General features: G+C 58.9%; 54 protein-coding genes (1 of these 54 running past the window's edge). 32 read left to right on the top strand and 22 right to left on the bottom strand.

The genetic code is table 11. From position 1 onward, the window contains the following. Positions 1 to 940, top strand: partial view of a chromate efflux transporter gene (chrA, locus tag RBB47_RS25505; RefSeq protein WP_305988727.1) — the 3' portion only. It extends 398 nt beyond the left edge of the window; only the last 940 of its 1,338 coding nucleotides appear in the window; the start codon falls outside the window, past its left edge; the stop codon is at positions 938 to 940. 68 nt (positions 941 to 1,008) lie between these two features. On the opposite strand, the gene RBB47_RS25500 is transcribed toward chrA, so the two are convergent. From RBB47_RS25500 to RBB47_RS25485, 4 genes are all read right to left on the bottom strand, one after another. Continuing rightward, on the bottom strand, positions 1,009 to 1,542 hold the full coding sequence (locus tag RBB47_RS25500; RefSeq protein WP_305988726.1) for a MarR family winged helix-turn-helix transcriptional regulator: 534 nt from the start codon (positions 1,540 to 1,542) through the stop codon (positions 1,009 to 1,011). Between the two features lie 335 nt (positions 1,543 to 1,877). Next, complete coding sequence (locus tag RBB47_RS25495; protein WP_305988725.1) at positions 1,878 to 3,020, bottom strand: MFS transporter; 1,143 nt, start codon at positions 3,018 to 3,020, stop codon at positions 1,878 to 1,880. 142 nt (positions 3,021 to 3,162) lie between these two features. Further along, positions 3,163 to 4,023 carry an alpha/beta fold hydrolase gene (locus tag RBB47_RS25490; protein ID WP_305988724.1) on the bottom strand — a complete coding sequence of 287 codons (861 nt, stop codon included), beginning with the start codon at positions 4,021 to 4,023 and terminating at the stop codon, positions 3,163 to 3,165. Between the two features lie 51 nt (positions 4,024 to 4,074). Then, positions 4,075 to 5,040, bottom strand: coding sequence for a putative metalloprotease CJM1_0395 family protein (locus tag RBB47_RS25485; protein WP_305988723.1), 966 nt, complete (start codon positions 5,038 to 5,040; stop codon positions 4,075 to 4,077). A gap of 135 nt (positions 5,041 to 5,175) precedes the next feature. Between RBB47_RS25485 and RBB47_RS25480 the strand changes: the two genes are divergently transcribed. The 4 genes from RBB47_RS25480 (at position 5,176) to RBB47_RS25465 (ending at position 9,239) form a co-directional block, all read left to right on the top strand. Next, positions 5,176 to 5,979: a creatininase family protein gene (locus RBB47_RS25480; RefSeq protein ID WP_305988754.1), complete on the top strand. Its 804-nt coding sequence runs from the start codon at positions 5,176 to 5,178 to the stop codon at positions 5,977 to 5,979. Positions 5,980 to 6,210: 231 nt separating this feature from the next. Next, positions 6,211 to 7,149, top strand: coding sequence for a LysR substrate-binding domain-containing protein (locus RBB47_RS25475; protein WP_305988722.1), 939 nt, complete (start codon positions 6,211 to 6,213; stop codon positions 7,147 to 7,149). A gap of 145 nt (positions 7,150 to 7,294) precedes the next feature. Continuing rightward, entirely contained in the window at positions 7,295 to 8,125 is an 831-nt protein-coding gene (locus RBB47_RS25470) for a bifunctional allantoicase/(S)-ureidoglycine aminohydrolase (protein WP_305988721.1), read from the top strand. A 130-nt stretch (positions 8,126 to 8,255) separates the two neighbouring features. Continuing rightward, positions 8,256 to 9,239: a type I glyceraldehyde-3-phosphate dehydrogenase gene (locus tag RBB47_RS25465; RefSeq protein WP_305988720.1), complete on the top strand. Its 984-nt coding sequence runs from the start codon at positions 8,256 to 8,258 to the stop codon at positions 9,237 to 9,239. Positions 9,240 to 9,656: 417 nt separating this feature from the next. Here RBB47_RS25465 and RBB47_RS25460 read toward each other — a convergent pair whose 3' ends face one another. From RBB47_RS25460 to RBB47_RS25450, 3 genes are all read right to left on the bottom strand, one after another. Continuing rightward, on the bottom strand, positions 9,657 to 10,169 hold the full coding sequence (locus RBB47_RS25460; RefSeq protein WP_305988719.1) for an ureidoglycolate lyase: 513 nt from the start codon (positions 10,167 to 10,169) through the stop codon (positions 9,657 to 9,659). After that, complete coding sequence (gene puuE, locus RBB47_RS25455; protein ID WP_305988718.1) at positions 10,166 to 11,581, bottom strand: allantoinase PuuE; 1,416 nt, start codon at positions 11,579 to 11,581, stop codon at positions 10,166 to 10,168. Before puuE ends, RBB47_RS25460 begins: the two co-directional genes overlap by 4 nt. A 108-nt stretch (positions 11,582 to 11,689) precedes the next feature. Further along, positions 11,690 to 12,607, bottom strand: coding sequence for a LysR family transcriptional regulator (locus tag RBB47_RS25450; RefSeq protein ID WP_305988717.1), 918 nt, complete (start codon positions 12,605 to 12,607; stop codon positions 11,690 to 11,692). A 106-nt stretch (positions 12,608 to 12,713) separates the two neighbouring features. Here RBB47_RS25450 and RBB47_RS25445 point away from each other — a divergent pair, with 106 nt between their 5' ends. Beyond that, positions 12,714 to 13,976 carry a urate hydroxylase PuuD gene (locus RBB47_RS25445; protein ID WP_305988716.1) on the top strand — a complete coding sequence of 421 codons (1,263 nt, stop codon included), beginning with the start codon at positions 12,714 to 12,716 and terminating at the stop codon, positions 13,974 to 13,976. 4 nt (positions 13,977 to 13,980) lie between these two features. Here the strand turns inward: RBB47_RS25445 and RBB47_RS25440 are convergent, their stop codons facing one another. After that, on the bottom strand, positions 13,981 to 14,499 hold the full coding sequence (locus RBB47_RS25440) for a YdeI family protein (RefSeq protein WP_305988715.1): 519 nt from the start codon (positions 14,497 to 14,499) through the stop codon (positions 13,981 to 13,983). 227 nt (positions 14,500 to 14,726) lie between these two features. Here RBB47_RS25440 and RBB47_RS25435 point away from each other — a divergent pair, with 227 nt between their 5' ends. Further along, on the top strand, positions 14,727 to 16,061 hold the full coding sequence (locus RBB47_RS25435) for an MFS transporter (RefSeq protein WP_305988714.1): 1,335 nt from the start codon (positions 14,727 to 14,729) through the stop codon (positions 16,059 to 16,061). Between the two features lie 52 nt (positions 16,062 to 16,113). Here the strand turns inward: RBB47_RS25435 and RBB47_RS25430 are convergent, their stop codons facing one another. Next, the gene (locus RBB47_RS25430; protein ID WP_305988713.1) at positions 16,114 to 17,067 is read right to left on the bottom strand and encodes a LysR family transcriptional regulator; all 954 of its coding nucleotides are present in this window, start codon (positions 17,065 to 17,067) and stop codon (positions 16,114 to 16,116) included. Positions 17,068 to 17,241: 174 nt separating this feature from the next. On the opposite strand from RBB47_RS25430, the gene RBB47_RS25425 reads away from it, so the two are divergent. From RBB47_RS25425 to RBB47_RS25395, 7 genes are all read left to right on the top strand, one after another. After that, positions 17,242 to 18,225 carry a tripartite tricarboxylate transporter substrate binding protein gene (locus RBB47_RS25425; protein ID WP_305988712.1) on the top strand — a complete coding sequence of 328 codons (984 nt, stop codon included), beginning with the start codon at positions 17,242 to 17,244 and terminating at the stop codon, positions 18,223 to 18,225. A 99-nt stretch (positions 18,226 to 18,324) separates the two neighbouring features. After that, positions 18,325 to 18,801: a tripartite tricarboxylate transporter TctB family protein gene (locus RBB47_RS25420; protein WP_305988711.1), complete on the top strand. Its 477-nt coding sequence runs from the start codon at positions 18,325 to 18,327 to the stop codon at positions 18,799 to 18,801. 4 nt (positions 18,802 to 18,805) lie between these two features. Further along, complete coding sequence (locus RBB47_RS25415) at positions 18,806 to 20,485, top strand: tripartite tricarboxylate transporter permease (protein ID WP_305988710.1); 1,680 nt, start codon at positions 18,806 to 18,808, stop codon at positions 20,483 to 20,485. Between the two features lie 20 nt (positions 20,486 to 20,505). Further along, a complete protein-coding gene (locus tag RBB47_RS25410; RefSeq protein WP_305988709.1) occupies positions 20,506 to 21,291 on the top strand; it encodes an SDR family oxidoreductase in 786 nt (261 codons plus the stop codon). A 17-nt stretch (positions 21,292 to 21,308) separates the two neighbouring features. Beyond that, on the top strand, positions 21,309 to 23,051 hold the full coding sequence (locus tag RBB47_RS25405) for a thiamine pyrophosphate-binding protein (RefSeq protein WP_305988708.1): 1,743 nt from the start codon (positions 21,309 to 21,311) through the stop codon (positions 23,049 to 23,051). Positions 23,052 to 23,076: 25 nt separating this feature from the next. Beyond that, positions 23,077 to 23,424 carry an NIPSNAP family protein gene (locus RBB47_RS25400; RefSeq protein WP_305988707.1) on the top strand — a complete coding sequence of 116 codons (348 nt, stop codon included), beginning with the start codon at positions 23,077 to 23,079 and terminating at the stop codon, positions 23,422 to 23,424. Positions 23,425 to 23,474: 50 nt separating this feature from the next. Continuing rightward, complete coding sequence (locus RBB47_RS25395) at positions 23,475 to 24,104, top strand: glutathione S-transferase family protein (protein ID WP_305988706.1); 630 nt, start codon at positions 23,475 to 23,477, stop codon at positions 24,102 to 24,104. 23 nt (positions 24,105 to 24,127) lie between these two features. Here RBB47_RS25395 and RBB47_RS25390 read toward each other — a convergent pair whose 3' ends face one another. Then, complete coding sequence (locus tag RBB47_RS25390; protein ID WP_305988705.1) at positions 24,128 to 25,549, bottom strand: hypothetical protein; 1,422 nt, start codon at positions 25,547 to 25,549, stop codon at positions 24,128 to 24,130. Positions 25,550 to 25,616: 67 nt separating this feature from the next. Here RBB47_RS25390 and RBB47_RS25385 point away from each other — a divergent pair, with 67 nt between their 5' ends. Beyond that, a complete protein-coding gene (locus RBB47_RS25385) occupies positions 25,617 to 26,243 on the top strand; it encodes a cupin domain-containing protein (RefSeq protein ID WP_305988704.1) in 627 nt (208 codons plus the stop codon). A 56-nt stretch (positions 26,244 to 26,299) separates the two neighbouring features. Here RBB47_RS25385 and RBB47_RS25380 read toward each other — a convergent pair whose 3' ends face one another. The 11 genes from RBB47_RS25380 to RBB47_RS25330 all read right to left on the bottom strand — a co-directional run bounded on the left by RBB47_RS25380 (position 26,300) and on the right by RBB47_RS25330 (position 37,701). Beyond that, the gene (locus RBB47_RS25380) at positions 26,300 to 26,794 is read right to left on the bottom strand and encodes a heme-binding protein (protein ID WP_305988703.1); all 495 of its coding nucleotides are present in this window, start codon (positions 26,792 to 26,794) and stop codon (positions 26,300 to 26,302) included. A gap of 18 nt (positions 26,795 to 26,812) precedes the next feature. Then, the gene (locus RBB47_RS25375) at positions 26,813 to 28,135 is read right to left on the bottom strand and encodes a TRAP transporter large permease (protein WP_305988702.1); all 1,323 of its coding nucleotides are present in this window, start codon (positions 28,133 to 28,135) and stop codon (positions 26,813 to 26,815) included. Then, positions 28,132 to 28,788 carry a TRAP transporter small permease gene (locus RBB47_RS25370; protein ID WP_305988701.1) on the bottom strand — a complete coding sequence of 219 codons (657 nt, stop codon included), beginning with the start codon at positions 28,786 to 28,788 and terminating at the stop codon, positions 28,132 to 28,134. The genes RBB47_RS25375 and RBB47_RS25370 overlap by 4 nt, the downstream gene beginning before the upstream one ends. Before the next feature lie 71 nt (positions 28,789 to 28,859). Then, the gene (locus tag RBB47_RS25365; RefSeq protein ID WP_305988700.1) at positions 28,860 to 29,900 is read right to left on the bottom strand and encodes a C4-dicarboxylate ABC transporter substrate-binding protein; all 1,041 of its coding nucleotides are present in this window, start codon (positions 29,898 to 29,900) and stop codon (positions 28,860 to 28,862) included. 270 nt (positions 29,901 to 30,170) lie between these two features. Continuing rightward, a complete protein-coding gene (locus RBB47_RS25360) occupies positions 30,171 to 30,740 on the bottom strand; it encodes a hypothetical protein (protein WP_305988699.1) in 570 nt (189 codons plus the stop codon). A 102-nt stretch (positions 30,741 to 30,842) separates the two neighbouring features. Further along, positions 30,843 to 31,250 carry a hypothetical protein gene (locus RBB47_RS25355; RefSeq protein WP_305988698.1) on the bottom strand — a complete coding sequence of 136 codons (408 nt, stop codon included), beginning with the start codon at positions 31,248 to 31,250 and terminating at the stop codon, positions 30,843 to 30,845. A gap of 23 nt (positions 31,251 to 31,273) precedes the next feature. After that, a complete protein-coding gene (locus RBB47_RS25350; protein ID WP_305988697.1) occupies positions 31,274 to 32,935 on the bottom strand; it encodes a hypothetical protein in 1,662 nt (553 codons plus the stop codon). A 4-nt stretch (positions 32,936 to 32,939) separates the two neighbouring features. After that, a complete protein-coding gene (locus RBB47_RS25345) occupies positions 32,940 to 33,548 on the bottom strand; it encodes a LemA family protein (RefSeq protein WP_305988696.1) in 609 nt (202 codons plus the stop codon). Between the two features lie 7 nt (positions 33,549 to 33,555). Beyond that, positions 33,556 to 34,494 carry a hypothetical protein gene (locus RBB47_RS25340; RefSeq protein WP_305988695.1) on the bottom strand — a complete coding sequence of 313 codons (939 nt, stop codon included), beginning with the start codon at positions 34,492 to 34,494 and terminating at the stop codon, positions 33,556 to 33,558. Next, entirely contained in the window at positions 34,491 to 35,867 is a 1,377-nt protein-coding gene (locus tag RBB47_RS25335) for a VWA domain-containing protein (RefSeq protein WP_305988694.1), read from the bottom strand. Before RBB47_RS25335 ends, RBB47_RS25340 begins: the two co-directional genes overlap by 4 nt. A 175-nt stretch (positions 35,868 to 36,042) precedes the next feature. After that, a complete protein-coding gene (locus RBB47_RS25330) occupies positions 36,043 to 37,701 on the bottom strand; it encodes an alpha/beta hydrolase (protein ID WP_305988693.1) in 1,659 nt (552 codons plus the stop codon). A gap of 171 nt (positions 37,702 to 37,872) precedes the next feature. On the opposite strand from RBB47_RS25330, the gene RBB47_RS25325 reads away from it, so the two are divergent. From RBB47_RS25325 to RBB47_RS25305, 5 genes are all read left to right on the top strand, one after another. Beyond that, positions 37,873 to 38,145, top strand: coding sequence for a response regulator transcription factor (locus RBB47_RS25325; protein ID WP_305988692.1), 273 nt, complete (start codon positions 37,873 to 37,875; stop codon positions 38,143 to 38,145). A gap of 199 nt (positions 38,146 to 38,344) precedes the next feature. Next, positions 38,345 to 39,346, top strand: coding sequence for a Gfo/Idh/MocA family protein (locus RBB47_RS25320; RefSeq protein WP_305988691.1), 1,002 nt, complete (start codon positions 38,345 to 38,347; stop codon positions 39,344 to 39,346). 3 nt (positions 39,347 to 39,349) lie between these two features. Then, complete coding sequence (locus RBB47_RS25315) at positions 39,350 to 40,924, top strand: acyl CoA:acetate/3-ketoacid CoA transferase (RefSeq protein WP_305988690.1); 1,575 nt, start codon at positions 39,350 to 39,352, stop codon at positions 40,922 to 40,924. Beyond that, positions 40,921 to 41,688 (top strand): enoyl-CoA hydratase/isomerase family protein, encoded by a 768-nt coding sequence (locus RBB47_RS25310; protein ID WP_305988689.1) that lies wholly within the window; start codon positions 40,921 to 40,923, stop codon positions 41,686 to 41,688. The genes RBB47_RS25315 and RBB47_RS25310 overlap by 4 nt, the downstream gene beginning before the upstream one ends. 2 nt (positions 41,689 to 41,690) lie before the next feature. Next, a complete protein-coding gene (locus tag RBB47_RS25305; protein ID WP_305988688.1) occupies positions 41,691 to 43,214 on the top strand; it encodes an aldehyde dehydrogenase family protein in 1,524 nt (507 codons plus the stop codon). 5 nt (positions 43,215 to 43,219) lie between these two features. Here RBB47_RS25305 and RBB47_RS25300 read toward each other — a convergent pair whose 3' ends face one another. Next, positions 43,220 to 44,269, bottom strand: a complete 1,050-nt coding sequence (locus RBB47_RS25300) for a LacI family DNA-binding transcriptional regulator (protein ID WP_305988687.1) — start codon at positions 44,267 to 44,269, stop codon at positions 43,220 to 43,222. Between the two features lie 274 nt (positions 44,270 to 44,543). Between RBB47_RS25300 and RBB47_RS25295 the strand changes: the two genes are divergently transcribed. From RBB47_RS25295 to RBB47_RS25240, 12 genes are all read left to right on the top strand, one after another. Next, positions 44,544 to 45,788, top strand: coding sequence for an ABC transporter substrate-binding protein (locus tag RBB47_RS25295; RefSeq protein ID WP_371932855.1), 1,245 nt, complete (start codon positions 44,544 to 44,546; stop codon positions 45,786 to 45,788). A 55-nt stretch (positions 45,789 to 45,843) separates the two neighbouring features. Continuing rightward, positions 45,844 to 46,749, top strand: a complete 906-nt coding sequence (locus RBB47_RS25290; protein WP_305988686.1) for a carbohydrate ABC transporter permease — start codon at positions 45,844 to 45,846, stop codon at positions 46,747 to 46,749. Continuing rightward, positions 46,749 to 47,621 (top strand): carbohydrate ABC transporter permease, encoded by an 873-nt coding sequence (locus tag RBB47_RS25285; protein WP_305988685.1) that lies wholly within the window; start codon positions 46,749 to 46,751, stop codon positions 47,619 to 47,621. The genes RBB47_RS25290 and RBB47_RS25285 overlap by 1 nt, the downstream gene beginning before the upstream one ends. 4 nt (positions 47,622 to 47,625) lie before the next feature. Further along, positions 47,626 to 48,735 carry an ABC transporter ATP-binding protein gene (locus tag RBB47_RS25280; RefSeq protein ID WP_305988684.1) on the top strand — a complete coding sequence of 370 codons (1,110 nt, stop codon included), beginning with the start codon at positions 47,626 to 47,628 and terminating at the stop codon, positions 48,733 to 48,735. 3 nt (positions 48,736 to 48,738) lie between these two features. Further along, the gene (locus RBB47_RS25275; protein WP_305988683.1) at positions 48,739 to 50,223 is read left to right on the top strand and encodes a GMC oxidoreductase; all 1,485 of its coding nucleotides are present in this window, start codon (positions 48,739 to 48,741) and stop codon (positions 50,221 to 50,223) included. Next, positions 50,220 to 50,978 carry a 3-ketoacyl-ACP reductase gene (locus RBB47_RS25270; RefSeq protein WP_305988682.1) on the top strand — a complete coding sequence of 253 codons (759 nt, stop codon included), beginning with the start codon at positions 50,220 to 50,222 and terminating at the stop codon, positions 50,976 to 50,978. Before RBB47_RS25275 ends, RBB47_RS25270 begins: the two co-directional genes overlap by 4 nt. A 9-nt stretch (positions 50,979 to 50,987) precedes the next feature. Then, entirely contained in the window at positions 50,988 to 52,580 is a 1,593-nt protein-coding gene (locus tag RBB47_RS25265) for a GMC family oxidoreductase (protein WP_305988681.1), read from the top strand. Beyond that, a complete protein-coding gene (locus RBB47_RS25260; RefSeq protein ID WP_305988680.1) occupies positions 52,577 to 52,891 on the top strand; it encodes a Dabb family protein in 315 nt (104 codons plus the stop codon). Before RBB47_RS25265 ends, RBB47_RS25260 begins: the two co-directional genes overlap by 4 nt. A gap of 21 nt (positions 52,892 to 52,912) precedes the next feature. Then, positions 52,913 to 54,082 carry a dihydrodipicolinate synthase family protein gene (locus RBB47_RS25255; protein WP_305988752.1) on the top strand — a complete coding sequence of 390 codons (1,170 nt, stop codon included), beginning with the start codon at positions 52,913 to 52,915 and terminating at the stop codon, positions 54,080 to 54,082. 19 nt (positions 54,083 to 54,101) lie between these two features. Further along, the gene (locus RBB47_RS25250; protein WP_305988679.1) at positions 54,102 to 55,109 is read left to right on the top strand and encodes a LacI family DNA-binding transcriptional regulator; all 1,008 of its coding nucleotides are present in this window, start codon (positions 54,102 to 54,104) and stop codon (positions 55,107 to 55,109) included. Beyond that, positions 55,106 to 55,720, top strand: a complete 615-nt coding sequence (locus tag RBB47_RS25245) for an HAD family phosphatase (RefSeq protein ID WP_305988678.1) — start codon at positions 55,106 to 55,108, stop codon at positions 55,718 to 55,720. Before RBB47_RS25250 ends, RBB47_RS25245 begins: the two co-directional genes overlap by 4 nt. Positions 55,721 to 55,994: 274 nt before the next feature. Next, positions 55,995 to 57,473 (top strand): peroxidase family protein, encoded by a 1,479-nt coding sequence (locus tag RBB47_RS25240; RefSeq protein ID WP_305988677.1) that lies wholly within the window; start codon positions 55,995 to 55,997, stop codon positions 57,471 to 57,473. Positions 57,474 to 57,671: the final 198 nt, after the last annotated feature.

Genomic DNA, 57,671 nt, shown 5'->3' with positions numbered 1-57,671 from the left:
GGCCGGTGTTCTCGCAATTGTGCTGCAGGCCCTCATGAAGATCGGCCAGAAGGCACTAAAGACCCGCCTCGCCTGGGCGATCTGCGCCCTCTCCTTCTGCGCCCTGTTTTTCCTGTCGATTCCGTTTCCCTTCGTGATCCTGGGAGCCGCCGCCGTTGGCCTGTTTTTCGGTCATGCACCCGGCGCATCTCATCAGGATCAGGATGCCGAAACATCTCAAACGACGGTCGCCAAAACAATTCGGACGGTCCTGATCGGGATTGCCATTTGGATCGCGCCGCCGTTGGCAGCAGCCCTCCTGCTGGCACCGGGGAACGTCTATGTCGAGATCGCTGAGTTCTTTTCACTGCTGGCGGTCGTCAGCTTTGGCGGCGCTTATGCGCTTTTGAGCTACATGGCTCAGGTTGCGGTTGAAACCAAGTCCTGGCTCACAGCTGGTGAAATGCTCGACGGTCTCGGACTTGCGGAAACAACACCCGGTCCGCTCATTCTGGTTACACAGTTTGTTGGCTTCCTGGGCGGCTGGAGTGACCCGGGTCCGTTTTCACCTGTCTCAGGCGCGCTCCTTGCCGCCGCTCTGACGACCTGGGTCACGTTTGCGCCGAGTTTTCTGTTCGTCCTCGCAGGTGCGCCTTGGATGGAAAAGCTCAGGGGAAATCGAATACTCGCCCGGGCACTTTCCGCAATCACCGCTGCAGTAGCAGGAACGATCCTGAACCTTGCAGTCTGGTTTTCCCTGAATGTGCTCTTTTCCGAAACCCGGACCGTGGAGTTCGGCCCGCTCGAGGTTCTTTGGCCCCGCCCGCTCAGCCTGGACCCGGTCCTTGCTGCAATAGCCCTCTTGGCGGCATTTTTGGTCTTCGGTGCAAAACGCGGGATCATCACCGTACTTGCAACGACGGCGATACTTGGCTTCCTGGCGAAATCGTTCCTGCTTTGAAACGCTAGGGCGCGTTTTCACAAACAGCCGAACGGAGGCTGGCGCATTACTGCCTCGCGTCCCGGCTGTCAGGCAACAGACAATTCCTTGCCCTTGGAACCCTTCTTTTCGGTTTCGGAAGTCTCTTCGTTATCCGGTTCAAAATCGTTCTCATGTTCCGGATCGTCATCAACAGCGACAGACAGGTTCTTTTCCACCTGACGCAGCAGCTTGCGCAGTTTCTTGCGGTCCTTGTCATCAAGACCCGACATGGCTTCCCGCTCCAACCGTTTCCAGGCCTTGTCGACTGAAAAGACAAGTTCCCGGCCCTCCTCGGTCAGGTAAACACGGGCCAGCCGACCGTCCGTGTCGGAGACTTGCCGGCGCACATATCCCTGGCTGGATAGACGGGTAACCATCTTGGTGACGGTCGGCGGTTGAACGCCGAGCGCTAGCGCCAGCTGGCTCATGGTTCGACCGTCCGTGTCCGCCAGAACCTTCAACACAAGCTCCTGTCCGGGGTGCAATCCGATACGCATCAAATGCGCACCCGACCGGGCGCGCTGCGCTTTAGCCGCCTGAACAAGCCGAAAAGTAATGCTCTTTTTGTAGTTAAACGCCATCGCTCGCTACCTGTCCCGACATCAGCCCGAATCATCAAGTCGTTTGCCACGGCCGAAACCTAGCGGGAGTATTTAACCGTCAAATGACACATTCAAGACTGCTTTTGGTTTTTTTGAAACTGCGACGACTTGCCCGTCTTTCGCCGGCAAAATAGCTTAAGAGGCCGTTGTTTTCTGAACGCTTCATGACGTGACTTCGAAGCACCTCTGCGAGCCCGTCGAACCGGCGGACGATCAGCCCGGTTCCGGGAAGGCAGCACCAACCGCATTTGGACCTTTGTAATGGGCTGATTGCCAGTGCCTGCGCTGTGCCAAATACCTGTGGGTTCTGCGGCTCAGGAGCGCACTTTGAGAGCACCTGCCATGAATGGGATCACGAGTGTCAAAACTGCGACTGTTCCGAATGACGCCCTGAGGGAAAAGAAGTCGCCGATGAATCCGAGCAACGGCGGTCCAAACAAAAACGCACCATAGCCAAGCGTTGCAACGGACGCGAGCGCAAGGCCCTTCGACATGTGCGGGTCTGCCGCGGCCCGTGACATGGCAAGCGGGAAAAGGACGGCGTATCCCAGTCCCATGATGAAGCTTCCTGACCAGACGACCCAGATGTTCACACCCGAGACAAGCAACACACCGCCAAGCGCGGCAACAACACCGCTTGCACGAGCGACCGGGACGGGCCCATAGCGCGCAATGATGCGATCTCCTGCAAGCCGCATGATCACCATGGCGACGGAAAAGACCGTGAATGCCGTCGGAGCAATCGACTCCGAATATCCAAGATCGGTGATCTGGTAGAGCGCGGCCCAGTCCGTCATCGCGCCCTCTCCGAGCGCGGCGACAAGCGCGATCAGCCCTGCCAGCAAGAGCGCACCTTTTGGAATGGCGAACAACGGCGGCTTGTTGGCCGCCGGATCACCGGCAGGCGTATGCGGCCAGGCCTGGCGAAGCGACCAGACGAGGATCGGAAGCGAAAGAACACTCCACAGACAAAAGTGCTGCGGCACGCTCAAGCCCAGCTCGATCGCGAGCCCGCCGACAGCCGCCGCCCCTCCGGCACCCAGGCTGAACAGACCATGAAACGAGGACATGACCGGACGCTTCAGTGCCGTTTCAACCTCCGCCCCCCACCCATTCATGGATACGTCCAGAGCGCCGAAGGCAAATCCGCCGAGAAAGAGCGCTATCGTCAACAGCAGCGTTGAAGGCGCCAGTCCGATAAGCGTGAAGGCAACGACCGTACAGACCGCCGTAAGTTTCGTGACCGCAGCAGACCCACGCCGGTCCATGAGCGCACCGGCAAGCGGAAAAGCGGTAAAGGCCCCAAGCGCCATGACCAGTAATAGAAGACCGAACCCGCCTTCGCTCAGACCAGTGGCCGCCTTGAAGTCCGGAATGCGCGACGCCCAGAGACCGATGAACGTTCCGCACATGAAAAAGACCGCCGAAACTACTCGGCGCGCGGCGATGGCTGGCATGGTGTGACCTGAATTTGGAGAAACGTGTCTCCGCAAAAAACTGTGACGACGGCTGTATCGTGTTCTCAGCCCCGGTTCAACAAGCGATGCATTTGTCCGGGGGTAAAACAACTGTTGAACCGGTGCGATGTCACTCGAACGGTCAGCCTTTTTCTGTTCCGTTCAAAAACCCGGCGACCGCAACATTGAACCAATCCGGGTTTTCCATGAACATGAAGTGGCTGCCACCTTCGCGTTCGGAGATGACCTCCAGCTTTGCGCCGTCTATTTGCTCGGCTATCCACTTCTGCGAGTCCAAAGGGTGCGGACTCGCTTCCGCTGCAACGACGAGAACCTCATTTCGCAAGTCGCTGACAACGCTTCGCCAATCCTGAAGACAATTGTCCTCAAGAAGACTGGCCGCGTACCGTCGTGGCAGTTTCAGGTTTTCCTTTGCAGTGCCCAAAAGTGCTTCCTGCGGATAGGACGCGGTGAACATCGGACGCATGATTTCCGCGTGCGCGGCAACCGTTTCGGCGTTGCGGATGGCCGTGGTGAAGTCCGTTAGCATCTTTAGAGAGCCGATGATCGCACCGGCGTTGCGCCTCGTCTCCTCAGTCCAGTCAGGCCGGGCAAGAAGAGCTGCCGGCTCATCGACGAACACTGGTTTCCTGGGAGGCTTTTCGTTTCCGAACATGGACATGTAGGCCCAGAACACAGACACGCCGAGAGAATGACAAAGAATGTCGAAATCCCGAAGCGCCAAAGCGTCTGTAAATTCCAGCAGGTCTTTGGCAAACCGGCAAATCCGGTAACCTGTCTCGGGCTTTCCGGACTCCCCGTGCCCGCGCCAGTCGAGAGCGATCACGCGGCGGATTTTACAAAGAGCGTCAAACTGACCGGAATATCCAATGGCCGATTGAGACCAGCCGTGCACCATGAGAAGCGGCCTGCCAGCCCCGCCCTCCAGATAACTCAAGACAGTGCCATCCTGTATTCGGACGGATTTTCGTTGTATGTTCATTTAGTGCCTGCCCGGGAAGGAAATCATGGAAAGACAAACCGAGCGTAGGCGCTAGGCCACAATCGAAGCAACCAAAGCCTCGGCTTCATTCACCCGTTGAAGTGCTGATTGATAGGCCGTGGATGCCTCCGAATTGCGCGCCCCCAAGCCAGACCCGTTTTCGCCGTCCTGCGAAGCGGACCGCCGGGCATCGCTCGCGCCGCCAATATTTCCAACATCAGAAACTTTCGCAGCATCTTCATCGCCGCCCTTCAGTTCGTCTGCTCTTTCCTGGCGCGCTTCGGCCTGAGCCTCAGAAAGCTGCGAGCGGGCCAGCTGTGCGACTTTCAGATCCTGCGACGACGGTTCTGCCGGTGCCAACGCGGCGCGAATGACGACTTGCATCTTCCGGATGGTTTCCTGAGGTGTCTTTTCCTTGCCGGTGTCGATCTGAACTTCGCCGCCAATGGCATAGCGCTTGCCGTCCGGCCCCTGCTGGAACGTGTAGCTCGGTGCGCCTGCGTAAGGACCGCCGACACGCGCATGAGCCTGTTCGTGCGCACGCACCTCGCGGTCGCGCTTGGCCAGTTCCTGAACCTGTTTTTCCTCTGCCTCGTTCAGGCCGTCACCGTCAGGATCTTCTTTGTCGTCAGCGCCTGATTGGGCCTGCGCAGGGCCCTGCCCGGGTTGGCCGGATGCGGCGCCTGTTCCGGCAGCGGAGGTTTGTCCTTCGGTAGAACCGTCGGTTTCTTCGTCAGCACCCTGGGACTGGGAGTTCGTGGCACCGCGTTTTGCTGTCTCCGCGCTCTCGGCATCCTGGAGCGCGAGAACAGCTTCTGCAGTCAGCACCGGGCTGTTGTTCTTTCGGACGGACTGGACGGACGCGCTGGCCAGGCTGTTGCGCGCACTCTCCCTGTCCCGGCCGAAAGCATCCGCTCCCGTCCCGGGGTCCCGTTCGCCCGCGACACCACTGCTTCTCAAAAGGTTCGCCGGCGTATTGGACAGCAAGGCGCCGATCATGGCACCGATTGTCGCCAAGAGACGTCAGCAAATTCTAAACAGAGGTTAAGTTGTTTCGATCATATGTTCGTGAGGTGTAGGCAGCGTGCCACTTGCCTGTCAGTCCCTGCTATGCAAAGCAGGGTGGGAATATCGATCGAACGGAATATGACCATGCTGCCAAAGCGCTATTGGCATAATATGACAACTGAGGACTTCCGGGACCCGTCGCGGGAGAACTGGATTGCGGTCTTGCCTGTCGCCGCCATTGAACAGCATGGTCCCCATCTTCCGCTCTTTACAGACACAGCCATCGCGGAAGGACAGATTGCGCGTGTCCTGGAGCTCCTGCCCGACGGCATTCCGGCTACCTTCCTGCCGACGCAACAGGTGGGAAAATCCGACGAACACATTTCCTCTCCGGGAACGCTGACACTTGGTTGGGAAACGGTGACACGCTGCTGGATCGAAATAGGGGAAAGCGTCGCCAGGTCCGGCATACGCAAGCTGGTGCTGATCAACTCGCACGGCGGCAACGTCCCCATCCTGGATATCGTGGCGCGCGAACTCAGGGTGAAGCACCATATGTTTGCGGTCGCGACGAACTGGCTTCGTTTTGGACAGCCGGAGGGGCTGTTTCCCGAGGATGAGTTCACCTATGGAATACATGGCGGCGACATTGAAACGTCGCTGATGTTGCACCTCCACCCGGACCTTGTCCGCATGGAGCTGGCCCAGGACTTTGCGTCAGAACAACAAAGCTATCTGTCGGAATTCAATCACCTGCGCGGACACGGCAAGGCGCAATATGGCTGGAAAGCGCAAGACCTCAATCCACATGGTGCGGTCGGCAACGCGGCTCTTGCGACAGCCGAAAAAGGCCGTCAGTCGCTTGACCACGCCGCCAGGGGCTTTATCGAGCTGTTGCAGGACGTCGCCGCGTTCGATCTCGACCGGCTTTGGTCGCCGGATGAATGACCGGACAATGTTATTTTGAAAAACGTCGACTCCTTCAGTTTTTCACTTAAACCGCGCAAGCAATTACAAGTTGTGCCTGAGTTTAATGTTGATTTTTTCTTCAAAGTTGAAAAATTAATCCCCGGCTAAATCTGTGAAATTGAACGGGTTTTGCTTGCAGCAGTTGACCTTGCCCCCCTTACGCGACACATTATTTCATAATATGATCTAGGGGGCGGTTCTCGCGTATCCATGAACCTGTCGATTCGGCAATTGGCGACCTTTCGTGAGGTCATGCGTAGTGGTTCCATTTCAGAGGCAGCCCGTACGCTAGGCCGGACACAACCCGCCGTCAGCTCAACCATTGCGGGCCTTGAAACGGAACTGGAACTGAAACTGTTCGTGCGCGAACAGGGCCGTCTCGTGCCGACGCCGGAAGCGGAATTCTTTCTCGAGGAAGCAGAAGCCATCCTGAAGCGGCTCGAGATTTCCAAACGCACACTGCGCGGCCTCGCCAACCGGGAACACGGCCAGCTTCGCATCGCCGGTGTACCGGAAGCGGTCGCCGACTTCCTGCCCAACAGTCTCTCAAAGTTTGTGGCGGACAAACCGAGCGTCAAAGTGGCGCTGGCCAGCCGCACATCATCGGAGATCGAGGAGCTGATCGCAGCCCAGCAATTCGATATCGGGTTCACTGAGACCCCGCGCGCGCGCAATTCTTTCGATCAGATCGACTTTGACCTTGAATGCCTTTGCGCCGTTCCGGCGACCGACCCGCTTGCCGCGAAAGAAGTCATCACGCCCGAGGAGCTCGACGGATATCCCTTGGCGCTGCTCCATTCCGAGCATCGCAGCCACAAACAGACACTGGCCCGTTTTCGCGACGCCGGCGTGCGCTTCAATCAACGCTTTGAGCTGCAGACTGCGCTGGCGGGATTGCGCTTTGTCGAAGCCGGGTTGTGTGCCCTTATCTGCGACATGCTGACGGCATACAAGGCCCAGGAGGACGGGCGTCTTGGTATGGGTCCCCCGATGATCGTCTTTCGCCCGTTCCGGCCGCGCATTCAGAACGGCCTTTCCATTCTGACGCCAACTCACCGGCCAATTTCAATCGTCGCCAAGGACTTTTGCGACTTTCTGAGCGATGAAATGACAACCATGCGCTCCGCTATGATCAAGAAAAGTGCCTGATCGCCGTATTTTCCAAAAAAACAAAAATGCGGATCTCACTTTCTTGGTTTTCAGGAAAGATTTCATCCCTCAAACCGGCTGGTCCAAGTGAGGCCTCGTCGGCATAGTCTGTGCTGTATCCGATTGAACCCGAGAAAGCCGAACCGTGTCTGATAGCTATTTCGCGCCGAAAGGCGGACACCCTGGGCAGGAAACACTTCTGACCGACCGCGCCGTGTTTACCGACGCCTACGCGGTCATACCACGCGGCACAATGCGTGACATCGTGACCAGTTACCTGCCCTTCTGGTCCGGTACCAGGCTTTGGGTTCTGTCGCGCCCGCTTTCCGGTTTTGCCGAAACTTTTTCGCAATACATCATGGAAGTCGCACCAGACGGCGGGTCCGAGCGGCCTGACACCGACCCGGTTGCCGAAAGCGTGCTGTTCATTGTCGAGGGCACAGCGACGCTCTCAAGGGATGGCCAGACCCATGAACTGCGCGCTGGCAGCTACGTCTACCTGCCTCCCAAAACCGATTGGACCTTCAGGAACTCCGGCACTGAACATGTGCGTTTCCATTGGATCCGCAAAGCCTACGAACCAGTCGAAGGTCTCGACCAACCGGATTTTTTCGTGACCCACGAAAGCGAGAACGAGCCCATTGCCATGCCCGACACCGACGGTAAATGGGCCACCACCCGGTTCGTTGAACCAACGGACCTACGCCACGACATGCATGTCAACATCGTCACCTTTCAGCCCGGTGCCGTCATTCCCTTTGCGGAAACCCACGTCATGGAGCACGGCCTTTATGTTCTTCAGGGCAAGGCGGTCTACCGGTTGAACCAGGACTGGGTCGAGGTTGAGGCCGGCGATTACATGTGGCTGCGCGCATTCTGTCCGCAGGCCTGTTATGCGGGCGGACCTGGTCCGTTCCGGTACCTGCTCTACAAGGACGTCAACCGGCACATGCCGCTGAGACCAGCCGCGCGCTAGCGCAAAGATCATATTGTCCTTAAGGACAATATAAATGAGATCAATAGCTTAAAGCATGATACGCCTTCCGGAACGGCACCTGAATAGGGCGGTGCCACGATCGACGAAACTCAACTAGCAGGTCGTTGGAATGCGGATTGTCATCAACGGGTTCGGCCGGATTGGCCGAACTGTCTTGCGCCAGATTTTGCAGCTGCCAGAAGCTGAGAAGGTGGACGTTGTGCGGATCAACGACATCGCACCGCTCGACACCTGCGCGTACCTTTTCAAGTATGACAGCGTCTTCGGCCCTTATCCGGGTGACGTCTCAGAAAGCAATCAGAGCCTTGCAGTCAACGGTCATGTGATCCCGTTTTCCGCAGAAGCGGATCTCTCGCAGCTGGACCTTCGTGGTGTGGATGTCGTGATGGAATGCACAGGCAGGGCCAACACACCCGAGATAGCGCAGCGCGGACTAAAGGCAGGCGCGCAGAACGTGCTAATTTCAGGTCCGTCCCCTGCCGCCGAAATCACGCTTGTGCGGGGCGCGAATGAAGAAAAGCTCAACGGACATCGCATCGTTTCAAACGGATCCTGCACGACCAATGCGCTTGCCCCGCTGTTGCGCGGCCTCGACGATGCCATCGGCATCGAAGCCGGTCACATGACAACGATCCATTGTTACACCGGCAGCCAGCCAATGGTGGATGCACCGCGCGGACCGCTTGAGCGCAGCCGGGCGGGTGGCGTTTCGATGGTTCCAACCACCACCAGCGCGACGAAACTGGTTGGCAAGGTGTTGCCGCAAATCGACGGCGTGATTACGGGCGCTGCTGTTCGCGTTCCGACCATCAGTGTGTCGGCGGTCGATCTGACGGTGACCTGGAAGCAACCCGTCGGCCAGCCCGTCAATCAAATCCTTCGGCAGATCTTCGCAGACAACCCGGTCGTTGGTTTCACTGACGACCATGTCGTTTCCACCGACATGCGCGCGCGGCCCGAGTCCCTCGTCATCGCTCTGCCCGAGACCCTGTCCGTCGGCGAACGCCAAGCCCGCATTTTCGGCTGGTATGACAACGAATGGGGGTTTTCCCGGCGCATGATCGATATGGCCCGGCTGATGACCGCGCGCTGAAGACTGCGCAGAGCAGAAAGCGGTCAGGATGCGGTCCTGGTTTGTGGTGTGGCCCGCAGAAAGAGCTGCAAAAGATCATCGCTGTTTGCTCTGTCCGAACCAGGAGCGAGGACGCCGCAGACCTTCGATCAAATCTCAAGAGCGGGTGTCTACTGGATCCCTGCCTTCGCAGGGATGACAAGACGAGAACATCAAGCGCTGCTTAGCCGTAAGCCAACAGGTTCTGCCATTTCGTCACGCGCTCTGTTTGTCATCCCGGTTTGTCGCTCAAGCGGCAAGACCGGGATCCAGTACCCCCGGCGCTGGCTGCGATGGCGAGGATAACCGCGGAACCCACGCCAGAGCATCGGTCACGACGCCTGACGCAGGGATGACAAGGCAATCCGGCGCTTGTCCGCGTTGCCGTTCCGTTGAGCCTCAGCCCTCGGCGGCGTCCACCACATAGGGCGTTTCGAACCAGTATTCTTCAAGGTTGTTACCCTCGCCGATCCGGTCGACAACGATGAACCTGCCTGACCTGCCCAGCGGCGCGAGGACGCCATGCCAGGTACCGCGGTGAATGTTGACCGATTGTCCGGACTGACTGACGAAAGCCTTAAGATTGACGGGGGTACCGTCACTGTCATCAGCGACGACGATCAGCATCGGAACACCATCGATCGGAATGAAGGCCTGGCTTCCCTCCGGGTGCCGCTCGACCATATCGACCGTATATGGCAATGACCTTGCGTTGGCATCGAACAGACTGATACCTGCCTTTCCGGAACCAAAGTCGAGCGTTGCCCGGTCATGATGGCGTCCGCACATGCCCTGATTGATGATCAAGTCCGGTATGCCGTTGACCTCGATCACGTCGCCATGGGCGGCGAAGGCCTCTGCAGTCAGCGCGGTCGCCGTCAGGAGCGGGGCACGGTCGCTGGATTTCGTCACGGCAACAGATCCTTCAGCCGATGGTGGGCAATACGCTCCACCTGGAAACACGCTTCCTTGAATTCGGTGTCCCGGTCATTGCCAATCCGACGATGAAAGGCCGCCAGGATCGATGCCTTGTCGTGATCGCGCACAGCAATGATGAACGGGAACCCGTGTTTTTCAACATAGTCGGCATTGAGCTGCGTGAACGTTTCACGTTCCGCATCCGTTAGAAGGTCCAGCCCGGCACTGGCTTGTTCCGACGTGCTTTCCGCCGTCAGCCGGCCGGCTCTTGCCAACTTGCCCGCCAGATCCGGATGCGCTTTCAAAACGCCGAGGCGCTCCTCATCGCTTGCCGAGCGGAACATTCTGCAAAGGGCATTATTAACACCGGCGGCACAATCGTGGGCAGGCCCCAGCTCAAGATCGAACGCGCGTTCCGCGATCCAGGGAGAGTGCTCGAAGATACCGCCGAATTGCTCGACGAATTCGGGCCGGTCCATGCCGCTTGGCCTCATTCGGTGTTGCGGAGGGTGATGTTCTGCCCAGTGCTCTGCAATATCAATGCGGCGCGCGCACCAGACACCCTCGCGCGACTGGATATGGTCGATGAATTTTCTGAGTGCCGCGATTTTGCCCGGGCGGCCGACCAGGCGGCAGTGCAGCCCGATCGACATCATTTTCGGTGTGTCGGTTTCGCCTTCCTCGTACAGCACGTCGAAACTATTCCGCAGATAGTTGAAGAAGTCCTCACCATCGCTCCAGCCGGGCGACACGGAGAAGCGCATGTCATTGGCTTCAAGCGTATAGGGGATGATCAGCTGATCCCTGCCATCAGCGTCAAGCCAATAGGGAAGGTCATCGTCATAGGTGTCGGAGATGTAATCGAAGCACCCTTCTTCCGAAACAAGGCGAACGGTGTTTTCAGAGCAACGGCCCGTATACCAGCCGCGCGGAGGCGCGCCGACAACTTCAGTATGCAATCGGATGGCTTCGGCGATCGCAGCACGCTCTTCCTCCTCCGACATGTCCTTGTGCTCAATCCATTTGAGGCCATGGCTGGCAATTTCCCAGTCCGCGTCCTTCATGGCTTCAACCTGCTCCGGATTGCGTGCAAGCGCGGAAGCAACCCCGTAGATCGTCAGCGGGATTCCAGCACGGGTGAACAGGCGGTGAAGCCGCCAGAACCCGGCACGGGCACCATATTCATAAATCGATTCCATGTTCCGGTGGCGCTGTCCCTGCCAGGGCGCAGCGCCTGGAATATCGGACAAGAACGCTTCGGAACCGGCATCGCCGTGCAGGATGTTGTTCTCGCCACCTTCCTCGTAGTTCAGGACGAACTGGACGGCGACCCTGGCATTTCCAGGCCATTTCGGATCCGGCGGAAACGGCCCATAACCCCTCAAGTCACGTATGTAGCGATTCACGAAACACCTCCTGCTGCTCAAGGATGTCTAACGCAAAAAAGATCTGAAGGCTTTCCGGAAATTATTGAAACTGCTCATAAGGCACCACCGTCCAACTTGCGCAGCAAGTTACGGCACTGCATTTTCATCCAGATGCCTCAGGATCTGAGCAACCATGAAATCGAGGAACAACCGCACCTTTGGATCCTGCCGCTTCCGGTGCGTGTAGAGACAGGCCATCTGCACAGGCACTGGGGGTTCGTTTTCCAGAACCGGAATGAGCTGTCCGGAGGCGAGATAATTGGCAATCTCGAACACCGGTTTCAGCACGATACCGTGCCCGTCGAGCGCCCAGCCGGTCAGCACATCGCCATGATCGGATTCGAACGGGCCTGAAACAGGCACTTTTTTGACGCCCGATTTTGTCACGAGAGGCCACTGGAATTCCGGTGCACCCGGATAGCGCATATTGAGGCAATCGTGTTTGCCGGAAGACAGGTCTTCATGGCTTTTCGGCGTGCCTCTTTGCGCAAGATAACTCGGCGCTGCACACAGCATCCTCTCGCAATCTGCGATCTTGCGTATCTTCAGTGTTGAATCTTCAGGAAGTCCAAGAAAGAAAGCCGCATCGAGCCCCTCGCCGGTCAAGTCCACTTTCCTGTCCGACAGTCTCAGCCGGATTTCGATCAGCGGGTTGGCGTCCTTGAACAACGGGATTGCGGGCGCGATCAGGCGTTGTCCCATCCCGATCGGAGCTGCGATGAACAAGGTGCCGCGCGGCGAGCGGGTGACATGGCTGATTTCCGCTTCAGCTTCCTCGACCGCATCGATGATCTTCGTGGCTCCGCGATAAAAAAGATTGCCGTGTTCCGTCGGGCTGAGAGCGCGCGTCGTTCGCTGGAACAGACGCACATTCAGGTGCTCTTCCAACTGCGAAACCCTGGCAGAGGCAACGGCCGAGGAAATCCTGAGGTCGCGCGCGGCTGCAGACATATTCCCGAGCTCATATACACGCAGAAAAGTTCGAATATTCTCCAGATAGGCCACGGCCTCATTATTCCGGTTTTTTTGAAACTGCTCGGAATTATGTCGAGATACCAGAAAATTTCAAGTTAGACTAGGGTAGCCGGAACAGGGGCAGCGGAGGGACAACATGCTGGATATCGCCATCATCTGGGACTGGCTGGCTTTTGCAGTTAGATGGCTGCATGTCGTGACCGCGATCGCCTGGATCGGCTCCTCCTTTTACTTCATCGCGCTGGACCTGGGTCTCCGCAAGTCACCGCATCTGCCCAAGGGCGCCTTCGGCGAGGAATGGCAGGTTCATGGCGGCGGTTTCTATCATATCCAGAAATATCTGGTCGCTCCGGAAAACATGCCGGAACACCTGACATGGTTCAAATGGGAAAGCTACGCCACCTGGCTTTCCGGCGCCGCGCTCATGATGATCATCTACTGGGTCGGCGGTGAGCTTTACCTGATCGATCCGGAAAAGGCGGATCTGGCGCTCTGGCAGGGAATTCTGATTTCCGCAGGATCACTGACAATCGGCTGGCTGATCTACGATTACCTGTGCAAGTCGAAGCTCGGCGACAGCCCGACCCTTTTGATGGTTCTGCTGTTTGTCATGCTTGTGGGCATGGGCTGGGGCTACGACCAGATCTTCACCGGCCGCGCCACGATGCTGCACCTCGGTGCGTTCACCGCAACGATCATGACGGCGAATGTCTTCTTCATCATCATCCCGAACCAGAAAATCGTCGTGGCGGACCTGAAGGCCGGACGAACGCCTGACGCGAAATACGGCAAGATCGCCAAGCTTCGGTCGATGCACAACAACTACCTGACGCTGCCGGTCGTCTTCCTGATGCTGAGCAACCACTATCCGCTCGCTTTCGCATCCGAATACAATTGGGTGATCGCCGCGCTCGTGTTCCTGATGGGCGTCTCGATCCGCCATTACTTCAACACCAAACATGCCGGTGGCGGCAGCGTGATGTGGACCTGGCTGGTGACGGCGATCCTGTTTATCGCAATCATTCAACTCAGCATGGCCCCCATGTGGAAGGACGGCAGCCTGGACGCGGCAGAGGCACGTGAGCTCAACCCGACTGAGCAGGTGTTTGCTTCCACCGACGGATTTGAGGATGTCATGGCGATCGTGCCTGGGCGCTGCGCCATGTGCCACGCCCGCGAACCGTTTTACGAAGGCATTCACTGGGCACCAAAAGGCCTGGTTCTGGAGACCGAAGCCGACGTTGTCCGCGCCGCGCGCGAGATCTATCTCCAGGCGGGCGTGACCAACGCGATGCCGCCGGTCAATGTCTCGTACATGGAAGAAGACGAACGCCGCAAGATCATCGAATGGTACCGGCGTGCCCGGGAAAAAATGCCGTTCGGCGTCGCCACGCGGTAGCCAGTTATCGAAACTGGTTCGCACGCCTGTTTTCCGAGGCAAGCCTTGCTGTCTCTTCAATGCGCTTTGCACGCGTTTCCGGGCGCTTTGCCTGTTTGATCCATTCCAGGATGCCGCGCTTGACGGATCTTGGAAACGCATCGAAATGCGACGTCGCCATTGGATGGGCGGCAAGCGCCTCGGCCAGATCACCCGGCGTTTCCAGGCGTTCGACATCATCGAGAAAGGTCCATGACCCGTCGTCCTTGGCGGATGCAACGACTGACAATCCGGCCGGTTGCATGAGGCCTGCCTTTAACAAATTCTCAACGCGCGACTTGTTTAGGCCTGACCACGCACTGCCGGGCTTGCGCGGTGACAGGCGCAGCATGGAGCGGTTTTCGTCGAGCTTGCGTGGCAGGCTGTCGACCCAGCCGAAACACAGCGCTTCTTCGACAATGTCGTCATAAGGCACATGATTGTCGCCGTGCGCTTTCTTCCAGGTCACGAGCCAGATGCTTTCGCCCTGTTTGTGGTTGGCCATTAGCCAGCTCCGCAATGCGCCCCGGCTTTTGACTTCCACCTTGATATGATCGCCGTTTTTCGTCACCTGGCACCCCTTGGCTGCTTAGAGCTACTGCGAAAACTGCGGAACCGCTTCGTTAGTTTTATGTGCAGCGTCTCCGCTGAGCTTCAACCGTCGTTTGTGTTGAGGAATTCAAGTGCTATTCCTTTTCTGGATTACCTCCAGCCAGAAACCACACCCGACACATGTTCAGCGTTCTTGCCAATCGCACCTACAGGCATCTCTTCGCGGCCCAGGTCATCGCTCTCTTCGGAACCGGACTGATGACGGTCGCGCTTGCGCTGCTTGCTTATGATCTAGCTGGTGCGGAAGCCGGAGCAGTGCTTGGAACCGCGCTCGCCATAAAGATGATCATCTATGTGAGCTTGTCGCCAGTAGCAGCCGGGTTCGCCTCTCACTTCCCGCGCCGTGCCTTTCTCGTCGTACTTGATTTGATCAGGGCCGGTGTTGCAATCGCTCTGCCTTTTGTTGACGCTGTCTGGCAGGTTTATCTGTTGATCGCATTGCTACAATCGGCGTCGGCCGCCTTTACACCCACGTTTCAGGCCACCATTCCGGACATCCTTCCCGACGAGGACGACTATACCAACGCTCTATCGCTGTCCCGCATGGCCTACGATCTGGAAAACCTGCTGAGCCCGATGGTTGCAGCAGCCCTGATCGGCCTTGTCGGTTTTCACTGGCTCTTCGGCGGCACTGTGGCCGGATTTCTTGTCTCGGCAGCACTTGTTGTCTCCGTCACGCTGCCGGCGGCAACGATCGTCAAACATGCTTCGCCCTGGAAACGTATTTCGCAAGGAATGCAGATCTATTTGAAGACACCTCGCCTGCAGGGTTTGTTTGCTCTCAACCTGACAATCGCTTCCGCAGGAGCCATCGTGATCGTCAACTCGGTGGTGATCGTCAAGACGCTGCTTGGCCGCAGCGATGCCGACCTCGCCCTGGCGATGGCCGCCTACGGCGGTGGTTCCATGCTGATGGCGCTTGCCTTGCCACGTCTGCTTTCGTCACTCAAAGACCGAACGATCATGGTGTCTGGCGCCTTCGTCCTGCCACTGTGTCTGTTTGGATTCTCGATGCTGATCCTCGCATTCCCCTTGTCAGCACTGTGGTACTGCCTACTGCTGATCTGGTTCCTGATGGGGCTTGCGAACGCCGCGGTGTTGGTTCCTTCCGGGCGTCTTTTGCGCAACTCGGCCCATGCCGAAGACAGGCCGATGGTCTTTGCCGCGCAATTTGCCCTCTCCCACGGCTGCTGGATGGTGACTTACCCGCTTGCAGGATGGCTTGGCAGCGGTGCGGGGCTCTCGGCCACCGTCATCACCCTGGCCGCGTTGGCCTTCATCGGCGTGCTGGCAGCTGCCCGGCTCTGGCCGGCGTCCGATGCAACGGTGATATTGCACGATCATCCCGAGCTTCCGGCAGATCATCCCCACCTGAAGGATGCCTCAGGCAAACGGCACGCGCATATGTACGTGATCGACAGTCTTCATGCGAGCTGGCCGGATGGTCGCGCGTGATGGTCACGCTCTTGGAAGACAAGACGAATAGTTTGAATTTCAGCTTCTCAAGCTAACGCACGACCGTGAGACGCGGTTGCAGGCGCTGATCGGGTGAGTTTTCGTCGAGTGGGCGATGCACCTTGAAATGGTCCTTGAGGAAGCTCACGAACGCCCTGAGGCTCGGTGCCATGCCCCGATGCGGATGAAAGACAGCATTGAACTGGACCGACGGTCCGTGCCAGCTCGGCAGAACTGGCGTCAGCTCACCGTTTGCAACCTGTTCCCTGGCAAGCCAGGCCGGCAGCAACGCGACACCCATACCTGCCCTTGCCAAACTCAGCACGGCCTCATGATCCCGGACGCCGACGCGCGGTAGCACGTTGATGACAGAGACGTCGCCCTTGCGCGTGAGTTCAACCTGCAGCGGACCGAAACCCGTTCGGCTTGCAACAAAGGCGTGGCTTTCCAGATCGGCGGGCTGCTCGATCGCCTCTGATCTGGTCAGATAGTCCGGTGCGGCAAAAAGATACTGCCGGCTTTCGCCGAGCGGTATCGCGCACAGCGTATCGTCCTCGATCGCCCCCTTGCGAACGGCGACATCACAGCGCTCTTCGATCAGGTCAACCTTGCGGTTGCTGAAGGAAACGTTGAGCCGGATATTGGGGTATTCTTCCAGAAACTTCGGCAGCAGCGGCAAGATGAAGGAGCGCCCAAGCGTTTCGGGCAGGCTCACGTTCAACAAACCGCTCGGTGACGAGTTCATGGCCATCATCGCGGCATCCGCCGCCCGGCCTTCGGCGACAAGCCTGGCGCAATACTCGTAATAGACCCGGCCGCTCTCCGTCAGACCGATCTTGCGCGTGGTGCGGTGGATGAGTTTCAGGTCGAGCCGGTCTTCCAGCGCGGAGATGCGCCGGCTGACATTCGATTTCGACATATTCAGGACATCTGCGGCCGGAGTGAAGCCGTTCTGTTCCACGACGGCGGCAAAAACCGCCATATCCGTGAGCAAATCAGGATCCATATTATCCCATCCATGCAACAAAGTGTTTTTGCTTTCTATATTGTTTCCCTCAAAAACACAATTATGCTGCAAAAGATAAGAGATCTGCCTTAATATGGTCTTTTGTGCCCTTTGCGAGAAAAAATCGATAATACGTCGACACGCATCGGAACCTGACATTCTGGGAGGAAGTCAATGAAAAGGAAGTCCATCTCCAAACTCCTCGGCGGGGTCGCCCTGGCTGCGGCGACCGTGGTCGGCGGCGTGACATCGGCGTCTGCTGTCGAACTGCCCTGCAGCACGGCCAAGCTTGTCGTTCCCTGGGGTGCCGGTGGAGGAACAAGCGTCATTTTCGGTATCTTCGAAAAGGCAATCGATGGCTCTGATGCTCCGGTCAAGGTCAAGGTCGTGACCGTTCCGGGTCAGGGCGGTGCCAAGGGTGCGAAGGAGGCGCATGCCGCCAAGCCGGACGGCTGCACCCTGTTTGCGATCCACCAGCATCTCGTCGTCAACTATATCAACGGCGTCACCGAATTCAGCTGGGACGGCTTCGAGCCGGTCGCCATGCTCACCGACACTCCGGAAATCATCGGAGCGGGCGGACACGTCCCTTACGAAGACCTTGAGGGCATGCTCGATGCCGCCAAGGAAAACCCCGGCGGCATTCCGACCGGCGTCTCCATGGGCGCGACCAGTCATTTCCTCTGGATCATGCTCGGCGCCAAAACCGGAACCGACTATGCCTATGTGCCGTTCCAGGGTGGAACCGCAGGCCGCATCACCGGCCTTCTCAACGGCTCCATCGATCTCGGCGGCATCAACATGGCGGCAGCACGCACCCAGCGCGGAGATGGCAAACTCAAAGCCTTTGCGATCGCGGCTGACGAGCGCAACGACCTCATTCCGGATGTTCCGACGCTCAAGGAGAAGGGTGTCGACATGACCTATTCCCTGACCCGCGGCGTCATGCTGCCGAAGGGAACGCCTCAGGAAATCGTCGACTACTGGGCCGAGGTCTTCAAGGCACCGACCGAGGATCAGGAGTTCATCGACGCCCAGGCGGCCAAGGGGACAGCCGTGGTCTATCTCGGCCCGGAGGAATATGCCGAGTGGTGGAAAGGCACCGAGAAGGAATTCCTGGATGCGGCCAAGTCGCTGAAAGTCGGACGCTTCCAGTAACTCCGACCGCGTTCCGAGCAGCCTGAAAAGGCCGCACCAAACAGCTTGTCCGATCACGCCCTTCCCGGGGCGTGATCTTCAATTCCTGGAATTCAGCATATGTCGCTCAATCGAGATGCCTTCGTTGCGGTATTCTTTCTGCTGCTCTGCGCCGTGATGTTTGCAGCGTCGCTTGAGTTGCCACCGGCCATGTTTGGCCAGATGTCGCCGGCGCTCTGGCCACGCATCATCATCGTGCCGCTGGCGCTCTTGTCCGCGCTGCTGTTGTTCCAGTCCCAGCGTGCTCCGCAAAAAACGGAGAAGGTTACGGTTTCCGACTGGCTTCAGCACAACAAGAACCCGTTCATATGTTTCGCGCTGTTCTTTCTGTTTCTGATCACGATGCCCTATGCCGGCATGCTTCTGGGCGGCCTTGCCTATGTTTTCCTCACGCTTTGCGTGCTGGGTGGCTGGAAACCGCGCCAATTGGCGTTGCACGCCGCCATCGCCGCTTTCTTCGTGATCGGCATGTGGGCGATCTTCACCCAGATGCTCGGCGTCCTGCTGCCTGAAGGCGAAATCCTGAGAGTTTATTGATAACATGGGATTATTTGAAAACCTGACGCTGGCAGCGCCCGAGCTATTCACCATCAAGACGATGATCCTGATGATGGTCGGCACCATGGCCGGCCTGATCGCAGGTGCCATTCCTGGTTTCACCATCGCAATGGCAGTTGTTCTTGTGCTGCCGTTCACCTTTTCCATGACAGCGGTCGAGGGACTGGCGACCATGATCGCGGTCTATGTCGGCGGTCTTTCCGGCGGCCTGATGTCTGGTATCCTCACAGGAATCCCCGGGACGCCGTCTTCGGTCGCAACAACATTTGACGGGTACCCGATGGCCCGCGGCGGACGCCCGGGTCTGGCGCTCGGCATCGGTGTCTGGGCATCGTTTTTCGGTGGCGTTATCGCCTCCATCGTCCTGATGATCGTCGCCCCGCAATTGGCTCTCATCGGCCTTGAGTTCCAGCCGGTCGACTATTTCTCGCTGATCCTGTTCGCGCTCACGGTTACGGCCAGCATGGCCGGTGATCAGATCCTGAAAGGCCTGATGGCAGCCCTGCTCGGCCTGCTGATTGCCACGATCGGCAGCGACGTGGTGTTCGGCCAGCCGCGTTTTACCTTCGGGTTCGATCCGGTCACGCAGGGCTTTGCGTTCCTGCCGGTGCTGGTTGGTCTCTTCGCCTTCAGCCGTCTTTTGGGCGACGTGCGGACATCCGAAAAAGCGCATCAGCGGCTCGGCGGAAACGAGGCGCACGCGGTTCATATCGATTACCTGGGAGCCGCCCGTCAGGTGCTCAGCCGCTGGGGCAACATCATCCGCTCGTCGCTGATTGGTGTCTTTGTCGGCGTTCTTCCGGCGGCGGGCAGCACGATTTCCAACATCCTGGCCTACGACCAGGCCAAGAAGACCAGCAAGGAATCGGACGAATTCGGCAAGGGTGCCGTCGACGGCATTATCGCGCCGGAATCCGCCAACAATGCAACAGCCGGCGGTGCGTTGATCGTCATGATGGCACTTGGCCTTCCCGGTGACATCATGACGGCGATCATGCTCGGCGCGCTGCTGATCCATGACGTCATTCCGAGCCCGAGTTTCATCTCCGACGAGCCGCAGATTGCCTATTCGATCTTCCTGGCGTTCTTCGTTGCAAATTTCATGATGCTCGCGCTGCAATCCTTCACTCTGCGCGGCTTCGTGCTCGTCACCAAGGTGAAGATGTACATGCTCGCAGCTGTGATCCTGTTTTACTGCTCCGTCGGCATTTTCGCGCTCAACAACGTCACCTACGATATGTGGACGCTGTTCGTCTTCGGCATCATCGGCTTTGTCCTGCGCTCACTCGGCTTTCCGATCGTGCCCATGGTGCTGGGCGTGGTTCTGGGTGGCATTGCCGAGGCTCGCCTCAGCCAGGTGGTTGCCCGCTCGGATGATATCTGGGTGTTCATCAGCCGGCCCTGGTCGCTGTTCTTTCTGCTGCTCGGCTGTTTCTCCCTGGTCTTCCCATACTACCAGAAGCATATCGGCAAGGCTGCGTGGACCCGGTTCTTCATTCCAGCGCTTCTGATCGTACAAGCTGTCCCGGTCTTCATGATGCCGGGCATCGTGCGCCCGGTCGTCGCCATCGCCATGGCCGTCACCGGCATTGTAATGCTGCTCTATCGCCTCAAATACGGTTTCAAACCGGCCACTGGCGAACAGACACAACCTTCTGAATAAACCTTTGTGGAGTTTCTCTTATGGATTTGGGTATTCGCGGAAAGACCGCATTGGTTCTTGGCGCCTCCCAGGGGCTTGGAAAAGCCATCGCTGAAAAGCTGGCCGAAGAAGGCGCAAACCTCTTTCTGGTCGCCCGCAGCGAAGACAAGCTTGCGGGCCTGTCAGCCAACCTCTCAAGCACCTTCGGCGTCACGGTTACACCGGTTGCCCTTGACCTTTCGGGTGCGGCAGCTGTCGAGGTGTTCTGCGATCGCGTACGCAACGAGATCAAGCCCGATATCCTTCTGAACAACGCCGGCGGCCCACCGCCCTCGCCCTCGCTCGGCGTGACGGCCGAGGTCTGGCATCGCTCTGCCCAGACACTACTGTTCAGCCTGTTCCGGATCACTGAGGCCACCGTCGAGGTCATGAAGGCGCGCAAATGGGGCCGGATCCTTGCGATCGGATCGTCAGGTGTCGTGCAACCGATTCCGAACCTTGCCGTCTCCAATACGATCCGGGGCGCCATGGCGGGTTTCTGCAAAACGCTGTCGAACGAGGTTGCCGGTGACGGCATCACCGTCAACATGATCCTGCCGGGCAAGATCGATACCGACCGCGTCGGACAGCTCGATACCGCAAGAGCACAGCGCGAAGGCAAGACGCTGGAACAGGTTCGGACCGAAATTGCCGCCTCCCTGCCTGCCAAGCGCTACGGCCGGCCCGAGGAATTCGCCAGTGTCGCGGTCTTCATGCTGAGCGAGCCTGCAGGCTACGTGACCGGTCAGATGACCCGTGTCGACGGCGGCATGATCAAGAGTATCTGAGGCAGGGGAACCGGGAAATGTCCAGCGTTCTGGAACTGCAAACACCACCGGCACCCGCAAGCGACACGCTTCGCAGTGGTGGCCGCATTCTTGCCGATCAGCTTCACCTGCTCGGCGCCGACACCGTCTATTGCGTTCCGGGCGAAAGCTTCCTCGGCCTGCTGGAGGGGCTCTACGCACATCAGGACGACATCAAGGTGGTGACGTGCCGCCACGAATCCGGTGCCTCCAACATGGCCGATGCCTATGGCAAGTTGACGGGCAAACCTGGTATTTGCGCGGTGACGCGCGGACCAGGGGCGACCAATGCCTCCAATGGCGTCCATACGGCCTTTCAGGATTCCACCCCGATGATTGTGCTGATCGGACAGGTCGGGCGCACCATGATGGATCGTGAGGCGTTCCAGGAAATGGACTACCGGCGCATGTTCGGCGAAATGGCAAAATGGGTTGCCCAGATCGAGGATCCCCGCCGCATTCCCGAATATCTGGCCCGCGCCTGGAAGACGGCGATGTCCGGTAGACCGGGTCCGGTGGTTCTGGCCTTGCCTGAAGACATGCTCACCGAAATGGCCGATTGCGAGGATCTGCGACCGACGTCGATCGCCAGGTCTGCGCCCTTGCCCGAAGACGTTTCTTCGCTCGAGGACATGATCGCGAAGGCCGAAAAACCGCTGCTTGTGGTCGGCGGGCCATCGTGGAGCGCGGAGTGCCGCGAAAAGGCGATGGCCTTTTCCGAGCGCACTGGTATCCCGGTCGCGGCTTCCTTCCGCTGTCAGGACTATGTCGACAACGGCCACGACAACTATGTCGGCGTGATCGGCATTGCACCGCTGCCGAAGTTGCGCAAGCGTATGCTGGAGGAGGTTGATCTCCTCATCGCCGTCGGACCGCGCTTTGGCGAGATGACGACGCAGGGCTATTCCCTTTTGGGTATCCCACACCCGCGCATGACATTTGTGCACGTGCATCCGGGCCCGGAAGAACTCGGTCAGGTCTACCAGCCTGACCTTTCCATCGTCTCCGATCCGGAAGCTTTCTTCGATTCGGTGCTTGGTATCGGCAGCGCTGGTGGGACTGACGGCAATGATCGTTTTGGAGCTTGGCGAGACGAACAGCGGGCCGACTACGAAGCGTTTCTCAAACCGACGGTCGTTCCAGGCAAGGTCAACATGGGCGAGGTCATCCGCACCCTGACCAATGAAATGCCGGCCGATACGGTCATCACGAATGGTGCTGGCAACTACACCGTCTGGGTCCACCGTTTTCACGAACACCGGCACTTTCGCACCCAATTGGCACCGACCAGCGGCTCTATGGGCTACAGCGTCCCGGCCGCAATTGCTGCCAAGCTGCACAATCCGGCACGAGAGGTCGTCAGCATTTCGGGTGATGGCTGTTTCCTGATGACGGGTCAGGAGCTTGCGACGGCGCGCCAGCACGGTGCCGATGTCATCTATATCATCGTCAACAACGGCATGTATGGCACCATCCGCATGCACCAGGAGCGCCATCATCCTGCCCATGTCATCGCGACCGATCTGATCAATCCCGATTTCGTGGCCTTTGCAGCTGCCTTCGGGATATCGGGTGAACGGGTAGAGACGACAGATGCCTTTCCCGAAGCCCTGGAACGGGCCCGCAAGGCCAAGGGCGGCTACATGATCGAAATCGTGGTCGACCCGGAAGCGCTGACCCCGACACAATCCCTTTCGGCGGCACGCCAGCAGGGCGAAAAAGCCCTTGGTTCAAACGCCTGACAACTTCCTGAAAGCGAGCAGACAAATGATTGTTGAACAACGAATTTATTCCCTCCAGATCGGTGCGGTGCCGGAGTACCTGAAGCTTTATGAGAACGAGGGCCTGGAAATCCAGCGTCCGATCCTGGGGCGCATGGTCGGGTATTTTTCGACCGAAATCGGTCCCCTGCACCAGATCGTGCATATGTGGGCCTACAAGAGCATGGATGAGCGCACCGAACGCCGCGCCCGGCTCGGCGCAGATCCTCGCTGGAAGGCTTACGTGCAGAAAACACGCCCGCTTCAGATCAGCCAGGAAAACCGGATCCTGATCCCGGCACCGTTCAGCCCCTGGGCAACCGACGATCCGTCCCTCGACATGGCGGCGACGTGACGTCGAGACAAACGCACTAGAACCAGCTGAGAGCTTTCGGAGCAAATCCCATGATTGATCTTTTCACCTGGACCACGCCGAACGGGCGCAAGGTGTCCATCCTTCTCGAAGAACTCGGCGTTGACTACACCGCTCACCTGATCAACATCGGGCAGGGTGACCAGAAAACGCCGGAATTCCTGGAAATCGGCCCGAATAACAAGATCCCCGCGATCGTTGACCGCGACACCGGCCTGAAGCTGATGGAATCCGGTGCCATCATGATCCATCTCGCTGACAAGCACGGCCAGTTTCTCGCCCCGGACGGCGAGCAGCGCACACGCACCATCGAGTGGCTGATGTGGCAGATGGGCGGGCTCGGTCCGATGCTCGGTCAGGCCCACCACTACCTGCATTTCAATCCGGGCAAGGCCGAATATGCGGAAGAGCGGTTTTCAGCGGAAGTGAAGCGGCTCTACGGAGTCTTGGAAAAACGCCTTGAAGGCCGTGACTTCATTGTCGATGACTACTCGATCGCCGACATGGCCTGCTGGCCCTGGATCTCACGTTACGAGTGGCAGGGGATCGATCTCAACGACTATCCGAACGTTCGCGCCTGGTATCAGCGTCTCGCCGCGCGTCCGGCTGTGCAAAAGGGCTACCATGTCCCGAAACAGGTGGGCGAGATTCCGGCCGGCTGAAGATTGTTGTCCCGGATAGGCGCTCACGCCAGCACTGCGAAGAAAACGCAGAAAGCGGCGTAGCACAGCAGTGCATAGCGCCCGTTCCAGCGCCACGTGAGCGTTGTCGGCGGTATGCCGCTGACACCGGATATCAGCAGCGTCGCCGTTGCATTCGGCGACGCTGTCATGCTGAGAGCCCAGCCGGCACCGAGCGCAAAGGCAATCATGGTCTGCGAGGCCGCCACGAACTCCAGTTCCAGAATGACCGAAGCCAGGAACACGACGACCATGATCGGGCTGAGCGCAAGCTGGCCGCCGAGGGTGATCAGGATCGGCAGAGCTGCCAGAAACAGCCATGCCGGCATGCCGTCAAGGTTCATGGACGCGGCGATCTGGTCGACCGGTGCCAGGGCCGCCGCCATGATGCCGATGAAACCGGATGCCCCCAACGAAAAGGCGCTTTTTGCGAGCCCCGGCGCAGACTGTGTCAGCAAGACCGCAAGCTGGCTCTGCGCCGTGCTCAATCGCTCGCCCGGACCGCTGCCTGCAGGCGTCAAAACAAGGGTCCAGCCGATAAAGACGATCGGCGCCATCAGCATCATTGCAGTTGCCGTGCTCAAGTCGCTGAGCATTACGATTGCGACGGTCGGACCGATCAGGAACAGGCAGACAGCCATGAGACGCCGGAAGGCGAGCCCGGGAAAAGGGCCTGCAGAGATCTGGCCACCCGGCGGCAAAGCGCGCCAGGCGAACCTGTCCTCGACGCGCCCGATCAGGATCATGACGAGGCTCGCGACAAGTCCGAGCATAATCACCGTTGCCGGGTCGGCCTCTGGCATCTCGGACAGGATCACCGCCTGCGTGAGAGCTGTCGGCGTCCAGATGATAACCCAGCAAAATCCGCGTATCAGTGCGGACAATTGGCGCTGTTCGAGCTGTCTCGCTCTTCGTTCGCCCTCCTCGCCCGGCGGCACACCGGCTCTTGCCCCGCGCTGCACCAGCGGAGCCAGCAGGCTGATGGCACCGAAATTGAGCAAAACACCGAACAAATGCCCGCCGAAAGCCGTTGCATAGTAGCGCCGCCTTTCGGGTTGGCTGGTCAGGTAGCGGCCGATTTCAAGGACGGAAGGCGAGCGTTCGGCCGCTTCCTTCAAGAGGGTCACGAGGTAGATGAACGCAGCGAAAAAGGCGGCCCTTTCAAGAGCACCGAATATGGTTTCGCCCGGCAATCCGACAAGAAACGCGAGCACGACCAAGAGAACACAGATGCCCGCAAGGCACCATTCCCGCAGACTGGCAATAGAGGAACTGACAAGGATGATGCCGCAAAACGCAAATGAGCTGACGACCCCGGCGATCGCCAGGCCGAAATAAAGATAAAGTAGCTCCGCAAGTGAGAGCAGAACCAGAACAGCCGCAATGGCGCTTTTTGAGGGATTTCGGATCAGTTGCAACACCGGCACGCGTTCATGTTCCTACTCAATCCGCGAAGATTCAAACTGCAATTCAATACAAGGGCCTCATAATCAAATGTCCCAGCTTCCCCATCGGCTGACCCTGTCCAGGATAACGGCAGACGAGACCGGGCCGGTCAATCTATCTCCTTTGCCACGTGCTTTCTGGACTGAGCGTGGCGCGGTGAACATCAACGGCAAAAACCTGACCGCAGAACACGGGCTGCACACGTCCGGCCCGGTCACTATCGATTTTGTCGGCGGTGATGACACCATCCTCATTTGCTTCGAAGTCGCTCCGGCCGACCGGGCACTGCACGGCACGCCCCTGCTCAACGAAACGGTCTCCTTCGACCCGGCGCATTCGCTGCTTCGGCTCGACACGGTTACCTTCCCGCCGGGGGCGCAGGCCTATCGGCATACGCATGCCGGCTCCGGCATCCGTTACCTCTTCAAGGGCACGCTCGACATCCACACGGATCAAGGCGTCTCGCCGATGACACCGGGCAGTGCATGGTTCGAACCCCTGAATACGCCGGTAACCGCATACGCCGCCAAGGATCGGGTGTCCGCATTCGTCAGATGCATGGTGATCCCCAAGGACTATGAAGGAACCTCCACGTTCAAGCTGTGCGATCCTGAAGATGCCGAAAAGCCGCGGTTGCAAGTCACGCACCGGATTTTCGATGCTCCCTTCGTCTAGGGTACAGGCTCTAGAATGCTGCCGATTTGGCTTGGATCCTTTGATCGGAAAAAGCCCTACCCCTGACCCGGCGTATCGGAGAGGCTCGAACTGCGCCAGGCCTCATCCGGTTCGGATGGCTCGGAGCGCAGGCCGGCAGCCGCAGCACCACGGATCGCGCAGTATTCGTCCTTTTCCGACGTATCTCCGCTGATGCCGACGGCACCTATGGTCGCCCCGGTCTCGTCTTCCAGGAGGACACCCCCAGGCACCGGCACGAACCTGCCCTCGGAGGCGGCGGCAAGCGCGTTCTGGAAAACCGGCCGGCTTGCCAGCCGGTCCCGGATCAGACGGCTGGAGATTCCCATGCCGAGCGCCCCCCAAGCCTTGCCCAGAGCAACGTCGAACCGCATGATCCCCGACCCGTCCTCGCTCTTGACGGCAACGATCTGACCGCCTGCGTTCAGCACGACGATCGTAAGCGGCAACATGTCTTCCGCGCGTCCCGCGTCAAGCGCACCGTCGACGATTTTTTCGGCCAGGTTCAGTGGCAATGTGGTTTTCAAGCGCATGGCGTTTTCCCGCTAATGTCAGTTTCGCATGAGATCCGGCAACCAGGTCACGATCTCCGGAAAGGCAAGCAGCACGGCGATCGTGATCACGTCGGCGATGAAAAAGAGGGTGACGCCCCGGAAGATCTGCCCCAACGATATGTCTGGCCGCACGCCGTTGACGACAAAGCAATTCAGTCCGATCGGGGGCGTGATCAGGCAGACCTCGGCCATCTTGACCACGATGATGCCGAACCAGATGGAATCGAACCCTAGGGCGATCACCGCAGGGTAGACCACCGGAAGGGTCAAGAGCAGCATGCCGATCGCGTCCATGAACATGCCCAGGATGGCGTAGGCAATCAGAATGCCGATCATGATGATGATAGGATCTGCCGGTATTGACAGGATCCAGTTGGTAAACGCCTCGGGCAGGCCGGAAAAGCCCAGGAAACGAACGAAGATCAGCACGCCCCAGATCAGCGAGAAGATCATCGCTGTCAGCTTGGCCGATTCCATCAGCGCATCCTTGATTGTCGCGAACCCTGTGCCGCGGAAGAGCGCCAGCACGAACACCACTGCCGCTCCGAGGGCCCCCGCTTCCGTCGGCGTTGCCCAACCGCCGTAAATGGCAGTGATGATGATGAAAACGACCAGCACGATCGGAGAAATGCCGGGCAGGGTTGCCATTTTCTCGCGCAATGTGAACCCACCCACGGACGGCGCGTTCTCCGGCTTCCGGATCGCCCAGACGATGATAATGCCAGCATAGATCAGCGCGGAAACGAGACCGGGCAGGAACCCGGCCAGGAGCAGACGCCCGACCGATTCCTCTACGATGATGGCGTAGATAACCAGAATGGCCGACGGCGGAATGAGTGTCGCCAGCGTCCCGCCTGCGGCAACGACCCCTGCCGCAAGCCGCTTGTCATAACCGTGGCTGAGCATTTCGGGGATGGCAACGCGTGCAAAGACGGCCGAAGTCGCAGTCGACGCGCCGGAAACGGCGGCAAATCCGGCGGTCGCAAACACAGTTGCGACCGCAAGGCCGCCCGGCACCCAGCCGACCCATTTTCGCGCCGCCTCGAACAATTGCCGCGTCATGCCAGCATGAAAGGCCAGGAACCCGATGAAGATGAACAGTGGCAAGATGCTGAGCGCATATGTGGAAGACTTTGAATGCGGGATCGTTCCGATGATGCCGGCAGCGGGCCCCCATCCGAGCAGCTCGACCAGCCCGAGCAAACCGGCGATGGCAGCCGCGAAGACGACCCTGACCCCAAGAAAGACAAGGCCCATGAGCACACAGAGGCCGATAATGCCGACCAAAAGCGGGTTTTCAAATCCGATACCCAGGATCATCGGTTCTGCCCCTCGCGCTCGCCAGGCGCTTCCGCCGTGCCGTGACCGAACGCTCCCTCAATTTCTTCGTGGGCGACTTCGACGACATCCTTGGAGGTGATGGCGCCTTCCTGGTACTGGCTCGGGTTGATCAGCATATGGATCGCAGCGGCGAGCTGGATCAGCAGCCGGACAAACCAGAAGGAAAGCGCGACGGGAACCAGCAGTTTCGACGGCCAGACAGGGTATTCCGCGTCAATCGTAGTATCGCCGAGTTCATAGGCGCGCAGGAAATGATCCCATCCGTACCAGATCAGAACGCCGAGAATGAACAGGCCGCACAGGAGGCCGAAAATCTCGACCAGCCAAAGCAGGCGGCCATGAAGGTGACTAATCAGGAGCTCCATCCGGATATGGGCACCGAGGCGCTGGCAATAGGCGGCGCCCAGAAACGCCATGGTTGCCATGGAGAGCTCCACGAGATCGATATAGCCGACGACCGGCGCGTTGAAGATCGACCGCAACCCGATCTGTGCAACACCGAGAACCATCAGAACGAAGATCGCAATCCCCGCGACCATGTTGGCAATATCCTCGACAGGAGCGAGCAGGCGGCTGGCAAATCCGATGGCGCCTTCGTGCACACCATCCGGTGGCTTTGACGATAAATTCATGGAACATCCAGACAGGGGTCAGACCGGACCGGAGGCCGCGCCGCCGGTCCGGTTGCGCATATCATCGACGGTTACTTGTTGGCCTGTGCTTCTTCGGCATATTGCCAGATGGCGTCAAAAACACCCTGAGCGTCGAACTTGTCCTGGTTGGCGGCAATCCACTCCTGCCAAACCGGTTCGCCGGCAATTTCCTTGAATCTCGCCAGTTCCTCATCGGTATAGACGATCTTTTCCATGCTTTCTTCGAACGCCGGCAGGTTCTTCTTGTCCTGCTCCGCATAGGCGGCGAGTTCCGTATCCATGACAAGATCACGGTTTTCCCAGAGGAAATCCTTGTATTGCTGCGGCAGGGCGTCGAAAGCCGTCTTGTTGAACAGCCAGCCGCATTCGGAGGTTCCGGGCGTCAGGTTGCTCGTGTACCAGTCTGCTTCTTCGCTGATCTTGAACGCCACATGGGCATAGGTGAACGGAAACGCGGCTGCATCAAGCGCTCCACGCTGGAACGCGGTAGACGTTTCTCCGGCTGGCAGCGTCTGGCGGGTTGCTCCGAGCTTTTCCATCGCTGAACCCAGACCGCCACCGGCACGCACGCGAAGGCCTTCCCAACCCTCAAGCGTTTTCGGCGCATCGCCCTTGCCGAGAATTTCGTATTGCGGCAGCAATCCGGAGACGTAGGGAATGGCATTCCATTTTTCCATGTCGGCGATCAGTGCCGGGTGCTCGAACATTTTCGAACGGACATATTTGTCCACCTGCGGATCACCAAGCGGCAGGAACGGCAGGGAGAACACCATGAAGGCCGGGTTCTTGCCGGGGTGATAGAAATTGCAGAACGCGGCGCCTTCAAAAGCATTCAGTTTCAGGCCATCGAGGTTCTCGCGGGCGCCGGAAAGCTGACCGCCATAGAAGATCTTGATCTGAAACTTGCCGCCGGTTTCCTCTGCAGCCTTTTCGGCCAGCGCTTCCATGCCGGCAGAAAGGGCCCGCGGGTTGCCCCACATGGAGATTTTCCAGAAGACGGACGGGCCGTCGATATTGGCTGCAGAAGCAGTGGATCCGAAGGACATGGTCGCAGCGACCACACCCATGAGAAATGACTTGAGGTGCTTCATGTTTTTCCTCCCTTGCGCGGGAGCCGGATTCGGGCCGGCCCTGACTCGAACACGCGTTTGTGATCGACCTGAAAAGACCCTATGCATAAAGTCGATTTTTTTCAAGTTATTCGTTATTTGTCACTTTTTTCTCTTTTATCGATTATTACTAAATTTGATAGCTGTGCATGCCGGCACACACGCGTTCCCACGCGCGAACGCTTCGTCAATTGGCGATACACTTTGCAGCTCGCCGCACTGCATTCAGCCAGCGAAAGGGCTGAAACCCGTTCAATGTTCTCTGGGGTGGACATCGGCCGAGAATTGTGCGGCGAACCCGGCCGGATTGACCTTGACCCAGGCGGTTTCGAATCGTCCGTCTGTATCCCCGGAACCGGACGCTGTCTGGCCGAGTTGAAATCCGGTTCCGGCCTTCACGACACAGCCGGCTGCATTGGCAATGACTTTCAGTGCGTGTGAGCTATAGGCATTGTTGGCCTCATCGTATTTCGCGATGGCTTTGGCATCGGCCATGGAAGTCGCCCGCCTGGTTGCCGCAAAGAGGCAGGAATGGATTTCAATACCCCTGTTTTTTGTAAACAGCGCATCGCCGACCGCTTTCCAGAAACTGGTATGCGTGTGCGTGATGCCGGTCCCGATATTGATCCTGTCTTTGTTCCCATGCGCATTCAGAACGACGACCGTGTAGTGGTTTCGCGGGCCGCAGACCGCCTTCACCGCTTTTGTTATCTGAGAGATCGACTGGCTTTTGGGAATTTTCAGATGCCGCGCTGCAGGGTCCTGCTTGAAGCTCAATCCCGCGTCATAAATGTTTGCATCATGAATATACAAAGCTGTCATTTGTCTCTCCAGTCTTCGTTAATGCCGTTGCTAGCAATCAGAAAACGCGTGCCACCAAGTCATCTTTGACCGCATTACGAGTGTCTTGATCGAGTTGAGATCTCAGCGGCCCAGAATCGGGTCGAGATAGATCCCGGGAACAAAGCCGGTCATGCCGTAGTGATCGATCTGGCACCAGGCACCGCCGAGCAACTCGCGCTTTCCGTCAGGCGAAGCGTCTTCGAAAGCGAGCGGAGCAATTTCAGGCGCACAATTCAGAACCAGGATCTCGGTCGCCGATCTTGTCAGACTGCCGACGGTTGCCGCACCGCGACGACTTTCCGAGCGCACGACAAGCCGCATGCCCTCCGGCACGTTGCGCAACCGGTAAGCCGGGCCCCAAACGCCGAAGCCCGGCAGGTCGTTCACTTCAGCGGGGTCCTGATCACTCGCTGTGGCCGACGAAGTACCCAGACCGAGCATCAGGGCGCCGAGTGTCACCGTCATTATCTTCGAAAGCGAACCGGTCATCAGACTGCTCCAAGTCGACTGTCTCATCTCGCCAACCCCGCCTGTCGCGCTTCATCGAGCGCCCGCGCGCAGGCCTGGGTCGCAGACGGCGCCAGGGTTTCAACGCGGTGCTTCTTCAGAATTTGCGAGAAGGTTTCCAGATCGCCCGCAAACCCGAGGCGGATCGTAACGATCATTGCGTCGCCGAGTTCGAGGCAGGCCGCCGTGGCCTCCTGCCCGGATACCGCAACCGTGGAATTTCCAGTTCCGGCACCTTGTTGCCCCGACGGGTCGAACTCCGGAATGAAGTCGGACGGATCAATGCCGATTTCGACGCCGCCGGCAATCATCGTCGCCGGATCCTCTCCGCCGCCTCCCGGGTTGGAATTTGCAATCTCAAGCCAGGGACGCGTGTCGTTCACGATCAACCCGACAGCAACTAGTTCGGCCATCACGAGCGCACACTGGCGCGACTGTGCTGAAGCAACGCTGACAACGCCTTGGGCCGAAAGAATGGCCAGTACGGTTTCCCGGTTTGACCGCGATTGCCCGCGCAGCAAGGGGCTCACGACCGGCTGAAGGATGACGCAGGCTTGCGCAAGAAGCTCACCATTTTGAGGCGGTGAAGCTGTGCTCCCGCCCACCGAGACGCCGCCTTGCGGATTGACCGCTGGTGTTGCCGACGCGCCTGATCCGGCTTGTTGCCCGCCCGGATTTGGTCTCGGCGCGGGCACCGGTGTCGCTTGGCCCGTCCCGGCGCCAGCGCCCAGCCCGTTTTCAGCAAGCTTCCAAAGACCCTCGTCCTGCGCAATCAGGTCAAGCGCTCTGGCGCAGGCGGCCTGATCGTCCGCCGGACCGGTTCCTTTGACACCTGCGATGACATAAATGCCCCGCATATCCTGGATTTGCCGTGTCCCTGCCTGACGATTGATGATCCGGGTGATCCGCTCCAGGTCTGCACAGGCATTCGATCCGGCCCCTTGTGCCGACGGGGCTGGAGAAGGGGCCTGGGGAACTCCGCTTCCGGCATTTGCCGCACCGGACTGTTGATTTGAAGGAAGTGCCCGTGCACTCAGATCGAGGCTGATTTTCATCGAAGCGATCTGGTTTGCCCCTTCCAGGACAAGGCGCGCAGTCTGATCGCCCAGCCCGTTGAAGGTGACGGAAACGCCCATGGGCATGCCGCCCCAGCTGCCGAACCCACCCGTCCAGGGTCCCGTCCCTTGCCCGGTCAGCCGGACAGGCGCGTCCGTGACTTCGCGGGGCAGGAACAGGGTTGCCGATGTCGCGGACGACGCCTCTATCCGGACGGAACCGGTTGCGTCCACGGGTGTCGGTTGCGTGATTCCGGCCGCCGTCACGGTTCCGCTGCCACCGACCACCGCATAGGTGTAGCTGCCGCCACCCTGCGGACCATTCATAAGGCCCGGCGCCTGAACAGGACTGTTTGAGATATGGCGCATATCCGCCCAGCCATTCAGGCCGGGCAGGGTGATCACGCACATCGCGCCTTCACATTGGTTGGTGACTGTAATGCCGCAGGTTCCAACGCCGATCCCGCCGAGAACCCCAGCACTTGTGCTTGGGGCATCATAGATGCGCAGGGAACTGCCGTTCGGAGCAGACGCGATACAGGTCTCAGCCGAAGCAGACGCGCTTGATACCGAGAAAGCGAGAACCAGGAAGACGAAGAGGAGCCGGATCATCAGGTCAAGTCCTCTCGTTTTGGGAAGGCACGGCAAGTTGCAGATCGTCAACGGACGGGTCTTTTTGAATTTCCTTCATCTCGGCCTCGTCCAGCGTGAACATCTCACCCGGCTTCAAACCGTTGATGCCCGCGACGAAATTCCAAGGAATGGAAGACACCCTGGTGTTGTAGGCTTGGACATTGCCATTGTAGATACGCCGCGCAGCCGCAACTTGGTCTTCGGTCTCTTCAAGCTGTCTTTGCAAGACGACCAGGTTTTCGTTCGCCGTGATCTCCGGATTGTCTTCCGTGTAGGCAATGAATTGCCCGAGAGCCCGGGACAGACCCGCCTCCGCCTTGGCGATGTCCGCATGGCTGTTGCTCGCCATGGCCTCAAGGGCCTCGGTTCGCGCCGAAACGATCTTGTCGACGATCGCCTGCTCGTGCCCGAGGGCCGTTCTGGCTGCCTGAACAAGATTGGGAATGAGGGCATGCCGGCGCTTAAGCTGAACCGTAATGCCGGACCAGGCTTCATCGACACGGAAATGAGCTGCCATGAGGGAATTGTAGCAAAGGACATAGGTGGCAACGACAACGGCGACCAGCAAAATCAAAGTCAAAACAAAAGTCATGTCCGGACTACTCCGCGTAATGTTTGAACGAAATCGACGCCTGTGAAAATCCAGCGACAACGTCCTTCACGAATGTCTGGAGGACTGCGTCGTCCAGGCTCTGGAGATTGCGAAAACCGGCGAAATAGACGATGCCGCGATCGATGACGAGCCGCGCCGCGAACCGGTCGGCAAGATCGAGAAGTGTCGTCTGGAGTGCAGGTGTGAGAACTTGCAGGACCTCGACGGAAACCTGGTCGAGTTCAGCCGCGCCCTGCGATGTCGTCACCCGGATGTTGAAGGCATTGTTGAAGGCAACGCTCTCCGTTTTCAGGTCACGGTCCAACGGTCCGATCGCACTCACATTTTCCGGCATCAGCACCAGGCGAATGCCGGTGTCCCGGTCGAGCTTGTAGGCAGCAATCATCATCACGACATTGCCCTGTGGCCCGCCCCTTTCGGTCGTGGTGTTTTGTTTCGGGCCGCCGAAAAAAGCGGCCGAGGAGTGCGCCCCCAACCCGACCCAGATCGGCGCACCGTTTTCCGAAGTCCCCCACATCTCGCTCTCGATGACAAGCGGGATTGATCCGCCGACCCGCAACTTGAAAAACTCCGGTATCTCTTCACGGATCTTTTGCAATCGCGTGCCCGGTATCTTGGACCGGAACCGGAAGTCGAGTGCCTCTGCGGCCTTGCGCAAACGGTTGAGGCGATCCTTCGACGCACCGGTGAAGTGATTGATCGCAAACCCGCCAGCCATGCCGAGCGTTGCAAGCACGATACCGAGCGGGCGCAGGCTGTCACTGAAAACAGCCAGCAGGAAGCCGGGTATGGAAAGCGCGAAAGAGGGCAGCTCCAGTTTCTTGTAGGAGGCTGGCAGCAGCGGCTTCGTGTCGTTCCCGGCAGGCTCCTGCGCAGGTTTCACGGAAACCTCGAAGGGGTCCCAAAACAGTGTCTGTCCACTCATGGGAACACCAGGTCGATGGTCTGGTCGGAGGCTGGTGTCACCTCGACCACATTCGAGACCGGGTCACGCTTGCTGCCGTCCCAGGCTTCAGCGCGTACTGCATACTGACCTGGAAGCAGAAAAACCGGGTCGCCGCCGATGAGTCCCTTGACCCAGGCGTCCTGGTTCGTTGTCGAACTTCCCTGGTAGACACCGAACCTCACATCGAACTTTGTCAGTTCGCTGCCGTCGGCGTTGAAGGCTCTGAACAGCACTTTCGACGTAGGCGCAATTATCTCCGCCTGCACGGTCTCACCCGTCGCCACATCAAGGTCAACGCTCCCTGGAGACATCTTGTCCAGACGCGTGATGACCAGGCGCGCGCTGTAGCTGCCGCTGGGAACAACCTTCACAAGGTTTTGCGTATAGACCGAAAAAGTCTCGCCGGTGACGGTGTTCTCAATGTCCCATCGGAAATCCGTGTCGAACAGCTGCAGGTCCTGATTGGAGAGGATGGCAGCCAGATCGATTTTCCCGTCGCCAAGGACGAGATTGACCTCCGTCATTTCCGTGTCCGAAACGGTGACCGCAGCCGATGCCGAACTGCCCCTGTCCGTCCGTGCGACGATCTGATAGGAGCCCGGTTCCAGGCGCGCTGTAATTTCCGGCAACGCAATCAGATTGATTTCCTCACTGCCGTTCGCTGGCACGGCGGACCAGTAGACCCGGACACCATCAGCGTCGGTCAGGGCTGGTCCCCCGTCTTCAAGGCTCACCGAGGCCGACAGATTTTTCGACAACGAGACCGCAGGGGCCGGCTGCGGTGGAGCTGGAAGCGGCTGTGGTGCCGCCGCGACGGTCTGCTGAAGAGCCTGGGTCAGATCCGACGCATTTGAAGCGTTCAGGAAGAGCCCGCCGGTATTGTCCGCAAGACAGGATACCTGGCGGCTTTCCTCGTCGGACAGTCCGAAGCCGATCACGTGGGCGGTGAAGTCGATCCCCAGCGACTCAAGCTCCGTGGCAACGGCGCAAGGATCCGCTTCACACGTTTCGATGCCATCGGTAATGAGGATGACCGTGGCCTTGTCTTCCTGATAGCGCAACTCGCCCGCCGCACGGCGGACCGCTTCGGTCAAAGGCGTTTTGCCTTTCGGGTTCAGGGCCCTGACCGAAGCTACGAGGGCACTGGCCTGTGTAGCGGCCGGCCCCGTGGGAACAAGCGTTTCGATGTCGCTGCAATCGCCCTTGCGATTGTGGCCGTACGCAATCAGACCAACTTGCAGCGACGCAGGCAGTCTGCCGGCCACTTCGGCAAGCGTCTCGCGCGCCGTGACGATCTTCGCCTTGCCGTCGATCTGTCCCCACATGGAACCCGAACCGTCGAACACGATCATGGCCCGGCCCGGAGAAGCGTCTTGCGCCGCCACGGGTGTGGCGGCGCAAGCAATTGAAAAAAATAGACTAAATACCTTCAAAAAGTGAGCATGCATCCATAAACATCCTTGGATCGCCTAGCAATTCAAGGAAACCATGTAGCCGCTTCCAGCGACAGCTATTGATTTCAATAGGTCAATTCGAGCCAGCCGGATCGAGAAATCTGACCCAGTGTTTCCAATGGCTGAAGGGCAGACTGTGTCCGGCATTTTCGACAAGCGTAACGCGCGCGTTCAAACGTTCAGCGAACGCAAGAATGCGCTCAGGACGGATTGAGCGATTTTGCGTGCCGTGGATGAAATGGATCGGAACATTTGCGGGCTGCAGCGTTCGGTCCCAGTCCGATGCCACGAAACGGCAATCATTTATGAAACTGTCCGATCCGTTTTCGACATGGAAAAGGTGCCCCTGCCAGAAAAGGTCCAGGAGATGGGGATCCTCGCAGGCGTCGAGATCGGCTGGTGCGCCGCCGAAGACCGTTTGCGCGAAGCCGCCGGGCCCGTCCCGCTTCAGCCGCTTGTCGCCTATTTTTGCCATGTAGCTCAGCAGCGAAACCGACACGCGGGGCAGGATCGCGAACAGTTTCTGCTGCGGCGGTGCACTGGCGAAATCCTGAAAACTTCGCATCGGCGGTTGCGCTGAAACACAAAGCAGACCGGACACTTTGTCCTGCAACTCCGGCAGGCAGGTGAGCGCGAAAATGCTGCCGACGTCAAAGGCGACAACAGACACCTTGTCGACCTCGAGTTGATCGAGCATCTCCCGCAGATCATGCGCGTAGCGTTTCGGATCAAGCAGCAATATATTGTGTCCGTCACTTTGGCCGTGCCAGGGCCGCGCGGGCGACAGAAGCCGGATGCCGTTTTGCGCGAAGTGGCGGGCCGCCGCATTCGGCATGCGATTGCCGCACAAACACCCATGCAGGAACAATACGGCCTCGCCGTCCCGTGCACCCTGCTCCAGATAGTCTATCTTGCGCCCGTCCTTCAGCCGCAGCTGAAAGCGGGCAAAGTCGTGCGTGGGCTGACCACCGGCCGCCGATTGCCGGCTTGCGGATGCAGCGACGGCGCGCGCCAGGGCTGTCAGCTCATTCGTGCCCTTGGACCGGGTCTTCGTGATCATCGACTTGATCTGTTGGCGGACAGTTTCTACAGACCGGGTCCTGGCCTGCGCGGCTTCGGACGGTGAATACCCTTCGACCAGCAGCGAGAGCACGTCGGTTTCCGACGGGGTCAATGCATAGAGGCTCTGCATTGCAAGGCTGGCGCCGGGCCGCCAGACACTGTCTACACCCACCAGACGCCAGACCTTGCCGTCGGTGGCGGCATCGCCTTGCGACAATGCAAGCAGAACCTGTTTCCCGGTTTCGGTCTTCTGCATCCGCACAACCGGCCAGTCTTGCAGGCGCCCGGCAACCGCATCGCGCAACATCTGGATGGTATCGGCGTCGATGAGCAGATCTTCGAGCGAGGTTCCCGCCAGCGTCCCAAGCATCGTTTCGGCAATTTCATTTGCCGTTTTGACGGTAAGATCCGGACCGATGGTTATGACAGGCCGATCGGCGTCCCGTTCAGGTTGCTGAAGATTTGCGAGCAGTTTTTCCGCTGTCTCGAAATGAGTTTCGATGTCCCGTTTGCGCCTGAGCAACTCCCGGTGGGCTGCCGGGTTTGTGATGCTGCCTTCCGCAAGAGCAATAAGTTCGTCAAATCGGTCCTGATCGAGAATGGCGCCGTAGGCCTGTGCGATCATGTCGTCCAGCCGGGACGGCTCTTGTGTATTTCTCGTATCGTTCAAATTCCGGAACTCCGCTCTGGAGAAAAAACCAATGAACTGACTGCCGGAAACGATCTTGCCCCACTGCGCGCGCCCAGTTTCGAGCGCATACCCAAATTTGGTCATGCCGTATGGGAACCGCTCTGCTAACCAGTTTTAGGAACGTCAGCGCGGGAATCAAGGAGGCGGAACGTGTGTGTCACTGGATCGGCGGGTAAAGCTCAGGATCAATTGACGACTCGCGAAAGCCAATGCCTGAGGGAACTGGCCTCGGGAGAGCGCCCGCAGCGGATTGCGGCCATTCTCGGCATCGCACCGATCACCGTCGACTTTCACCTGCGCAACGCCAGGCGCAAGCTTGGCGCCCGCACACGTGAACACGCGGTCGCAATCGCCATCTCCCGGGGCCTCATACCTCGATACGCGTACAGCACTTCTCCGGAACGGCTGAGAGCTGAAGCGTAGCAGCCTGTTCCCGTTGTCAGTTTTCGCGCAACCAGGTGCGTTGCAACGCTCAGGCGCTTAAATTTCGCGCCGCTTCTTCAAGTTTGAAAAGAACGAATTCTCATTTTTTCCGCTCAGGTGACTTGACATTTTGGAACGTTCCAAGTTTTTATACGATCAAATTGGAACGTTCCAAAAAAGAATCTTACGGGAGGATTGAATGCGTTGGGCCCTGATCGGTGCGAGCCGTATTGCGTCTGGTTATGTAATTGATGCGATCCGCACGCAGGATGGTGCGGAAATTCAGTCGGTACTGAGTTCCAATGCAGAGCGCGGTGCAGCCTTTGCGAAGGACAACGCCATTCCCGAAAGCTTTACGGATCTGGACGCACAGCTCGCTGACGACACTGTCGATGCTGTCTACATCTCCACCACCAACGAAAAACACCATCCCCAGGCGATGGCTGCAATCGCGGCAGGCAAGCACGTTCTTTGCGAAAAACCCCTGGCCATGAACCTTGCCGATGCGGTCGAGATGGTTCAGGCCGCGCGCGAGAAGGGCGTTGTCTTTGCCACAAACCATCATTTGCGCAATGCCGGCTCGCATCTTGCCATCCGGGACCTGATCGCATCAGGCCGGATCGGCAAAGTGCTGAGTGCACGCGTTTTTCATGCGGTCCATCTGCCGGCACACTTGCAGGGTTGGCGGATCAACGATGCCGCAGCGGGCGGTGGCGTCATTCCGGACATTACCGTTCACGATGCAGACACGGTCCGCTTTCATCTGGCGGAAGACCCGATCGACGTTGTTGCAAAATCCGGAACATCCGGAATGGGCGAAGGCGTTGAAGACAGCGTCATGTCAGTCTGGTCGATGCCCTCCGGCGCGATGGTCCAGACCCATGAAAGCTTCACCCACGGCTTTGCCGGTACGGGGATCGAGTTCCACGGGACAAAAGGATCCATTTTCGCACGCAATGTCATGACCCAGGAGCCGGTCGGCGAAATCAGGCTCGTTGACGCGTCTGGCGAAACACAGATCCCGTTTGAAACCCACAATCTTTACCATCGTGCGCTTGGCCTCTTTACCGGCGCTGTTCGCGGCACCGGAAACCCGTCTGCCGATGGTGTCGACGGCATCAAGTCGCTGGCTGTTGCGCACGCGGTCCGCGAAGCAGCCCAATCCGGCTCGACAGCTCGCGTCGACTACGGGGGATTCTGATCCATGTCTTCCAAGATCGTCTCTGCAGACGAAGCCGCTGCACGCATTGCTGATGGCGCCGTCGTCACCGTTTCCTCTTCCTCCGGCCTCGGGTGCCCTGACAAGATCCTTGAAGCCATTGGTGACAGGTTCGACAAGGAAGGGCACCCGAGGAACCTTACGACGCTGCATCCGATTGCCGCCGGCGACATGTACGGCATCAAAGGAATCGACCACATTGCCAAGGACGGGCTTTTGTCGACGATCATCGCGGGATCTTACCCGTCCGGCCCGTCGTCCTTGCCGATGCCGGAAATCTGGCAGATGCTGGTCGACAACCGGGTTGCTGCCTACAACGTTCCGTCCGGCATCCTGTTCGACATGCACCGCGATGTCGCCGCAAGGCGTCCGGGTGTGATGACCAAGGTCGGACTGGACACGTTTGTCGATCCCATCAGACAGGGGTGCGCGATGAACGATGTGGCGGCGGAAAAGCCGATTGTTGCCAGGATTGAGCTGGGCGGTGAAACCTGGCTGCATTTCCCGAACATCGTCCCCGACATTGCCATCATCCGCGCCACCACTGCAGACGAACGCGGCAACCTGACCTATGAGCATGAGGGCGCCTATCTCGGTGGGCTGGAGCAGGCCATTGCCGTTCGCAACCACGGCGGCATCGTCATCGCACAGGTAAAACGCGTGACAGCTTCGGGCTCGCTGCGTCCGCATGATGTTCGTGTTCCGAGCCATCTTGTCGATCTGATCGTCATCGATCCCGACCAGCGCCAGACAACCGAAACGGACTACGATCCGGCCATTTCAGGCGAGATCATGCGCCCCTGGTCAAGTTTCACGCTTGCCGAACATGGCATCGAGAAGGTTGTCGCCCGGCGGGCCGCAATGGAACTGAGCGCCGGTCAGACCGCCAATCTCGGTTTCGGCATTTCTGCCATGGTACCGCGCGTTCTTCTGGAAGCCGGCCAGGAACAGGCTGTGACCTGGGCGATCGAACAAGGCGCCACCGGTGGCATGCCGCTGACCGGTTTTGCCTTCGGTTGTGCCTCCAACGCAGATGCGTTCATGCCCTCCCCTCAGCAATTCACTTATTTCCAGGGCGGCGGCTTTGACGTCTCGTTCCTGTCTTTCCTGGAGATTGATCTTGAGGGCAATGTCAACGTCTCCAAACTTGGCAAGAAGCCCTACCTCACGGCCGGATGCGGCGGCTTCGTCGACATCACTGCAAGTGCCCGGAAGATCGTTTTCTCGGGCCTTTTCGAAGCTGGAGCCGACCTGTCGCTGACCGACGACGCGCTGACCGTCAACACCCCGGGCAAGTTCACCAAGATGGTAGACGAAGTCGAGCACGTCACCTTCTCCGGAAAACGTGCCCGCGAGCTCGGTCAGGAAGTCCTTTACGTCACCGAGCGCTGCGTAATTCAGCTCACCGAAAGCGGATTGCTGGCGACTGAAATCATGCCGGGCATCGACCCGCAGAAAGACATTGTCGACGCCTCAAAGGGCCGCGTTCACCTCGCCAACGATCTCATGGAAATGCCGGTTGCGCTGCTGCGCACCGAAGCGATGGAGCTGCGTCTGTGAGCGGCCTTCACCTCATACGGCACGGTGCTATCGCCGAACTGCGTCTCGACAACCCGGCGAAGCTGAATGCCTTTACGCTCGACATGCTGAACGCGGTCGAACCCCATTGTGCGGAGATCGAACGCGACCCGGGCATCAGCGCCGTTGTCATCAGCGCAGAGGAAAGCAAGGCCTTTTGCGCCGGTGCGGACATTATCGCCTGGTCCGAGCTGGAGCCCTGGGACTTCGCGCGCCACTGGGTTCGCGAAGGTCATCGCATCTTCGACCGCGTCGCGCGCCTGTCCAAGCCGACGGTGGCAGCCATCGGCGGTCATGCCTTCGGCGGCGGCCTGGAATTTGCCGCGACGGCAGACATCCGGGTTATGGCACCGAACGCCACGTTGGCCCTCCCGGAAGCCGGCGTCGGCATCGTGCCCGGATGGTCTGGCACACAACGCCTCATCCGCCTTATCGGCGAGCCGATGGTGAAGGAAATGGCCCTGTTCGGACGCAGGATCACCGCGGACCGCGCCCATGCCGCAGGGTTTGCCGCAGAGATTTCCGATGATCCGAGAAGCAAGGCTTTCGAACTCGCCGAAGGCCTCTCCGGCAAGTCGCCCTGCTCTGTCGAAGTTGCCAAATACATGATCCACGCCGCGGTCGGTGAAGACCGAAATGCCATGGTCGAAGCACTCGGCGCCGGCATGATCGGACAGACAGAAGACCGCATCGAGGGCGTCACCGCCTTTCGCGAAAAGCGCAAACCGAATTTTCCCGGAAAATAGTCATGAGTGAACTGAACGTCGTTTCCATCAGCGAAGCCCAAATTCCGGCTGACCCGTTTGTTGCCAGACACCTGATCGACGGGTCCTGGCGGGGCAGCGCCGACGGGGCCACATTCGACAGGGTATCCCCGTCGCATGGCTCCGTCGTCACCGTCGCAAGCCGCGGCGGCGCGCAGGATGTGGACGACGCGATTTCAGCCGCAAGGCTTGCCTTTGACAAAGGCCGCTGGTCCAAGATGACCGGCAAGGACAGGGCAACGCTTCTGCTCAAAGTCGCCGATCTGATCGATCGGGACCGGGCCCGCATTGCCTTTCACGAGACGCTCGAATCCGGCAAACCGATCAGTCAGGCAAAGGCCGAAATCGAAGGTGCTGCCGATATCTGGCGCTACGCTGCCTCTCTTGCCCGCACGCTTCACGGCGAAAGCTACAATTCGCTCGGACACGAATTCCTCGGCATGGTGTTGAAGGAGCCGATCGGTGTCGTTTCCATCATCACGCCCTGGAACTTCCCCTTCCTGATCGTGTCGCAAAAGCTCCCATTCGCGCTCGCGGCAGGGTGCACGGCGGTGGTCAAACCGTCGGAAATGACGCCGACGACAACGGTCATCCTGGGCGAACTTCTTCTTGAGGCCGGTATTCCGGCAGGCGTCGTCAACATTGTCCTGGGCTTCGGCGACCCGGTCGGCACAGCAATGACGGCAGACCGGCGCGTCGACATGGTGACTTTCACCGGCTCCACCGGCGTCGGCAAGGCCATCGTCAAAGCTGCTTCCGGAACGCTGAAAAAGGTTTCGCTCGAACTTGGCGGCAAGAACCCGCAGGTGATCTTTCCAGATGCCGATCTCGACAGCGCCGTCGATGCGGTCGTTTTTGGCGTCTACTTCAATGCCGGCGAATGCTGCAATTCCGGCTCCAGGATTATCGTTCACGAAGATATTGCCAGGGACTTTGTCGCCCGCACCGTTGCTCTGTCGCGCAAGGTGCCGTTCGGCGACCCGCTGGATCCGTCAACCAAGGTCGGCGCAATCATCACGCCGGACCACCAGGCGAAGATCAACAGCTACGTTCAGGATGCCAAGGCCTCCGGGGCCGAGGTGCCGATTGGTGGCGATGCCCTGGACGTTCCCGGACTGAACGGCCAGTTCTATCAGCCGACAGTGGTCACCAATGTCCGCAGCGATATGCCGATTGCCCGCGAAGAAGTCTTCGGACCGGTTCTATCGGTGCTGACCTTCCGGACGCTTGATGAGGCCATCGATCTGGTCAACGACGCGGACTATGGTTTGTCAGCCGGTGTCTGGAGCGAAAACGTACACACCTGTCTGGAGTTCGCCCGCCGCGCACAGGCAGGCACGGTCTGGACCAACACCTGGATGGACGGCTTTGCCGAGATGCCATTTGGCGGGGTCAAGGAAAGTGGTCAGGGACGCGAACTCGGCAAACACGGCTTGGACGAGTTCCTGGAAGCCAAGACCGTGACGATGCGGGTTGGCCGCACGCGCGCACCCTGGGTGGACGCATGACGGTATCACCCGGAAATCGAGAACGGCCCTTCAGGCTGGAGGAGGATCTGCAGATCTTCCACGGGCGCGCCGGATATCCTGCCGAGGAGCACCTTCGCCATGGCGCGTCCGGTGGCACGAAGGTTCTCGTCGATCGTCTCGATTCTGGGTCGGAAATGGTTGGAAATCGGCGAAGCGCGCTTGGCGAGAACGTCCACTTCCTGCCCCTGTGTCAGCCCAATGTCGTTCAAACAGGCAAGCGTGATCAACGCGCTAACCTCGCCGACACAGACATAACTGTCGGGCGCGTTCGCACCGGCATGCAGGTCACGCAGCATTTCGGCGATTTCGTCCGGTTCGCTGTCGAGATCGACGCTTTCTGGGATCGTCAGACGCACACCGTGCTTCGTGACAGCCTGCCGGGCACCAAAACGCAAGTGCTGGCCAAAGGTGTATTTTTCGTTCGGCATCACGATGCAGACGTGGCTTCGACCCTTTTCGACGAGCCGTTCAATCGCCAGGCGCACGAAGGCCTCGTTGTCGAAATCGACGAAGGGATGCGGCGTCATGAAATCGGTGCGACCGTGGGTGACGAACGGAAAGTCGTGCTCGAGAAGGTAGCGCGCCCGGTCGTCAAAACACTCCGTCCGCGTGAAGACAATCGCATCGGCCAGCGAGTGCCGGCGGATGTTGCGGATGGCCTCAAGGCGGTCCTCCCTGAGACTGTCGGCCGTGATGTTGATGGCGTATCCGGTACCGGCGAGCCCTTCATACATGCCGCCGAGAAACTCGGAGGTGAAGCTCAAAAACTCGTGACGCGGATTGAGCATGAGGTTGATGACCTTGGTCCGGCCGGTCCGCAATCTCTGGGCAGCGCGGTTGGGTACGTATCCCAGCCGGTCGGCAATTTCGCCAATTCGTTTTCGTGTGCTTTCCGCAATTCTGGGATCGTCGGCGAGCGCACGCGACACCGTCGTCACCGCGACGCCAGCCTCGGCGGCAACCGTGCGCAAGGTCGGGCGCACCATCGCGTCGCCGGCGCTTTCGTCTCTGGTATCCAAGGTCTTTCGCGACATGCCCGCTCCCCTCAACCGAAGGCTTGTAGCTTAACTAGCCCTACAAGTCTAATCAGGGAATTTAAATCGTTGCAACAAAGAAAGATGCTGCATCGCAAAATGCGCGAAATCAATATAAGCCAATGCAAAAAAAGGGATAATTTATTCCTAAAACAAAAAAATTAATTTGTTGACAGGAACATGGTTTGCAACGTTACAATAGACGTTGCGTGACGACCGGGCTGCCGACATGAGGCGCCCATGACGACGACAGGCGCGCTAAGGGAGGAAATCCATGCGTAAGATTGTAATGATGACGGCTGCTGCTGCCCTGATGGCTGCAAGCACGAGCGTAAAGGCAGAAGACGTTGAGGTTCTGCACTGGTGGACATCGGGCGGCGAAGCAGCTGCTCTGAACGTCCTGAAGGATGACCTGGAAGGTCAGGGCATCGGCTGGCAGGACATGCCGGTTGCAGGTGGCGGCGGCTCTGAAGCCATGACCGTTCTGCGTGCCCGCGTGACTTCCGGCAATCCGCCGACCGCCGTCCAGATGCTCGGCTTCGACATTCTCGACTGGGCCAATGAAGGCGCACTCGCCGACCTCAACATCCAGGCCGGTCTGGAAGGCTGGGACGAAGTTGTTCCGGAAGCCCTGCAGCAGTTTGCCAAGCATGACGGCAAGTGGGTCTCCGCACCGGTGAACGTCCACTCCACCAACTGGGTTTGGGCCAACAAGGCTGTCCTCGATGAACTTGGCATCGCGGTTCCGACCAACTGGGACGAGTTCGTTGCAGCCCTTGAAAAAGTCAAGGCATCCGGCAAGACCGCCATCGCGCACGGTGGACAGGCCTGGCAGGACGCAACCGTGTTCGATGCTGTCGCCATGTCGACCGGCGGACCCGAGTTCTACAAGAAAGCCTTTATCGATCTCGATGAAGACACTCTCAGCTCCGACACGATGAAGGAAACCTTCGACCGGATGGCTGTGATCCGCTCCTATGTGGATGACAACTTCTCGGGCCGCGACTGGAACCTGGCGACCGCCATGGTGATCAACGGCGACGCCGCTTTCCAGATGATGGGTGACTGGGCGAAGGGTGAATTCCTCAACGCCGGCAAAGTGCCGGACACCGACTTCCTGTGTTTCCGTTTCCCCGGTACCCAGGACCAGGTGACCTTCAACGCCGACCAGTTCGCGATGTTCGCGCAGGGTCCGGAAGTCGGCAAGGAACAGGCTGCCCTGGCAACCGCTATCCTGTCGCCGAGCTTCCAGTCCGCGTTCAACGTGGTCAAGGGCTCTGTTCCGGCACGGACCGACGTCTCCGACGAAGCCTTCGATGCCTGCGGCAAGAAAGGCATGGCGGATCTGAAAAAGGCTGCCGACAGTGGCAACCTCTACGGCTCCATGGCACACGGCCACGCCAACCCGGCCGCCGTCAAGAACGCCATGTATGACGTTATCACGGCGCATTTCAACGGCGAGTATGACAGCGCCACTGCTGTCGACGAACTCGTGACCGCCGTTCAAATCAACAAATAAATACCCTACGGAAAGCGGTGATGCCTCACCGCTTTCCGACAACCGGGGGCCTGAGATGTCTATTTCTGAAACGTCGAACCCGCGCGGTTCCGGTGTTGACAGACTGCGTGACGCTTTACCCAAAATCGTGTTGAGCCCAACGGTCGCCATTGTGGCAATCTTCGTTTACGGGTTCATCCTTTTCACGCTCTACCTGTCTTTCACCGACAGCCGGATCCTGCCCACTTTCGGCTGGGTTGGCTGGCAGAACTACGAGAACCTGTTCCGTATCCGGGCCTGGGATACAGCGGTTTCCAACCTCGTTATCTTCGGTGTTCTTTACATCGTCATCTGCTGCGCCCTGGGACTGCTCCTGGCCATTCTTCTGGATCAACGCATCCGTGCCGAAGGCTTTATCCGGACGGTCTACCTCTATCCGATGGCGCTCAGCTTCATCGTCACCGGCGTCGCCTGGAAATGGTTCCTGGATCCCGGCATCGGCATCGAAGCTGTTGTTCGCGGCTGGGGCTGGACAACCTTCGAATTCAACTGGATCAAGGACAGCGACATGGCGATCTACACGATTGTCATCGCAGCGGTCTGGCAAACATCCGGTTTCGTGATGGCCATGTTCCTGGCGGGTCTTCGCGGGATCGACAGCGAAATGATGAAGGCCGCCCAGATCGACGGCGCATCGACCTTCGCTCTCTACCGCAGGATCGTTATCCCGCAGCTTCGTCCGGCCTTCATGTCCGCTTTCGTGGTGCTCGCCCACATGGCGATCAAGTCCTATGACCTTGTCATCGCCCTGACCGGCGGCGGCCCGGGCCGTGCGACCGAATTGCCGGCGACCTTCATGTATTCCTACACATTCACGCGCAACCAGATGGGAATTGGTGCCGCGTCTGCCGTGATCATGCTGATGACCATTGCAGCGATCATCGTTCCCTATCTCTGGTCTGAACTGAGGGAGAAGAAGTGATGGCCGCCGCTCCCGCAAAAAGCAGCGTCAACTGGGCACGCATCATTCTCTATGTGCTCCTCGTTTTCTTCTGCATCTACTATCTGCTGCCGCTTTACGTGATGGTGGTCAATTCGCTGAAGCCGCTGTCCGAGATCACGGCCGGTGGCATGATGGCCCTGCCGCAGGAATGGACGATCGCGCCCTGGCTCAGCGCCTGGTCGAGTGCACAGGTCGGTGTCGAGGCGACGGGCCTTCGCCCCTATTTCCTCAACTCGATCCTGATGGTGGTTCCGGCTGTCGCCCTGTCGACACTTGTCGGCGCCCTCAACGGCTATGTCCTGACCAAATGGGCGTTTCGCGGCTCGACCATCGTCTTCGGTCTGCTGCTGTTCGGCTGTTTCATTCCGTTCCAGATGGTTCTGATTCCGATGGCGCGGATGCTGGGTCTGATGGGTCTCGCCGGGTCTGTCCCGGGCCTGATCTTCGTGCACTTCGTCTACGGTATCGGGTTCTCGACACTCTATTTCCGCAACTACTACGCGGCTTTCCCGACCGAACTCGTGCGCGCGGCACAGATCGACGGCGCCGGCTTTTTCCGGATCTTCTGGCGCATCCTGCTGCCGTCTTCCGGTCCGATCGCCGTCGTCTGCATTATCTGGCAGTTCACCAACATCTGGAACGACTTCCTGTTCGGCGCCTCCTTCTCGGACTTCGACAGTCAGCCGATGACCGTTGCGCTGAACAACCTGGTGCAGTCCTCCACCGGCGTGAAGGAATACAACGTCCATTTCGCAGGCGCGATCATGGCAGCGCTGCCAACTCTCCTCGTCTACATCGTCGCGGGCCGGTACTTCGTCCGCGGCCTGATGGCCGGCTCAGTTAAAGGATAAGACAATGGGCTTTCTAGACATCAAGCAGGCGACCAAGTCCTACGGAGCTGTTCAGGTCCTGCACGAAACCGACATCTCCATTGAGGAAGGCGAATTCCTCGTCCTCGTCGGCCCCTCGGGCTGTGGCAAGTCCACCTTGCTCAACATGATCGCCGGTCTGGAGGACATCACCTCCGGTGAAATCGCGATCCGGGGCAACAGCATGAATGGGGTCAAGCCGGCAGACCGGAACATCGCCATGGTGTTTCAGTCCTATGCGCTCTATCCGAACATGACGGTGAGCGGGAACATCTCCTTCGGCATGGAAATGCACGGCATTGAAAAGTCGGAGCGTGCAAAGCGGATTGCCCAGGTTTCCGATCTCCTGCAGATCAACCATCTGCTCGATCGCAAGCCCGGCCAGCTTTCCGGCGGTCAGCGCCAGCGTGTTGCAATGGGCCGCGCGCTTGTGCGCGAGCCGGACGTCTTCCTGTTCGACGAGCCGCTTTCCAACCTCGACGCCAAACTTCGTGTCGACATGCGCACCGAGATCAAGAAGTTGCACCAGAAGCTGGGCACGACAATCGTTTACGTCACCCACGACCAGATTGAGGCACTGACGCTTTCCACCCGCATTGCCGTGATGTTCGGCGGCTACGTGCAGCAGCTCGGAACGCCGAAGGAAATCTACGACAATCCCGCGAACATGTTCGTCGCCGGGTTCATGGGATCACCCTCGATGAACCTCTTCCCGGCAAAGGTCGTCTCCGAGAACGGGCAGCCTGCGGCGGAAGTCGATTTGGCTGACGGCCGCAAGGCCACCATTCCGTTCGCCAAGGAGTCCCTGGCCTCAAGCGTCGGACGGGACATCATTCTCGGCATCAGGCCCGAAGCGATCACCGACCGGGACGGAGCGGACAGGAACTCCCAGGCGGTTCACGTCGTTGAGGCACCCGTCGAGGTGACCGAACCGGCCGGCTCCGACACATTCGTCGTCAGCCAGATCGGCGGCAAGGACGTGACGGGACGGTTCCGTGCCGATGTTGCTGTCAATGCGGGCGAGACCTTCCCGTTTGCCTTCAACATGGAAAAGGCCGTCGCTTTCGACCCGCAGAGCGAGAACAGGATCGACTAAGACATGACGTCTGCGCCGGACATCGTCATCGTTGGCAGCGGGATGGGCGGCGCGACACTAGCCGCCGGTCTTGCGCCGACCGGTGCGAAGATCACGATCCTGGAGCGTGGCCGGCAGATCCCGGATGATGCGCCGGCACGCGATCCCTGGCGTATTTACACCAACAGCGCTTTCCGTTCGCAGGAAACCTGGCTCGATGAGAAGGGCAACGCCTTCGAGCCGGGCAACTACTACAATGTCGGCGGAAACTCCAAGCTCTACGGCGCTGTGCTGATACGCTATCGCGCGGAAGACTTCGAAGAGATGGAGCACTTCGAAGGCGTCTCGCCTGCCTGGCCGTTCGCATATGATGAACTGGCGCCCTGGTACGAAGCAGCCGAGACCCTCTATCAGGTCCGGGGCGACGCCTCATTGGACGGCACTGAACCGCCTCATGAAGGTCCCTATCCGTTTCCGCCCGTGCCGGACGAAGCGGCGATCAGGACGGCCCGGAAGAGGCTTGTCGAGGCAGGCGTCAAACCCTTCAGCTTGCCCCTCGGCGTCGACATCGACAGATGGTTGTCGGCGGGACAAACAGGCTGGGATGGCTATCCCGATCTCAGATGTGGCAAGATGGACGCCGAAACATGCGGCCTTGCTGCCGCGCTTTCCCACGGCAATGTCGACCTCATCACCGGCGCCGAGGTGACCAGCCTCACGGCTGATCCGAAAACCGGCAAGATCGATGCCGTGACCTACGTGAAGGATGGCACGGAAACGAAACTCACCCCCGGAACGGTTGCCTTGTGCGCCGGCGCCGTTCAATCGGCCGTCCTGTTGCTCAAGTCCTCTCTCGCCAACAGTTCGGACCATGTCGGCCGCTGCTTCATGAACCACAACGCGACTGCAATGATTGCCATCGATCCACGGTTCAGGAACGATGCGGTTTATCAGAAGACCTTTGGCATCAACGACTGGTATCTTTCGGCCGAAGACGGTGGCAAACCTCTTGGCAATGTCCAGCTTCTGGGCCGCGTGACGCCTGATATCCTGAAGATTCAGGTTCCGCAGCTTCCCGGCTTCGCCGCCAAATGGATATCTGGACACGCGCTCGATCTTTACCTGATCTCCGAGGACCTGCCCGACCCGGAAAGCCGTGTTGTCTTGAAGGACGGCAAGATCCAGCTCATCTGGCGCCGCTCCAACATGCGCGCGCACACCGAACTGGTGGCAAAAACCAGGTCGACACTGCGCAAGGCTGGTTTTCCGATTGTTCTCTCGCGTCTGTTCGATGGCAGGGTGCCCTCTCATCAATGCGGCACCGTACGCATGGGCGCGGATTCAAAAACCAGCGTTCTCGATCCTCAGTGCCGGTCCTGGGACCATCCCAATCTTTATGTAACTGATGCTGGCGCTCTGCCCACCTCTGCCGCGGTCAACCCCGCGCTCACGGTCGCAGCTCTCTCCTTGAGAGCTGCCGAGACGATCAAGCAGGAGCTGGCGGCATGAGAAAAGTGGCACTCGTGACCGGCGGCCAGAGAGGCATCGGGCTCGGCATTTCCGAAGCGCTGATCGCGGCAGGATACAAGGTCGCCATTCTGGCCCAATGCGGGTCCGACGAACCGGAAGTCACGAGCGCGCTCGACCGGCTTGGGCCCGACGCCTCCTTCTTTTCACACGATCTTCTGAACGTCGATGGACATGCAACGATTGCCGACGAAATCGAGCGCCAATTGGGGCCGGTGACAACATTCGTGTCGAACGCCGGTGTGCCCGCCAGAGCGCGCGGCGACATGCTTGATCTTCAGCCGGAGAATTTCGACTTCACCATGGGCGTCAATCTCCGGGGTGCATTTTTCTTCGCTCAGGAAATCGCACGGCGCATGCTTGGGCAATCCGGTGAAATCTACCGGTCGATGACGTTCGTGACATCGGTCAGCGCGGCCATGGTTTCAATCGAGCGGGCGGAATACTGCCTGTCGAAAGCCGGTGCCTCAATGATGGCCGAACTCTTTGCCGTCCGGCTTGCGCCTCATGGAATCGGTGTCTTTGAAATCCGCCCGGGCATCATCGAGACCGCCATGACGGCCGGTGTAAAGGACAAATACACAGCGCGGATCGAGGGCGGCCTGGTGCCGTCTGCGCGCTGGGGACAGCCGGCGGACATCGCATCGGCGATCCTTCCGATTGCAGAGGGTCAAATGGCCTACGCCACAGGTACCGTCATCAATGTGGATGGCGGACTTTCCATCCCACGCCTTTGAGAGACCGATATGGAAAAAGGCTACGATTTTATCATCATCGGAGGAGGCAGCGCCGGTTCGGTGCTCGCGGCCCGGCTGAGTGAGAACTCCGACATCAATGTCCTGCTGCTGGAAGCGGGCGGTCGCGACTGGCACCCGTTCTACCATGTCCCGGCAGGCTTTGCGAAAATGACCAAGGGCATCGGGTCCTGGGGTTGGCACACGGTTCCACAAAGAAACATGAAGGACCGCGTGTTCCGCTATACCCAGGCCAAGGTGATCGGCGGCGGATCCGCCATCAACGCGCAGATCTATACCCGCGGCAACGCACTCGATTATGACGAATGGCGCCAAATGGGCTGCGAGGGCTGGGGCTACGAGGATATCCTGCCCTATTACCGCAAGGCCGAGGACAACGACACTTACGACAATAAGTATCACGGCAAGGGCGGCCCCCTCGGCGTCTCAAAACCGCGTGCTCCGCTACCGATATGCGATGCTTATTTCGAAGCGGCTGCAGAGCTCGGCATCCCGAAGAACGAGGACGTCACCGGCGAAAAACAGGATGGCGTCGCCTACTACCAGTTGACCCAGAGGAATGCCCGTCGCTCGTCGGCAGCCATGGCCTATCTCGCACCCAACAGCCATCGCAAGAACCTCCACATCAAGACCGGCGTCCAGGTGCGCCGCATCATCGTTGAAAACGGCGTTGCCAAGGGTGTCGAGTTGGTTGACGGAACACGTCTGACCGCCTCCGTCGAAGTCATTCTTTCCTCCGGCTCCATCGGATCGCCAAGGCTGTTGCAGCTTTCCGGCATCGGTCCGGCCGATCATCTCAAGGGACTGGGCATCGACATTGTCTACGACCAGCCTGAAGTTGGGTCGAACCTGCAGGATCATCTTGATCTTTATTGTATCTGCGAGGTCAGCGGCCCCTACACCTACGACCGCTATGCCAAGCTGCACTGGTCGGCGCTGGCGGGGCTGCAATATCTCTTCACCAAGCGTGGCCCGGTCTCTTCCAGTCTCTTTGAGACCGGGGGGTTCTGGTATGCCAACCCGGAAGCCAGATCACCGGATCTGCAATTCCACTTGGGCCTCGGCACAGGCATTGAATCGGGTGTCGCGGCGATGCCGGACGGCGGTGTAACGCTGAATTCGTGTTACCTCAGGCCGCGCTCGCGCGGAAGCGTCCGCCTGCAAAGCAACAATCCGAACGATGCTCCGCTCATCGACCCGAATTACCTGGACGATCCCCAGGACCGGGAGATGTCGATACGTGGCCTGAAGCTGACCCAGGAAATTCTCGCCCAGGGCCCGCTCAAGAAATTCATCAAGGCGGAGCGGCTTCCGGGGCCCGACGTCAAGACCGACAACGACTACTTCAACTTCATCTGCGAGCACTCCAAGACGTCGCATCACCCTGCCGGCACCTGCCGCATGGGCTCCGACGACAAGGCGGTGCTCGACCCGAGGCTTCGTTTCAACGGACTGGAGCGCCTGCGCGTCATCGACGCATCGGTGATGCCGACCGTCGTTTCCTCCAATACCAACGCGGCTGCGATCATGATCGGCGAAAAAGGTGCTGACATGATCCGCCAGGACCATGGTGACCTTTCATGATCAGACACATCGTGCTTATCAAGTTTCAGCCCGGCGTCACGGAAGACAAGATCTCCGGCCTGTTTGAGGAACTGCGCGCAATCAGAAACCACGTATCCGGCATTCTGGACATTGTCTCGGGCCGCAGCGAAAGCCCGGAGAAAATCGAACGGGGTTACATGCACGGGTTCGTCGTCGATTTTGAGGACTGGGATGCGCTCGAGCGCTACCAGACCCATCCCGATCACAAGGCGCTCGGCGCAAAGCTCGTCGCAAATGCGGTCGGAGGGCTCGACGGCATCCTGGTTCTGGACATCCCTGTCGCGGCATGACTGGCAGCTAATTCTTTGGAGATCCCAATGCTCACCCTACCAACCCTGGACGGCACGCTTGAGACCTATCGGCTGACCGGTGAACCTCTCGTCCCGCGTGCACCGCGCGTGCCCCTTACCCGCATCGCCTTTGCGGCAGCCCACGTCGTTTCCGCACCTTTGCAGGAACGGGATCCGTGGCTCGGCTCACCCGCGGTTGACTGGGAAAACTCCCTTCGGTTCCGCAACTGGCTTTGGGATCAGGGGCTCGGCCTTGCCGAAGCAATGGACACCGCCCAACGTGGCATGGGTGTCGACTGGCCGACGGCAAAGGAATTGATCGAACGCACCATGCGCGATGCCAGGGCGCATCCGTTGAAGCCTCGCGTTGCCTGCGGTGCCGGGACCGACCAGAAACAGATCGGCTCCTTCAAGAATGCCGACGACATTCTCGCCGCCTACACCGAACAGGTCGAGGCGATTGAGGCAGCCGGTGGACAGGTTATCCTGATGGCCTCCCGTGCGTTTCCGGCAATCGGCGCCAAAGCGGACGACTATGAAGCCGTCTACGGAAAGCTCCTCGATCAGGCGACGGAACCGGTGGTTCTGCACTGGCTTGGGGATATGTTCGACCCCCATCTGAAGGGCTATTGGGGCTCCGAGGACGTCGACACCGCCATGGACACCGTTCTTAAGATCATCGGCGCAAACACCGGCAAGGTCGACGGTATCAAGATCTCGCTCCTCGAAAAGTCCTATGAAGAAGAATTGCGCAGCCGTCTTCCAGAGGGCGTTCTTCTCTACACCGGTGACGACTTCAACTACGCGGAACTGATTGAAGGCGATGGCGAACACTACTCGCACGCCCTGCTCGGTGCCTTTGCCGCGATTGCACCGGCAGCAAGCCAGGCACTGGAAGCCTTGGCGGAAAACGATCGCGAAACCTACCATGGCCTGCTCGGCCCGACGGTTCCGCTCAGCCGTGAAATCTTCAAGGCTCCGACCCAGTTCTACAAGGCGGGTATCGCTTTCCTTGCCTGGCTGAATGACGCCCAAAGCCATTTCATCATGCCGGGAGGATTCCAGTCCTCGCGAGAAATCACACACTATGCGCAAGTTTTCCGGCTTGCGGATCAGTCGCGTTTGTTGTCAAAGCCTGACGTTGCCGTCGATCGGATGAAACTCCTGTTGAAACTTCACGGCGTGGACTGAGTTGGCCGGGCGAAGGTGAATGAAGAAAAGACCGACAATTCTGGATGTTGCGGACAAGGCCGGCGTGTCGAAATCGACCGTCTCGCTGGTTCTGCAAAATTCGCCGTCGGTCAAGCAGACGACACGTGAGGACGTCAATCGGGCAATCAACGATCTGGGTTATGTCTATAACCGCTCAGCCGCGGGTCTTCGGGGCGCCGCCTCCGGGCTGATCGGGCTGATCATCAACGATCTGCGAAACCCGTTCTTTACAGAGTTTGCAGCAAGCGCACAGATGGAGTTTGCCCGCAAAGGCTATTCGACCGTCATTGCCAACACGGATGAAGACCCGGACATACAGGCGCAGGTGATCGGATCAATGATCGAGCACGGAGTGTCCGCCTTCGTGATCTCGCCCGCCTATGGCGGCTGCGATTCCGATTTCGACCGGATCGAGCGGGCCGGCATTCCGACGATGCAGGTCCTGAGACAAATCGACCAAAGAACAGATCTCTTTCCCTTCGCCTCGCACAATTACACCGCCGGAGGTGAACTTGCGGCCCGTCACCTGCTGGACATCGGCTGCCGGAAGATCGCCTTTGTCGGCGGTTTGAAGGACCGGCCGATCACCCGTGAGCGCATGTCCGGCTACAGCGCGGTCATGGAGACCAGCGGGCTGCCGGCGCAGACATTCCACGGCAGACCGTCCCGAGCGTTCGGCCGCGAGCTGGCACTTCGCATCGCAGCCGAATATCCAGACATCGAAGCGGCGATCTGCTTCAGTGACCTCGTCGCACTTGGAATGATCTCCGGGTTCGCGGAAGCAGGTGTCGAAGTCGGCAAAGACGTCAGGCTCGTCGGCTTCGATGATATTGAGGAAAGCTCGCTGGTCTATCCGCGGCTGACCTCCGTCAGGTGCGATACCCAGCTCTTCGGCCAAAGCGCGGCGCAGGCCATGCTCGCCTGGATCGTGGACGGCGAACGCCCTCCGGACGTCAGGTACCATGACGTTCACCTGATCGAACGCCAGTCGAGCGTTGGTGCATGAACGCATTCGTCGACGCAAGTGATCTGGAGACAGTTCTCCACCAGGCCAAAGCGCTCATTTTCGATTGCGACGGCACACTGGTCAAAACCCCGTGTCTTTATGCGACCGGCTGGAAAGCGGCCTTCCGCAAGGCTGGTCTCGACATGGAGCCCGCCTGGTATCGGCAGCGGGAAGGCTTGTCGGAACATATCCTGATGGATGAATTCGAGGCCGAACACGGCGTGATCCTGGATCGCCCTCAAACCGTCAAGGCTCTTCGCAATTCACTCTTGGAGAACATCGGCACCTTGCGCGAGATCGAAGAGGTCACCGCGATCGCGCGTGCCTATAAGGGGTCCGTGCCCATGGCGGTTGCGTCCGGCGGTTCGCGGCAGATTGTGCGCGCATCATTGGAGGCGACAGGCCTGCTGACACTGTTCGACACGGTCGTCACGATAGATGATGTTTCTCACCCAAAACCGGCACCAGATCTCTTTCAGGAGGCCGCGCACCGGCTCGGTGTAACAGGTGAGGCCTGTCTTGTGTTTGAAGACAGTCCCCAAGGCCATCAGGCTGCAGCAGCTGCGGGCATGAAGTCGATCGATGTCATGCAGATACGACGGCTCCGCTAACTTCGCCGGTGCGCTGCGCCCACGCGCTGACACATTCCGTAAATTTTTTTGACGTTGTCGATTACCCGCACGCCGCTGTTTTTTGTCAATTTTCCATCTCTAAACTTCTGATGAGAAAGTAAAAAATGTCATCTTCATTCAGAAGTTGCATTCTGACGTGCATGACTTCGGGTAACTTATTAGAATTAAACCGCTTCTTTACTGACACAAATCGGTCAAAAAGTGAGCGCAATCTCTGATTTGTAAATTGATTTATGCATTTTTGGAGACATTCATGACCAGAATACACCACGGGCTCACCCGACTCGACCGTTTTACGAAAGCTTGTCTTGATCACCAGGCGCTGAACGATTCCAAGGCAACTTCGGTATTGCCGCAGTTCTTCGGTCGCCTTGCGCCTGCCAATCCCCTGCAATGGAGTGGAAGCAAGGAGGAATTGGTCGCGATCTTTGAGTCTCTCGTAGATGATATGCTGGAGACGGACATTGTTGAGGGTCCGGCAGACGCGGGCATGACCTTTTTCGGTCAGTTCGTCGACCACGATGTGACCTTCGATGCATCGTCTGCGATCGGAACCGTGGCGGACCCACGCGGCATTCGCAACATCCGCACGCCCAACCTTGATCTCGACTGTGTCTATGGAGATGGCCCTGAGGCGAGTCCTCACCTATACACCTCCGTGGACGGACACGAAGGCTTTCTTCTTTTCGGCCGGGAAGACAGCCCACTCGATCTGGCGCGCAATTGCAAGGGCACCGCACTGATCGGCGACCCTCGCAATGACGAGAACATTTTCGTCAGCCAGCTCCAGGGCATCTTCATCTGCGCGCACAACATCCTGTTGAACGAGGTGATCAACGGCACGCCGCTGGGTCAAACCGTGAAGACCAAGGCCATGGAGGGCACGGAAGCAGATGTCTGGAGTGCCCAGATCCTTCCGCCCATGTCGGACTTCCAGATCGTGCGGCGCTTCATGCGACTGCATTATCAGTTCATCACGATGACCGATTTCATGCCTCAGATGGTCGTGCCTGAGATCGTCAGCGCCTGCATGGAGTCAGAGCCCTTCGGGTCCCATGCCGCTCTCATGCCGGTCGAGTTTTCCGGCGCTGTTTATCGGTTTGGGCACGCAACGGCGCAGGATGCCTATAGCTTGAAGGTCGGAGGGCCAAGCCAGACCTTCTTTGAAAAGCCCGGGTTCGAAGCACGCGGACCGGAGCATGATATCGAGATGGCCGCCTTGTTTGGCCCCAGCGCACAAAAAGCGCGGCCGGTTGGTACCACCGTTGCAGCTTCCCTGTTTGAACTGCCTTTCGTTCAACATGGCTTCACGCTGTCGGACGGAACTGAGGTCAGCAAGCAACAGGCTCGGAAACTGCCTTTGCGCAATATCCTTCGTGACCGTTTCACGCTGCATATCAGCAACGGACAACGACTAGCAGGATTGCTGGGCTTCGACACGGTTCCCGTGCCGCAAAAGCTTGCCGATCACCACATTTCCAAAACGCCGCTTTGGTTCTATGCCCTGCAAGAAGCCGATGCCGCAAACGGGAAACTCGACAAGGTTGGCGGTACAGTTGTGGCGTCGGTCATGGCACGTCTTTTGAGACTGGACCCGACAAGCTATGTCCACATCAAGGGATTCCGGCCGCTGCCGGATTTCGCAACGATGGCGAACCTGACACAGTTTGTCGAAGCACATCGCGACGGTCTGCCACAACGCACATCGCTCTGGTGTGGACCTTCCGCCTAAAACCTGCATGCCTCAATTCACCAGACCCTGAATTGCTGGCAGGCAAAAACAAGAACGCCCCGCCTTTTTGGCGGGGCGTTCCGATTTTCAAAGATGCACCACACGAGGGTGCGGGCCTCTTTACCCAGCTGCTTTGACGGCGCGTTTGGCCATGACGGTGACGAGGTTTGCGCGGTAGGCGGCCGATCCGTGGATATC

The organism is Roseibium sp. MMSF_3544, assembly GCF_030732845.1.
GTDB lineage: Bacteria > Pseudomonadota > Alphaproteobacteria > Rhizobiales > Stappiaceae > Roseibium.
This window is presented reverse-complemented; position numbering and strand designations above follow the sequence as displayed.

Bases quoted from the DNA above. Each gene is read 5' to 3' on its own strand.
- RBB47_RS25500 (WP_305988726.1), bottom strand. From the start codon at position 1,542: ATGGCGTTTAACTACAAAAAGAGCATTACTTTTCGGCTTGTTCAGGCG.
- RBB47_RS25495 (WP_305988725.1), bottom strand. From the start codon at position 3,020: ATGCCAGCCATCGCCGCGCGCCGAGTAGTTTCGGCGGTCTTTTTCATG.
- RBB47_RS25490 (WP_305988724.1), bottom strand. From the start codon at position 4,023: ATGAACATACAACGAAAATCCGTCCGAATACAGGATGGCACTGTCTTG.
- RBB47_RS25480 (WP_305988754.1), top strand. From the start codon at position 5,176: ATGCTGCCAAAGCGCTATTGGCATAATATGACAACTGAGGACTTCCGG.
- RBB47_RS25475 (WP_305988722.1), top strand. From the start codon at position 6,211: ATGAACCTGTCGATTCGGCAATTGGCGACCTTTCGTGAGGTCATGCGT.
- RBB47_RS25465 (WP_305988720.1), top strand. From the start codon at position 8,256: ATGCGGATTGTCATCAACGGGTTCGGCCGGATTGGCCGAACTGTCTTG.
- RBB47_RS25445 (WP_305988716.1), top strand. From the start codon at position 12,714: ATGCTGGATATCGCCATCATCTGGGACTGGCTGGCTTTTGCAGTTAGA.
- RBB47_RS25440 (WP_305988715.1), bottom strand. From the start codon at position 14,499: ATGGCCAACCACAAACAGGGCGAAAGCATCTGGCTCGTGACCTGGAAG.
- RBB47_RS25435 (WP_305988714.1), top strand. From the start codon at position 14,727: ATGTTCAGCGTTCTTGCCAATCGCACCTACAGGCATCTCTTCGCGGCC.
- RBB47_RS25430 (WP_305988713.1), bottom strand. From the start codon at position 17,067: ATGGATCCTGATTTGCTCACGGATATGGCGGTTTTTGCCGCCGTCGTG.
- RBB47_RS25425 (WP_305988712.1), top strand. From the start codon at position 17,242: ATGAAAAGGAAGTCCATCTCCAAACTCCTCGGCGGGGTCGCCCTGGCT.
- RBB47_RS25420 (WP_305988711.1), top strand. From the start codon at position 18,325: ATGTCGCTCAATCGAGATGCCTTCGTTGCGGTATTCTTTCTGCTGCTC.
- RBB47_RS25415 (WP_305988710.1), top strand. From the start codon at position 18,806: ATGGGATTATTTGAAAACCTGACGCTGGCAGCGCCCGAGCTATTCACC.
- RBB47_RS25410 (WP_305988709.1), top strand. From the start codon at position 20,506: ATGGATTTGGGTATTCGCGGAAAGACCGCATTGGTTCTTGGCGCCTCC.
- RBB47_RS25405 (WP_305988708.1), top strand. From the start codon at position 21,309: ATGTCCAGCGTTCTGGAACTGCAAACACCACCGGCACCCGCAAGCGAC.
- RBB47_RS25400 (WP_305988707.1), top strand. From the start codon at position 23,077: ATGATTGTTGAACAACGAATTTATTCCCTCCAGATCGGTGCGGTGCCG.
- RBB47_RS25395 (WP_305988706.1), top strand. From the start codon at position 23,475: ATGATTGATCTTTTCACCTGGACCACGCCGAACGGGCGCAAGGTGTCC.
- RBB47_RS25385 (WP_305988704.1), top strand. From the start codon at position 25,617: ATGTCCCAGCTTCCCCATCGGCTGACCCTGTCCAGGATAACGGCAGAC.
- RBB47_RS25380 (WP_305988703.1), bottom strand. From the start codon at position 26,794: ATGCGCTTGAAAACCACATTGCCACTGAACCTGGCCGAAAAAATCGTC.
- RBB47_RS25375 (WP_305988702.1), bottom strand. From the start codon at position 28,135: ATGATCCTGGGTATCGGATTTGAAAACCCGCTTTTGGTCGGCATTATC.
- RBB47_RS25370 (WP_305988701.1), bottom strand. From the start codon at position 28,788: ATGAATTTATCGTCAAAGCCACCGGATGGTGTGCACGAAGGCGCCATC.
- RBB47_RS25365 (WP_305988700.1), bottom strand. From the start codon at position 29,900: ATGAAGCACCTCAAGTCATTTCTCATGGGTGTGGTCGCTGCGACCATG.
- RBB47_RS25360 (WP_305988699.1), bottom strand. From the start codon at position 30,740: ATGACAGCTTTGTATATTCATGATGCAAACATTTATGACGCGGGATTG.
- RBB47_RS25355 (WP_305988698.1), bottom strand. From the start codon at position 31,250: ATGACCGGTTCGCTTTCGAAGATAATGACGGTGACACTCGGCGCCCTG.
- RBB47_RS25350 (WP_305988697.1), bottom strand. From the start codon at position 32,935: ATGATCCGGCTCCTCTTCGTCTTCCTGGTTCTCGCTTTCTCGGTATCA.
- RBB47_RS25345 (WP_305988696.1), bottom strand. From the start codon at position 33,548: ATGACTTTTGTTTTGACTTTGATTTTGCTGGTCGCCGTTGTCGTTGCC.
- RBB47_RS25340 (WP_305988695.1), bottom strand. From the start codon at position 34,494: ATGAGTGGACAGACACTGTTTTGGGACCCCTTCGAGGTTTCCGTGAAA.
- RBB47_RS25335 (WP_305988694.1), bottom strand. From the start codon at position 35,867: ATGATCGTGTTCGACGGTTCGGGTTCCATGTGGGGACAGATCGACGGC.
- RBB47_RS25320 (WP_305988691.1), top strand. From the start codon at position 38,345: ATGCGTTGGGCCCTGATCGGTGCGAGCCGTATTGCGTCTGGTTATGTA.
- RBB47_RS25315 (WP_305988690.1), top strand. From the start codon at position 39,350: ATGTCTTCCAAGATCGTCTCTGCAGACGAAGCCGCTGCACGCATTGCT.
- RBB47_RS25305 (WP_305988688.1), top strand. From the start codon at position 41,691: ATGAGTGAACTGAACGTCGTTTCCATCAGCGAAGCCCAAATTCCGGCT.
- RBB47_RS25300 (WP_305988687.1), bottom strand. From the start codon at position 44,269: ATGTCGCGAAAGACCTTGGATACCAGAGACGAAAGCGCCGGCGACGCG.
- RBB47_RS25295 (WP_371932855.1), top strand. From the start codon at position 44,544: ATGCGTAAGATTGTAATGATGACGGCTGCTGCTGCCCTGATGGCTGCA.
- RBB47_RS25290 (WP_305988686.1), top strand. From the start codon at position 45,844: ATGTCTATTTCTGAAACGTCGAACCCGCGCGGTTCCGGTGTTGACAGA.
- RBB47_RS25285 (WP_305988685.1), top strand. From the start codon at position 46,749: ATGGCCGCCGCTCCCGCAAAAAGCAGCGTCAACTGGGCACGCATCATT.
- RBB47_RS25280 (WP_305988684.1), top strand. From the start codon at position 47,626: ATGGGCTTTCTAGACATCAAGCAGGCGACCAAGTCCTACGGAGCTGTT.
- RBB47_RS25275 (WP_305988683.1), top strand. From the start codon at position 48,739: ATGACGTCTGCGCCGGACATCGTCATCGTTGGCAGCGGGATGGGCGGC.
- RBB47_RS25270 (WP_305988682.1), top strand. From the start codon at position 50,220: ATGAGAAAAGTGGCACTCGTGACCGGCGGCCAGAGAGGCATCGGGCTC.
- RBB47_RS25265 (WP_305988681.1), top strand. From the start codon at position 50,988: ATGGAAAAAGGCTACGATTTTATCATCATCGGAGGAGGCAGCGCCGGT.
- RBB47_RS25260 (WP_305988680.1), top strand. From the start codon at position 52,577: ATGATCAGACACATCGTGCTTATCAAGTTTCAGCCCGGCGTCACGGAA.
- RBB47_RS25250 (WP_305988679.1), top strand. From the start codon at position 54,102: ATGAAGAAAAGACCGACAATTCTGGATGTTGCGGACAAGGCCGGCGTG.
- RBB47_RS25245 (WP_305988678.1), top strand. From the start codon at position 55,106: ATGAACGCATTCGTCGACGCAAGTGATCTGGAGACAGTTCTCCACCAG.
- RBB47_RS25240 (WP_305988677.1), top strand. From the start codon at position 55,995: ATGACCAGAATACACCACGGGCTCACCCGACTCGACCGTTTTACGAAA.